Annotated in this window: 62 protein-coding genes, 1 pseudogene and 1 other annotated feature (1 of these 64 only partly in view); of the genes and pseudogenes, 57 read left to right on the top strand and 6 right to left on the bottom strand. The window is 41.3% G+C overall.

The window, feature by feature from the left end; translation table 11 throughout:
* Positions 1-475 precede the first annotated feature (475 nt).
* The 8 genes from HT698_RS01275 to HT698_RS01240 all read left to right on the top strand — a co-directional run bounded on the left by HT698_RS01275 (position 476) and on the right by HT698_RS01240 (position 8,913).
* Complete coding sequence (locus HT698_RS01275; protein WP_173218218.1) at positions 476-1,936, top strand: aminotransferase class I/II-fold pyridoxal phosphate-dependent enzyme; 1,461 nt, start codon at positions 476-478, stop codon at positions 1,934-1,936.
* On the top strand, positions 1,937-2,797 hold the full coding sequence (speE, locus tag HT698_RS01270; RefSeq protein WP_000366729.1) for a polyamine aminopropyltransferase: 861 nt from the start codon (positions 1,937-1,939) through the stop codon (positions 2,795-2,797).
* A complete protein-coding gene (locus tag HT698_RS01265) occupies positions 2,794-4,053 on the top strand; it encodes a saccharopine dehydrogenase family protein (protein ID WP_173218220.1) in 1,260 nt (419 codons plus the stop codon). The genes speE and HT698_RS01265 overlap by 4 nt, the downstream gene beginning before the upstream one ends.
* Positions 4,053-5,180, top strand: coding sequence for a carboxynorspermidine decarboxylase (nspC, locus tag HT698_RS01260; protein ID WP_173218222.1), 1,128 nt, complete (start codon positions 4,053-4,055; stop codon positions 5,178-5,180). The genes HT698_RS01265 and nspC overlap by 1 nt, the downstream gene beginning before the upstream one ends.
* Positions 5,177-6,262, top strand: a complete 1,086-nt coding sequence (gene aguA, locus HT698_RS01255; protein ID WP_173218224.1) for an agmatine deiminase — start codon at positions 5,177-5,179, stop codon at positions 6,260-6,262. The genes nspC and aguA overlap by 4 nt, the downstream gene beginning before the upstream one ends.
* 9 nt (positions 6,263-6,271) lie before the next feature.
* The gene (gene aguB / locus HT698_RS01250; protein ID WP_173218226.1) at positions 6,272-7,147 is read left to right on the top strand and encodes an N-carbamoylputrescine amidase; all 876 of its coding nucleotides are present in this window, start codon (positions 6,272-6,274) and stop codon (positions 7,145-7,147) included.
* Between the two features lie 189 nt (positions 7,148-7,336).
* Positions 7,337-8,038 carry a response regulator transcription factor gene (locus HT698_RS01245; RefSeq protein WP_173218228.1) on the top strand — a complete coding sequence of 234 codons (702 nt, stop codon included), beginning with the start codon at positions 7,337-7,339 and terminating at the stop codon, positions 8,036-8,038.
* On the top strand, positions 8,035-8,913 hold the full coding sequence (locus HT698_RS01240) for a HAMP domain-containing sensor histidine kinase (RefSeq protein ID WP_173218230.1): 879 nt from the start codon (positions 8,035-8,037) through the stop codon (positions 8,911-8,913). The genes HT698_RS01245 and HT698_RS01240 overlap by 4 nt, the downstream gene beginning before the upstream one ends.
* Before the next feature lie 40 nt (positions 8,914-8,953).
* Here HT698_RS01240 and HT698_RS01235 read toward each other — a convergent pair whose 3' ends face one another.
* The 3 genes from HT698_RS01235 to HT698_RS01225 form a co-directional block, all read right to left on the bottom strand.
* On the bottom strand, positions 8,954-9,706 hold the full coding sequence (locus HT698_RS01235; protein ID WP_173218232.1) for an ABC transporter permease: 753 nt from the start codon (positions 9,704-9,706) through the stop codon (positions 8,954-8,956).
* A gap of 10 nt (positions 9,707-9,716) precedes the next feature.
* Positions 9,717-10,625, bottom strand: a complete 909-nt coding sequence (locus HT698_RS01230; RefSeq protein ID WP_173218234.1) for an ATP-binding cassette domain-containing protein — start codon at positions 10,623-10,625, stop codon at positions 9,717-9,719.
* 141 nt (positions 10,626-10,766) lie between these two features.
* Positions 10,767-11,576 (bottom strand): Cof-type HAD-IIB family hydrolase, encoded by an 810-nt coding sequence (locus tag HT698_RS01225; RefSeq protein WP_173218236.1) that lies wholly within the window; start codon positions 11,574-11,576, stop codon positions 10,767-10,769.
* Between the two features lie 270 nt (positions 11,577-11,846).
* Here HT698_RS01225 and HT698_RS01220 point away from each other — a divergent pair, with 270 nt between their 5' ends.
* Both HT698_RS01220 and HT698_RS01215 read left to right on the top strand, forming a co-directional pair.
* Positions 11,847-12,068, top strand: a complete 222-nt coding sequence (locus HT698_RS01220) for an SP_0924 family bacteriocin-like peptide (protein WP_173218238.1) — start codon at positions 11,847-11,849, stop codon at positions 12,066-12,068.
* A gap of 41 nt (positions 12,069-12,109) precedes the next feature.
* Entirely contained in the window at positions 12,110-12,781 is a 672-nt protein-coding gene (locus HT698_RS01215) for a CPBP family intramembrane glutamic endopeptidase (RefSeq protein WP_173218239.1), read from the top strand.
* Between the two features lie 52 nt (positions 12,782-12,833).
* Here HT698_RS01215 and HT698_RS01210 read toward each other — a convergent pair whose 3' ends face one another.
* The gene (locus tag HT698_RS01210; protein ID WP_173218241.1) at positions 12,834-13,031 is read right to left on the bottom strand and encodes an AraC family transcriptional regulator; all 198 of its coding nucleotides are present in this window, start codon (positions 13,029-13,031) and stop codon (positions 12,834-12,836) included.
* On the opposite strand from HT698_RS01210, the gene HT698_RS01205 reads away from it, so the two are divergent.
* From HT698_RS01205 to HT698_RS01120, 18 genes and pseudogenes are all read left to right on the top strand, one after another.
* Positions 13,024-13,932 (top strand): LysR family transcriptional regulator, encoded by a 909-nt coding sequence (locus HT698_RS01205; protein WP_001025693.1) that lies wholly within the window; start codon positions 13,024-13,026, stop codon positions 13,930-13,932. The two genes, HT698_RS01210 and HT698_RS01205, sit on opposite strands and share 8 nt — an antisense overlap.
* Positions 13,929-14,390 (top strand): signal peptidase II, encoded by a 462-nt coding sequence (gene lspA / locus HT698_RS01200; RefSeq protein ID WP_173218243.1) that lies wholly within the window; start codon positions 13,929-13,931, stop codon positions 14,388-14,390. The genes HT698_RS01205 and lspA overlap by 4 nt, the downstream gene beginning before the upstream one ends.
* Positions 14,380-15,267, top strand: a complete 888-nt coding sequence (locus HT698_RS01195) for an RluA family pseudouridine synthase (RefSeq protein ID WP_173218245.1) — start codon at positions 14,380-14,382, stop codon at positions 15,265-15,267. The genes lspA and HT698_RS01195 overlap by 11 nt, the downstream gene beginning before the upstream one ends.
* A 2-nt stretch (positions 15,268-15,269) precedes the next feature.
* A pseudogene (locus HT698_RS01190) lies at positions 15,270-16,421 on the top strand (MBL fold metallo-hydrolase); the annotation flags it as partial.
* Positions 16,422-16,426: 5 nt separating this feature from the next.
* Positions 16,427-18,310: a phosphorylcholine esterase CbpE gene (gene cbpE / locus HT698_RS01185; protein WP_173218247.1), complete on the top strand. Its 1,884-nt coding sequence runs from the start codon at positions 16,427-16,429 to the stop codon at positions 18,308-18,310.
* Positions 18,311-18,409: 99 nt separating this feature from the next.
* On the top strand, positions 18,410-19,519 hold the full coding sequence (gene proB, locus HT698_RS01180) for a glutamate 5-kinase (RefSeq protein ID WP_240147146.1): 1,110 nt from the start codon (positions 18,410-18,412) through the stop codon (positions 19,517-19,519).
* Positions 19,520-19,528: 9 nt separating this feature from the next.
* On the top strand, positions 19,529-20,791 hold the full coding sequence (locus tag HT698_RS01175; RefSeq protein WP_173218251.1) for a glutamate-5-semialdehyde dehydrogenase: 1,263 nt from the start codon (positions 19,529-19,531) through the stop codon (positions 20,789-20,791).
* Between the two features lie 3 nt (positions 20,792-20,794).
* Positions 20,795-21,592: a pyrroline-5-carboxylate reductase gene (proC, locus tag HT698_RS01170; RefSeq protein WP_173249608.1), complete on the top strand. Its 798-nt coding sequence runs from the start codon at positions 20,795-20,797 to the stop codon at positions 21,590-21,592.
* Positions 21,593-21,821: 229 nt separating this feature from the next.
* Positions 21,822-22,460: a dTMP kinase gene (gene tmk, locus HT698_RS01165; protein ID WP_164226002.1), complete on the top strand. Its 639-nt coding sequence runs from the start codon at positions 21,822-21,824 to the stop codon at positions 22,458-22,460.
* Complete coding sequence (locus tag HT698_RS01160; RefSeq protein ID WP_173218255.1) at positions 22,457-23,347, top strand: DNA polymerase III subunit delta'; 891 nt, start codon at positions 22,457-22,459, stop codon at positions 23,345-23,347. Before tmk ends, HT698_RS01160 begins: the two co-directional genes overlap by 4 nt.
* 39 nt (positions 23,348-23,386) lie before the next feature.
* A complete protein-coding gene (yabA, locus tag HT698_RS01155; RefSeq protein WP_000358227.1) occupies positions 23,387-23,704 on the top strand; it encodes a DNA replication initiation control protein YabA in 318 nt (105 codons plus the stop codon).
* Positions 23,705-23,706: 2 nt separating this feature from the next.
* Positions 23,707-24,576 (top strand): 16S rRNA (cytidine(1402)-2'-O)-methyltransferase, encoded by an 870-nt coding sequence (gene rsmI, locus HT698_RS01150; RefSeq protein WP_173218257.1) that lies wholly within the window; start codon positions 23,707-23,709, stop codon positions 24,574-24,576.
* Between the two features lie 134 nt (positions 24,577-24,710).
* Positions 24,711-26,045, top strand: a complete 1,335-nt coding sequence (trmFO, locus tag HT698_RS01145) for a methylenetetrahydrofolate--tRNA-(uracil(54)-C(5))-methyltransferase (FADH(2)-oxidizing) TrmFO (protein ID WP_173218511.1) — start codon at positions 24,711-24,713, stop codon at positions 26,043-26,045.
* An 83-nt stretch (positions 26,046-26,128) separates the two neighbouring features.
* Positions 26,129-26,854, top strand: coding sequence for a UMP kinase (gene pyrH, locus HT698_RS01140; RefSeq protein ID WP_000002995.1), 726 nt, complete (start codon positions 26,129-26,131; stop codon positions 26,852-26,854).
* Positions 26,855-26,874: 20 nt separating this feature from the next.
* The gene (frr, locus tag HT698_RS01135) at positions 26,875-27,432 is read left to right on the top strand and encodes a ribosome recycling factor (protein WP_173218259.1); all 558 of its coding nucleotides are present in this window, start codon (positions 26,875-26,877) and stop codon (positions 27,430-27,432) included.
* Between the two features lie 62 nt (positions 27,433-27,494).
* On the top strand, positions 27,495-28,349 hold the full coding sequence (cvfB, locus tag HT698_RS01130; protein WP_001095435.1) for an RNA-binding virulence regulatory protein CvfB: 855 nt from the start codon (positions 27,495-27,497) through the stop codon (positions 28,347-28,349).
* A gap of 8 nt (positions 28,350-28,357) precedes the next feature.
* A complete protein-coding gene (locus HT698_RS01125; protein WP_001232084.1) occupies positions 28,358-28,573 on the top strand; it encodes a YozE family protein in 216 nt (71 codons plus the stop codon).
* Positions 28,574-28,657: 84 nt separating this feature from the next.
* Positions 28,658-29,653, top strand: coding sequence for a PhoH family protein (locus HT698_RS01120; RefSeq protein ID WP_173218261.1), 996 nt, complete (start codon positions 28,658-28,660; stop codon positions 29,651-29,653).
* Positions 29,654-29,709: 56 nt separating this feature from the next.
* On the opposite strand, the gene ald is transcribed toward HT698_RS01120, so the two are convergent.
* On the bottom strand, positions 29,710-30,822 hold the full coding sequence (gene ald, locus HT698_RS01115) for an alanine dehydrogenase (RefSeq protein WP_173218263.1): 1,113 nt from the start codon (positions 30,820-30,822) through the stop codon (positions 29,710-29,712).
* A gap of 171 nt (positions 30,823-30,993) precedes the next feature.
* Here ald and HT698_RS01110 point away from each other — a divergent pair, with 171 nt between their 5' ends.
* From HT698_RS01110 to HT698_RS01055, 12 genes are all read left to right on the top strand, one after another.
* Positions 30,994-31,563: a GNAT family N-acetyltransferase gene (locus HT698_RS01110; RefSeq protein WP_173218265.1), complete on the top strand. Its 570-nt coding sequence runs from the start codon at positions 30,994-30,996 to the stop codon at positions 31,561-31,563.
* A 66-nt stretch (positions 31,564-31,629) separates the two neighbouring features.
* Positions 31,630-32,268 (top strand): helix-hairpin-helix domain-containing protein, encoded by a 639-nt coding sequence (locus tag HT698_RS01105; protein ID WP_173218267.1) that lies wholly within the window; start codon positions 31,630-31,632, stop codon positions 32,266-32,268.
* A complete protein-coding gene (locus tag HT698_RS01100; protein WP_173218269.1) occupies positions 32,252-34,486 on the top strand; it encodes a DNA internalization-related competence protein ComEC/Rec2 in 2,235 nt (744 codons plus the stop codon). Before HT698_RS01105 ends, HT698_RS01100 begins: the two co-directional genes overlap by 17 nt.
* Positions 34,487-34,903: 417 nt before the next feature.
* Positions 34,904-35,491 (top strand): ABC transporter ATP-binding protein, encoded by a 588-nt coding sequence (locus HT698_RS01095; protein ID WP_173218271.1) that lies wholly within the window; start codon positions 34,904-34,906, stop codon positions 35,489-35,491.
* A 3-nt stretch (positions 35,492-35,494) separates the two neighbouring features.
* A complete protein-coding gene (locus tag HT698_RS01090) occupies positions 35,495-36,676 on the top strand; it encodes a hypothetical protein (protein ID WP_173218273.1) in 1,182 nt (393 codons plus the stop codon).
* 160 nt (positions 36,677-36,836) lie between these two features.
* Positions 36,837-36,968 (top strand) — a sequence feature (ribosomal protein L20 leader region).
* A 15-nt stretch (positions 36,969-36,983) separates the two neighbouring features.
* On the top strand, positions 36,984-37,514 hold the full coding sequence (gene infC / locus HT698_RS01085) for a translation initiation factor IF-3 (RefSeq protein ID WP_000848180.1): 531 nt from the start codon (positions 36,984-36,986) through the stop codon (positions 37,512-37,514).
* A gap of 32 nt (positions 37,515-37,546) precedes the next feature.
* Positions 37,547-37,747: a 50S ribosomal protein L35 gene (gene rpmI, locus HT698_RS01080; protein WP_001125943.1), complete on the top strand. Its 201-nt coding sequence runs from the start codon at positions 37,547-37,549 to the stop codon at positions 37,745-37,747.
* A gap of 51 nt (positions 37,748-37,798) precedes the next feature.
* Complete coding sequence (gene rplT / locus HT698_RS01075) at positions 37,799-38,158, top strand: 50S ribosomal protein L20 (RefSeq protein ID WP_000124836.1); 360 nt, start codon at positions 37,799-37,801, stop codon at positions 38,156-38,158.
* A 58-nt stretch (positions 38,159-38,216) separates the two neighbouring features.
* The gene (locus tag HT698_RS01070; protein ID WP_000157153.1) at positions 38,217-38,597 is read left to right on the top strand and encodes a VOC family protein; all 381 of its coding nucleotides are present in this window, start codon (positions 38,217-38,219) and stop codon (positions 38,595-38,597) included.
* A gap of 248 nt (positions 38,598-38,845) precedes the next feature.
* Positions 38,846-39,646: a dihydroorotate dehydrogenase electron transfer subunit gene (locus tag HT698_RS01065; RefSeq protein WP_173218275.1), complete on the top strand. Its 801-nt coding sequence runs from the start codon at positions 38,846-38,848 to the stop codon at positions 39,644-39,646.
* Entirely contained in the window at positions 39,609-40,595 is a 987-nt protein-coding gene (locus tag HT698_RS01060) for a dihydroorotate dehydrogenase (protein ID WP_173218277.1), read from the top strand. The genes HT698_RS01065 and HT698_RS01060 overlap by 38 nt, the downstream gene beginning before the upstream one ends.
* 41 nt (positions 40,596-40,636) lie before the next feature.
* On the top strand, positions 40,637-42,406 hold the full coding sequence (locus HT698_RS01055) for a glucosaminidase domain-containing protein (protein WP_173218279.1): 1,770 nt from the start codon (positions 40,637-40,639) through the stop codon (positions 42,404-42,406).
* A gap of 60 nt (positions 42,407-42,466) precedes the next feature.
* On the opposite strand, the gene pavA is transcribed toward HT698_RS01055, so the two are convergent.
* The gene (gene pavA / locus HT698_RS01050) at positions 42,467-44,122 is read right to left on the bottom strand and encodes an Rqc2 family fibronectin-binding protein PavA (RefSeq protein ID WP_173218281.1); all 1,656 of its coding nucleotides are present in this window, start codon (positions 44,120-44,122) and stop codon (positions 42,467-42,469) included.
* A 104-nt stretch (positions 44,123-44,226) separates the two neighbouring features.
* Between pavA and ybeY the strand changes: the two genes are divergently transcribed.
* From ybeY to prsA, 17 genes are all read left to right on the top strand, one after another.
* Positions 44,227-44,724, top strand: a complete 498-nt coding sequence (gene ybeY / locus HT698_RS01045) for an rRNA maturation RNase YbeY (protein WP_173218283.1) — start codon at positions 44,227-44,229, stop codon at positions 44,722-44,724.
* Complete coding sequence (locus HT698_RS01040; protein ID WP_173218285.1) at positions 44,705-45,100, top strand: diacylglycerol kinase; 396 nt, start codon at positions 44,705-44,707, stop codon at positions 45,098-45,100. Before ybeY ends, HT698_RS01040 begins: the two co-directional genes overlap by 20 nt.
* A gap of 16 nt (positions 45,101-45,116) precedes the next feature.
* Positions 45,117-46,016, top strand: coding sequence for a GTPase Era (gene era, locus HT698_RS01035; protein ID WP_173218287.1), 900 nt, complete (start codon positions 45,117-45,119; stop codon positions 46,014-46,016).
* Positions 46,017-46,064: 48 nt separating this feature from the next.
* Complete coding sequence (gene mutM, locus HT698_RS01030; protein ID WP_173218289.1) at positions 46,065-46,889, top strand: DNA-formamidopyrimidine glycosylase; 825 nt, start codon at positions 46,065-46,067, stop codon at positions 46,887-46,889.
* The gene (coaE, locus tag HT698_RS01025; protein ID WP_173218291.1) at positions 46,889-47,494 is read left to right on the top strand and encodes a dephospho-CoA kinase; all 606 of its coding nucleotides are present in this window, start codon (positions 46,889-46,891) and stop codon (positions 47,492-47,494) included. The genes mutM and coaE overlap by 1 nt, the downstream gene beginning before the upstream one ends.
* The gene (locus tag HT698_RS01020) at positions 47,481-48,680 is read left to right on the top strand and encodes a multidrug efflux MFS transporter (RefSeq protein ID WP_173218293.1); all 1,200 of its coding nucleotides are present in this window, start codon (positions 47,481-47,483) and stop codon (positions 48,678-48,680) included. Before coaE ends, HT698_RS01020 begins: the two co-directional genes overlap by 14 nt.
* Positions 48,680-48,829, top strand: coding sequence for a 50S ribosomal protein L33 (gene rpmG, locus HT698_RS01015; RefSeq protein WP_001809104.1), 150 nt, complete (start codon positions 48,680-48,682; stop codon positions 48,827-48,829). Before HT698_RS01020 ends, rpmG begins: the two co-directional genes overlap by 1 nt.
* 39 nt (positions 48,830-48,868) lie before the next feature.
* On the top strand, positions 48,869-49,102 hold the full coding sequence (gene secG, locus HT698_RS01010) for a preprotein translocase subunit SecG (protein ID WP_000282517.1): 234 nt from the start codon (positions 48,869-48,871) through the stop codon (positions 49,100-49,102).
* A 100-nt stretch (positions 49,103-49,202) separates the two neighbouring features.
* Positions 49,203-51,557 (top strand): ribonuclease R, encoded by a 2,355-nt coding sequence (gene rnr, locus HT698_RS01005; protein WP_173218295.1) that lies wholly within the window; start codon positions 49,203-49,205, stop codon positions 51,555-51,557.
* Positions 51,520-51,987 carry an SsrA-binding protein SmpB gene (gene smpB / locus HT698_RS01000; protein ID WP_001051750.1) on the top strand — a complete coding sequence of 156 codons (468 nt, stop codon included), beginning with the start codon at positions 51,520-51,522 and terminating at the stop codon, positions 51,985-51,987. The genes rnr and smpB overlap by 38 nt, the downstream gene beginning before the upstream one ends.
* A 14-nt stretch (positions 51,988-52,001) precedes the next feature.
* Entirely contained in the window at positions 52,002-52,862 is an 861-nt protein-coding gene (gene tehB, locus HT698_RS00995; RefSeq protein ID WP_173218297.1) for an SAM-dependent methyltransferase TehB, read from the top strand.
* Positions 52,863-52,983: 121 nt separating this feature from the next.
* Complete coding sequence (locus HT698_RS00990) at positions 52,984-53,172, top strand: type II toxin-antitoxin system HicA family toxin (RefSeq protein WP_001122912.1); 189 nt, start codon at positions 52,984-52,986, stop codon at positions 53,170-53,172.
* 27 nt (positions 53,173-53,199) lie between these two features.
* Positions 53,200-53,577 (top strand): type II toxin-antitoxin system HicB family antitoxin, encoded by a 378-nt coding sequence (locus HT698_RS00985; protein WP_050252888.1) that lies wholly within the window; start codon positions 53,200-53,202, stop codon positions 53,575-53,577.
* A gap of 78 nt (positions 53,578-53,655) precedes the next feature.
* Positions 53,656-54,609: a competence protein CoiA family protein gene (locus HT698_RS00980; protein ID WP_173218299.1), complete on the top strand. Its 954-nt coding sequence runs from the start codon at positions 53,656-53,658 to the stop codon at positions 54,607-54,609.
* An 18-nt stretch (positions 54,610-54,627) separates the two neighbouring features.
* The gene (gene pepF / locus HT698_RS00975; protein WP_173218301.1) at positions 54,628-56,430 is read left to right on the top strand and encodes an oligoendopeptidase F; all 1,803 of its coding nucleotides are present in this window, start codon (positions 54,628-54,630) and stop codon (positions 56,428-56,430) included.
* Between the two features lies 1 nt (position 56,431).
* A complete protein-coding gene (locus tag HT698_RS00970) occupies positions 56,432-57,145 on the top strand; it encodes an O-methyltransferase (RefSeq protein WP_004259562.1) in 714 nt (237 codons plus the stop codon).
* Positions 57,146-57,211: 66 nt separating this feature from the next.
* On the top strand, positions 57,212-57,221 hold the beginning of the coding sequence (gene prsA / locus HT698_RS00965; RefSeq protein ID WP_173218303.1) for a peptidylprolyl isomerase PrsA. 932 nt of this gene lie beyond the right edge of the window; only the first 10 of its 942 coding nucleotides appear in the window; its start codon is at positions 57,212-57,214; its stop codon lies beyond the right edge, outside the window.

Genomic DNA, 57,221 nt, shown 5'->3' with positions numbered 1-57,221 from the left:
TAAAATCCAAATATTTTGCGAACTTTTTTATATTTTTTTCGTAAAAGGCTTTACAAGTTCTTAAAAACATGATATAGTAATGGAGCTTAGAAAATGAGATGATGTTTTCTAGCAAATATAAACCCGAGTAAAAAATGCCTACGGACAGGCAGGGTTGAATGCCGAAGCGTGGTTGAAAAACCACATTATTGATAGGGTTAAAAGCCTACTTTTATAAGTTGATGTTAGGACACTTGTCCTAATTCATAAATTTTTAGTGTGGTGAAAGCACACGTCATCTTGTGAAACGATCAATAAAGTACGTAATATTTGCTACTAGAGAGTTAGGAAACATCGGGAACAGACATACTCAACAGAAACAAACATAAAAACGTCAGAAGATTGCAGAGCAGGTGAAATCCTGCTCTTTTTTCATGAGTCAACCTTTAGTTCCTTAGTTTTCATAAGGTACTAAAAATATGGAAAGGAGTATGTCTTGAAAGAGTTAGATCAAAACCAAGCCCCAATTTATGAGGCCTTGGTGAAGTTACGCAAGAAAAGGATTGTTCCCTTTGATGTTCCAGGTCACAAGCGCGGACGGGGAAATCCAGAACTTGTCGAACTGTTAGGTGAAAAATGTGTTGGCATTGATGTCAATTCGATGAAACCCTTGGATAATCTTGGTCACCCTATTTCGATTATTCGGGATGCAGAGGAGCTAGCGGCGGATGCTTTTGGAGCTAACCATGCCTTTCTCATGATTGGTGGAACAACTTCATCGGTGCAGACTATGATTCTGTCAACCTGCAAGGCTGGAGATAAGATTATTCTGCCACGAAATGTCCATAAATCTGCCATCAATGCGCTGGTTCTATGTGGTGCCATTCCCATCTATATCGAGATGAGTGTAGATCCTAAGATTGGTATCGCTTTAGGTCTTGAAAATGACCGAGTAGCCCAGGCCATAAAGGACCATCCAGATGCCAAGGCCATTTTGATTAACAATCCCACTTACTACGGAATCTGTTCAGACCTAAAGGGTTTGACAGAAATGGCTCATGAAGCTGGCATGATGGTTTTAGTAGATGAAGCCCACGGAGCGCATTTGCATTTCACTGATAAACTTCCAATTTCTGCTATGGATGCAGGTGCTGATATGGCAGCAGTTTCTATGCATAAGTCTGGTGGGAGTTTGACACAAAGTTCGCTTCTTTTAATCGGGGAGCAGATGAATCCCGAGTACGTACGTCAGATTATCAATCTGACCCAGTCAACATCCGCCTCTTACTTGTTGATGGCTAGTTTGGATATTTCACGTAGGAATTTAGCCCTTCGTGGTAAAGAGTCTTTTGAGAAGGTCATCGAGCTATCCGAGTACGCTCGTCGTGAAATCAATGCCATAGGTGGCTACTATGCCTACTCAAAAGAGTTAATAGACGGAGTGTCCGTTTGCGATTTTGACGTGACCAAGTTGTCAGTTTACACTCAGGGTATTGGCTTAACAGGTATCGAGGTTTACGACCTCTTGCGAGACGAATACGACATTCAGATTGAGTTTGGTGATATTGGCAATATCTTGGCCTATATTTCGATTGGTGACCGTATCCAAGACATCGAGCGCTTGGTCGGTGCTTTGGCTGATATCAAGAGACTCTATTCACGAGATGGGAAGGACTTGATAGCTGGAGAATATATCCAGCCCGAGTTGGTCCTTTCTCCTCAGGAAGCCTTCTATTCAGAGAGAAAAAGTTTGTCTTTAGACGAATCTGTTGGACAGGTCTGTGGGGAATTTGTCATGTGCTATCCTCCAGGTATTCCTGTCTTGGCTCCTGGAGAACGCATTACACGAGAAATTGTCGACTATATCCAATTTGCCAAGGAACGTGGTTGCTCCCTCCAAGGGACGGAAGATCCAGAGGTCAATCACATCAACGTCATTAAGAGAAAGGAGAACTAGATGGATTTATGGTTTTCTGAAGTTCATACTCCAGATGTGAAATTGTCCCTGAGAACAGCCAAGCAACTCTACGCTGGTAAAAGTGAATGGCAGGATATCGAAGTCTTGGATACACCAGCTTTTGGGAAAATACTAATTTTAAATGGGCACGTCTTGTTCTCAGATGCGGATGATTTTGTCTACAATGAAATGACCGTTCATGTTCCCATGGCTGTCCACCCAAATCCCAAGAAAGTCTTGGTTATTGGGGGTGGTGACGGTGGTGTTGCCCAAGTATTAACCCTCTATCCTGAACTGGAGCAAATCGATATTGTGGAACCAGATGAGATGTTGGTTGAGGTCTGTCGTGAGTATTTCCCAGACTTTGCTTCGGGACTTGATGACCCTCGTGTTACCATTTACTATCAAAATGGGCTACGCTTTTTGCGAAACTGCGAAGATGACTACGATATTATCATCAACGATGCGACAGATCCATTTGGACATACGGAAGGGCTCTTTACCAAGGAATTTTACGGTAACAGTTACAGAGCCTTGAAAGAAGACGGCATCATGATTTACCAGCATGGGAGTCCCTTCTTTGACGAGGATGAGTCAGCTTGTCGAAGCATGCACCGCAAGGTCAATCAAGCCTTTCCAATCAGTCGGGTCTATCAGGCCCATATCCCAACCAGCCCTGCTGGTTATTGGTTGTTTGGATTTGCATCGAAAAAATACCACCCTGTTAAAGATTTTGACAAGGAAGGCTGGAAAAAACGCCAGCTTTTCACAGAATACTACACTGCAAACTTACACGTGGGAGCCTTTATGTTACCCAAGTATGTTGAGGACATTTTAGAAGAAGAGGAAGGAAAAAAATGAGTCGTTTATTAGTTATTGGATGTGGGGGCGTTGCCCAAGTTGCTATTTCAAAGATTTGTCAAGATAGCAAAACCTTTACAGAAATTATGATTGCTAGCCGTACCAAGTCAAAATGTGATGACTTGAAAGCTAAATTGGAAGGCAAAACAAGTACAAAGATTGAGACAGCTGCTCTTGATGCTGACAAGGTTCAAGAAGTGATTGCCCTGATTGAAAGCTACAAACCAGAAGCTGTTTTGAACGTAGCTTTACCATATCAAGATTTAACCATTATGGATGCTTGTTTGGAAACAGGTGTTCACTATATCGATACGGCTAACTATGAAGCAGAAGACACAGAAGACCCTGAGTGGCGTGCTATCTACGAAAAACGTTGCAAAGAACTTGGTTTTACCGCCTACTTTGACTACTCATGGCAATGGGCTTATCAGGAAAAATTCAAAGAAGCAGGTTTGACTGCTCTGCTTGGATCTGGCTTTGACCCAGGTGTGACTAGTGTCTTTTCTGCCTATGCTCTCAAACATTATTTTGATGAAATCCACTATATCGACATTTTAGACTGTAATGGTGGTGACCACGGTTATCCATTTGCGACCAACTTCAACCCAGAAATCAATCTACGCGAGGTTTCTGCGCCAGGTTCTTACTGGGAAGATGGAAAATGGGTTGAAGTCGAAGCTATGTCTATCAAGCGTGAGTACGATTTCCCTCAAGTTGGACAAAAAGACATGTATCTCCTTCACCATGAAGAAATTGAATCATTGGCCAAAAACATTCCTGGAGTCAAACGCATTCGTTTCTTTATGACTTTTGGTCAATCATACTTGACGCACATGAAATGTCTTGAAAATGTTGGGCTCCTTCGTACGGATACCATTAACTTTAACGGTCAAGAAATTGTTCCAATCCAATTTTTAAAAGCGCTACTTCCAGATCCTGCAAGCCTTGGTCCACGTACAGTCGGAAAAACCAATATTGGATGTATCTTTACAGGTGTAAAAGATGGCGTTGAAAAGACCATCTACATCTACAATGTCTGCGACCATCAGGAATGTTACACAGAAGTTGGTTCACAAGCTATTTCTTACACGACAGGCGTTCCAGCCATGATTGGGACAAAATTGGTTATGAACGGTACTTGGAAACAAGCTGGAGTGTATAACCTTGAAGAATTGGATCCAGATCCATTTATGGAAGCTTTGAATGAGTACGGTTTGCCTTGGGTTGTGGTTGAAAATCCACAAATGGTGGACTAATGAAGCTAGAACAAGTACCAACACCAGCTTACGTCATTGACTTGGCAAAGTTAGAATCAAACTGCCGCATTCTACAATATGTACAAGAAGAAGCTGGTTGCAAGGTTTTGCTTGCCCAGAAGGCCTATTCCCTCTATAAAACCTATCCCTTGATTAGCCAGTATCTATCAGGTACGACAGCTAGTGGACTCTATGAAGCTAAGCTAGCTAGAGAGGAATTTCAAGGGGAAGTCCATGTCTTTGCGCCAGCTTTCAAGGATGCAGACTTGGAGGAATTGCTTGAGATAACAGACCATATCGTTTTTAACTCTGAGAGACAGTTGCGTAAACATGGGGCTCGTTGTCGGAAAGCTGGTATCAGTGTAGGTTTACGTCTCAATCCTCAGTGTTCAACTCAGGGTGATCACGCGCTCTATGACCCTTGTGCACCAGGCTCTCGTTTTGGAGTCACTCTAGACAAGATTCCTAGTGATTTACTAGATTTGGTGGATGGTCTTCATTTTCATACCCTTTGCGAGCAGGGAGCAGATGATTTACAAACAACTTTGAAAGCAGTAGAAGCGCAATTTGGTTCGTACTTACATGAGGTAAAGTGGCTCAATATGGGGGGCGGACACCACATCACAAGAGAAGGTTACGATGTGGATTTGCTGATTTCTGAAATCAAACGTATCCGAGAAACTTACAATCTTGAAATCTATATCGAGCCGGGTGAAGCCATTGCGCTCAATGCAGGTTATCTAGCAACTGAGGTATTAGATATTGTCGAAAACGGTATGGAAATCTTGGTTTTAGACGCCTCCGCGACCTGCCATATGCCTGACGTACTTGAGATGCCCTATCGTCCACCTTTGAGAAATGGCTCTGAGGCACAGGAAAAAGCCCATACCTATAGACTTTCTTCTAATACCTGTCTGACAGGCGATGTGATTGGTGATTATAGCTTTGAAAATCCAGTTCAAATCGGTGATAGACTTTATTTTGAAGACATGGCTATTTATTCTTTTGTCAAAAATAATACCTTTAATGGTATTGGATTGCCAAGTCTCTATCTCATGGACGAACAGGGAGACTGCAACTTAGTCAAATCTTTTGGTTATCAAGACTTTAAAGGGAGATTATCATGATGGACAGTCCAAAAAAATTAGGCTATCACATGCCAGCAGAGTACGAACCCCATCATGGTACCCTCATGATATGGCCGACTCGACCAGGTTCATGGCCTTTTCAAGGAAAAGCTGCTAAAAGAGCATTTAGTCAGATTATCAAAACCATAGCAGAAGGAGAAAGAGTCTATCTTTTGGTGGACCAAGACTACTTAGCTGAAGCCCAAGACTACCTTGGAGATAGCGCTGTTTATTTAGACATTCCTACCAATGATGCCTGGGCGCGTGATACAGGTCCAACTATTCTTGTCAATGATAAAAGAGAAAAGTTGGCAGTCGATTGGGCTTTTAATGCCTGGGGTGGCACCTATGATGGTCTTTATCAAGATTATGAAGATGATGACCAAGTAGCCAGTCGTTTTGCTGAGGCCTTGGAAATGCCTGTTTACGATGCTAAGCCTTTCGTCCTTGAAGGCGGAGCCATTCATAGCGATGGTCAAGGAACCATTCTTGTGACTGAAAGTTGCCTTCTAAGCCCTGGACGCAATCCTCATCTAAGTAAAGAGGAAATCGAGAGTACCTTATTAGAGAGCCTTGGTGCTGAAAAAGTTATCTGGCTTCCTTATGGTATTTATCAGGATGAAACCAATGAACACGTTGACAATGTTGCTGCCTTTGTTGGTCCTGCAGAACTTGTCTTGTCTTGGACGGACGACGAAAGTGATCCTCAATATGCCATGTCAAAAGCAGATCTCGAACTCTTAGAGCAAGAGACAGATGCAAAAGGACGGAAGTTTACCATTCATAAACTTCCAATTCCAGCTCTTCATCAAGTTGTAACCGAAGAGGATCTGCCAGGCTACATCTATGAAGAAGGAGAAGAAGAGCGATACGCAGGTGAACGACTAGCAGCTTCCTACGTAAACTTTTATATCGCCAACAAGGCAGTCTTGGTTCCACAGTTCGAGGATGTCAATGACCAAGTGGCCTTAGATATCCTCAGTAAGTGTTTCCCAGACCGTAAAGTTGTCGGAATACCAGCCAGAGATATTCTTTTAGGTGGTGGCAATATCCACTGTATCACCCAACAAATCCCAGAATAGGAGAAAAAGATGAGAAATGTAAGAGTTGCAGCCATTCAGATGCAATGTGCCAAGGATGTGGCAACAAATATTCAAACAGCGGAGCGTTTAGTACGTCAGGCTGCAGAACAAGGTGCACAAATTATCCTTTTACCCGAATTGTTTGAACGTCCCTATTTCTGTCAGGAACGTCAGTATGACTACTACCAACATGCCCAGTCGGTGACAGACAATACAGCCATTCAGCATTTTAAGGTGATTGCTAAGGAACTAAAAGTTGTTTTACCAATCAGTTTCTATGAAAAAGATGGCAATGTCTTGTATAACTCTATTGCCGTCATTGATGCAGATGGAGAAGTGCTGGGCGTTTATCGAAAGACCCACATACCAGATGACCATTACTATCAAGAAAAATTCTATTTCACGCCTGGCAATACAGGTTTCAAGGTCTGGGATACTCGCTATGCTAAGATTGGGATCGGTATCTGTTGGGATCAATGGTTCCCTGAAACAGCCCGTTGTCTTGCATTGAATGGTGCTGAATTGCTCTTTTATCCAACTGCTATTGGCTCTGAGCCTATCCTAGATACGGACAGTTGTGGTCATTGGCAACGTACCATGCAAGGACACGCAGCAGCAAATATTGTCCCAGTTATTGCAGCCAATCGTTATGGTTTGGAGGAAGTCACTCCTAGTGAGGAAAATGGTGGACAGAGTTCCAGTCTTGACTTCTACGGTTCATCCTTTATGACGGATGAAACAGGAGCTATTCTAGAGCGAGCTGAAAGACAAGGAGAAGCTGTTCTGTTAGCTACTTATGATCTTGACAAGGGAGCAGGCGAACGCCTAAACTGGGGCTTGTTTCGAGATAGAAGACCAGAAATGTATCGACGAATTACGGACTAGTAGGGGAGAAATGAGAGATTTATTATGCTAGACTCGTTTTTACTAGCAACTATAAGATACTAGGTCATCTAGCAAGTGAATTTTACATTTTAACCCTCTAAGGCTTTCTCGCGCTTTAATGCGAGGAGCTTTTCTATTTAAGCTTTATCAATAAAACATGCTATAATAGTTGCAGAAAGGTTGGTATTTATGGCTAGGATATTGGTTATTGAAGACAATAGTGACATTCAAGAGATTTTGCGAACACTTCTTACTGAGGAGCATGAGGTAATTCAAGCCTTTTCCGGTACAGAAGGAATCATGCGTTTTGACCAAGGTGGGATTGAGCTCGTTTTGCTAGATATCATGCTTCCTGGGAAAAATGGGGATCAGGTTTTAAAAGCCATCAGGGAACAAAGTCAAACTCCAGTCATTATGCTAACGGCTTTGAGCGATAAGAAGCTAATCAGTCAATATCTCTTAGATGGTGCCAATGATTACATAGTGAAACCTTTTGATTTGGATGAAGTCTTTGCTAGAGTTACTGTTCAGTTACGCCAAAGTGCAGAAAAACAGCCTGTGGAAATAGTAAAAACTGAAAATCTGCCACAAAACTTGAAAAATATCCAGTTTGATGCAGAAAGTTTTGAAATCAAAAATAACCAGGAAACGATTCGCCTTGCCAAGAAAGAATGCTTGATTCTCCAAACTCTCCTTAAACATCCTAAGAAAATTTTCACCAAGGAAGAACTGTATGAATTGGTCTGGGAGGAGAGCTACCTACCTGGAGATAATACCCTCAATACGCATTTGAGTAATCTTCGTAAAAAATTAAACCAGCTTGACCCAAATCAAGAATATATTGAAACCATCTGGGGCGTTGGGGTAAGATTAAAAGGAGACAAGCAATGACCTACATGATAATTTTTGTCCTACTAGTACTCCTAATTATTTTATCGATTGCATTGATTCGCTACCATCTAGCACTTAAAAACTTGAGTCAACAGATTGAAGACAAGATTCTCACAGGTAGTATGAAAAGAGTCGGAGTCAGCATTTTTTCCAAACATTTTTTACATCTCTACCAGCAGATTGATAATCTATTTCAGGAAGTGGAACAATCTCGATTGGTTATGAAAAGGGAAAAACAGACTCTGGATATGGCCATCAGCAATATCGCCCATGATATTCGGACGCCTTTGACTATCGCTTCAGGCTACACGCAACAATTGATAAAGTCTCCTGAAAACCAAGCAGAAACCCTACAAAAAATTGCCAATCATCTTGATTTAGTTTCCAAACGTTTGGAGGCACTCCTAGAATATCGTCGTTTGATGGAAGGGGCTGTCAAACCGAAACTGGAAGAAGTGGATTTTTCAACTTTTATCACCAAAAAGACTCTGGCTTATTATGATGTTTTTCAAGCGGCGAATATCACGCTTGATTTTAAGGTTGAAGATGATTTAAAAATGAGAACTGATGAAGACTTGCTGGATCGAATTTTACAAAATCTGCTTGGAAATGTCCTCAAACATGGCAAGGAAGAAGCGCGTCTATCTTTGAGAAAGGAAAAGGGACAGCTTGTCTTAGAGATTGCAAACCTTGTCAAACAGCCCATCAAAAAAATAGAAAATCTCAGCAACCGTTTTTATTCTGAAAATCTATCTGATACGGAAGAATCCTCTGGTTTAGGCCTTTATATCACTGAGGAATTATGTCATCTTCTCGGTGCAGAGATGAAACTAAGCACAGATGGACAGTGGTTATCGGTTTGTATTTACTTTTAACGAAAAGGAACCTCCTCTGTAGGCTAGAGGAGGTCTTTTTTTATAGACTTTTCTTTTTGAAAACTATCAATCCACTTATATTAAAGATTACAATAACAGCTAAGCTACCTATAAATGTGTAGAGAATTGACTCACTATTAGCAGTCATAGCATAAGTAAATTGCAATGATAAATATGGCAAAATTTTGATACTTGGAAAAATGAGCATTGGCATAGAAAGTAAGATAGAGCTGACCAAATATCCAATAAATACTGCAAGATAAGAATGACTAACATAGAGGATGAAGGAAACAATGGAAAGCCAAGCAAGGAGGCAAAGGAATTGAAGGGAAATGGTTATCAGTAGATTGCCAATAAAGCCATCAGGCATAGTGCCAAATCCATTTAAGATAGTTGCTGGAATAAAGGCAATCACAAGGCTGATGATAACTTGCAAGAGTGCAATACAAGTCAATACAAAGGCTTTGGCAAGGAAAAACTCGGTACGAGAGACACCCACTGTTAAATTATTTTTATAGAGTTTGCCGATTAAATCAACTCCAAGAACGAGGCAGGCTAGAACTATGCAGAGAAAAACGAGGTTTGAACCTTGACTAGATGCGTTGATCAGGGCTTGTACACCGTCCCAACCATGGGTTGGAATGTCTGGCTCTTCTGTCTGGATTGCCATTAGATGGCCAGTAGCCCCAAAAACAGCCCCCATTAACATGAGTACAAAGAGAATGAACTCTGTAATCCAGAATCCTTTGGAACGGAAAAGACGGTAAAAGTCTGCTTGAATGGTATGTATCATGATTTTTCTCCTATTGGACCAATTGAGTGAAGTATTCTTCTAGGTTTTGACGAGCATAGTAAATCTCGTCAATGGCAACATCTGCCAAGGTTAATTCTTTGAGAATCTGTTTGACATCTTGTTCCTGACCAAAGATATGGATTTCATTTTCTGGATTAACAACCTTGAACTGGAGCTGGATTCGTTCTTTCAATACTTGACAAGCTTTCTCTTGCTCGGCTGTCTTAAGCACAATATAATCCTCACTTAGTGTTTCAAATTCAGCTTTGCTGATTTCACGGATAATCTTGCCTTGATCTAAAATACCAAAACGATTAGCTAGGAGATAGAGTTCTGACAAGATATGGCTAGAGATGAGAATGGTGATCCCTTGTTCTTGATTGAGCCGTTGAATCATCAGACGAAATTCTTTGATACCGATTGGGTCGAGACCGTTGATAGGTTCATCTAAGATCAGGAAGTCTGGTTTGGATAGAAGAGCAATGGCGATCCCAAGTCTTTGTTTCATTCCTAGAGAGAAATCACGAAAGACTTTTTTACCTGTATCTGACAAGCCTACATAGTCCAGCGTTTCTCGAATGACTTGATCAGCATTTGGAATATGACGAATCATACAGTAATATTTCAGATTTTGGTAGGCTGTTAAGTGATTATGAGCTACGGGTGATTCGATAACAGAACCTACTCGAGATAGAGCCTTGGTCCACTCATTTTCCGATTGACTAGAAAAGAGGGAAACAGTTCCTTTATCCGCAAACAGTAGTTGCGTAATGATTTTGATTAAGGTGGTTTTCCCAGCTCCATTCTTCCCAATAAGTCCATAAATATCCCCCTCTCTTATCGTTAGATGAAGATCCTGAAGGATAGCTTGTTTGTCAAAGTTTTTGGACAATCCATGAATGTCGAGTACTGTTTTCATGATTCTCTCCTTTTGATTTATTTTGATAACTTTAGTATAAAGCATAGAAATCAAAGAAAGCTCAAGCATTTCTAAAGAGTTTCTAAAGTTTTAGGAATTCTTAAATATCAAAACCCAGTTGATATGAACTGGGCTTCTTAATTATAAAATATATTTCTCAATCGCACGCGCAACGCCGTCTTCTTCGTTGCTGGCTGTAACATCATCAGCTAGGGATTTGACATAATCGCTGGCATTTCCCATAGCAATGCCCAGCCCTGCAAACTGGAGCATTTCGATATCGTTATTGGCATCGCCCATGGCCATGATTTCTGAGGAATCAATCTTCAAAATATCTGCTAGTCGAGAAAGAGCAGTAGCCTTTGTCGTTCCAAGTGGCATGGCTTCATAAATGACAGGCTGTGAACGAACGCCACTGAATCCTTGGCAGAGTTCCCCAGCAAAACGCTCTTCAAAATCGTCAGTTTGATTCTCTGTTCCTAAAAACATCCCTTGGAACATCCGGTACTTACCACTAGTCGCTTCCTCAAGAGAAATTTCAGTCAGGTCTGAAAAGACTAGTTTAGCATCATTTTCAATGACTTGATTGGGCTTGCCACCGAGGACAAAATAATGTTCCTCATCAAAAAGAGTCAACTGAACATCACTTTTTTCAGCTAGGTCATAGAGGTATTCGATGTCAGATGGACTGAGTTCTTGCCAATCAACCAGACTCCAGTCACTTGTCTGGTGGGTTGAGCAACCGTTGTTAACAATCACATACTCATTCTGGAGATCCAGTCCCAGTTTTTTATAGTAGGGGAGGACGCCGAAAAGCGGGCGACCTGTACAGAGAACCAGTTTGACACCTTTTTCAATAGCTTGGTGAATAGCAGTAATATGAGCTTGTGGGATTTCCTTGGCTTCATTGAGGAGGGTTCCGTCCATATCCAAGGCTAGTAGTTTAATCATAAGACTTCCTTCTTTATCTTTTGGTATTATTATAGCATATTTTGGAGAAGAAATTGATAGAAAGCTTGGGGCTAATTGATTTTACAGTTTAGGATGTTTTGATAACAATTCATGATTTGAAGAGGATATTTGGCCAAGATATGCTATACTAAAATTGTCAATGTTGCAACTAGACAAGCATAAAAAAACTAGCTTAAAATAGTTTTTTTGTAAGTAGGTATGAGTATCAGATTACTCAACTAATCTAAACAATAACGGAGGAAATATATCATGATTTTAATGACAAAAAATATAAATCTAACAAATGAAGAATTAGAGCTGATACAAGGTGGAGCAGATCCCTATGGAAAAGAACCTAATGGTTATTTTCCTTGGCAAATAGAGCCGGTATTAACTATGCCGGTTCATGGATTTTGTCCCAGAGGAACCTATGATTTAGGATATATTGGAGGAGGCAATCATCTTTGCAAAGGAAGTCCTGTGAGATTTTAAGTAAAATTTATTAGGAATATGGAGAAAACAGAGGATTTAATATGAAAAAACGGATTATTCAGATTTTACTAGCATTATCCTTAATTTTTTACAAATCAACTTGGTTTTGGGGAATTTTCAATCACCTCGCAAAGCCCTATCTACCAGCAAGTCGTGAATTTTTTCAGATTCTGCTTTGGATGGAGAGTGGAGGTCTTTTATTAGCGGTCATCTATCTACTAGTTTTTGCAGGAAAGAAGACTTTTCATTTCAAATGGCAGCTGAGGCACTTTATCTACCTTTTACTGGGTTACATCATTTTGTATATGTCTGACTTCCTCTTGTCTTATTTCATACCCTCGTCTTCAAATCAAATTTCTTTGAATGAAACGATAGAAATGATGGGGAGACAGGAATTACCCTATTTCTTGCTCATAGCTTGCTTCATCGGCCCTATTGCTGAGGAGTTGATTTACCGCGGTGTGCTTATGACAACCTTTTTCAAAAACTCGCCTTGGTACGGAGATGTCTTGCTTTCTGCTATTATTTTCGGTTATATTCATATCAATTTTGCTTTAACACCTCTTGCTTTTTTCATTTATGCTAGTGGAGGTCTCATTTTAGCTCTACTGTATCGCATGACAAAAAATCTCTACTATCCAATACTAGTTCATATTCTCATCAATATCACTGCCTTCTGGAATGTATGGTTACTCCTATTTTCAGGAAGTTAGCTTACTAAAACAATGTCGGAACTTTCCGGCATTTTCTTTTTTTCACAAATAGTCAACGTTTTTCTTTTCGATATTGGAGTGGTGTGTATCCAGTTATTTTTTTGAATTGATTTTGAAAATAAGATTGGCTTGAGAAAGGCAGATAGTGAAGATAGTTAAGAAGAATAGGATGTTCTTTTTTACTTTTTGGAAAACTTCTAAAATATGGTATAATGAAAAGATAAAGAAGTTGGGGGTAGAAGATGAACATTCAACAATTACGCTATGTTGTTGCCATTGCCAATAGCGGTACTTTTCGTGAAGCTGCTGAAAAGATGTATGTTAGTCAGCCGAGTCTGTCTATTTCTGTTCGTGATTTGGAAAAAGAATTGGGCTTTAAGATTTTTCGTCGGACCAGTTCAGGGACTTTCTTGACCCGTCGTGGTATGGAATTCTATGAAAAAGCGCAAGAATTGGTTAAAGGATTTGATATTTTTCAAAATCAGTATGCCAATCCTGAGGAAGAAAAAGATGAATTTTCCATTGCTAGTCAGCACTATGACTTCTTGCCACCGACGATTACGGCTTTTTCAGAGCGCTATCCTGATTATAAGAACTTTCGTATTTTTGAATCAACTACTGTTCAAATCTTAGACGAAGTAGCGCAAGGGCATAGTGAGATTGGGATTATCTACCTCAACAATCAAAATAAAAAGGGGATTATGCAACGGGTTGAAAAGCTAGGTCTGGAGGTCATTGAATTGATTCCTTTCCATACCCATATTTATCTCCGTGAGGGTCATCCTTTAGCCCAGAAAGAGGAATTAGTCATGGAGGATTTAGCGGATTTACCAACGGTTCGTTTCACTCAAGAGAAAGATGAGTACCTTTATTATTCAGAGAACTTTGTTGATACTAGTGCGAGCTCGCAGATGTTCAATGTGACAGACCGTGCCACCTTAAATGGCATTTTGGAGCGGACGGATGCTTATGCAACAGGTTCTGGATTTTTAGATAGTGACAGTGTGAATGGCATCACAGTTATTCGTCTCAAGGATAACCTAGATAATCGCATGGTCTATGTTAAACGTGAAGAAGTGGAGCTGAGTCAAGCTGGGACTCTCTTCGTAGAAGTCATGCAAGAATATTTTGATCAGAAGAGGAAATCATGAAAAAAAGAGGAATAGTGGCAGTCATTGTACTGCTTTTGATTGGTCTGGATCAGTTGGTTAAATCCTATATCGTCCAACAGATTCCACTGGGTGAAGTTCGTTCTTGGATTCCCAATTTCGTTAGCTTGACCTACCTGCAAAATCGAGGGGCAGCCTTTTCTATCTTACAAGATCAGCAGTTCTTATTCGCTGTCATTACTCTGGTTGTCGTGGTAGGTGCCATTTGGTATCTACATAAACACATGGAGAACTCACTTTGGATGGTCTTGGGTTTGACCTTGATTATCGCAGGTGGTCTTGGAAACTTTATTGACAGGGTGAGTCAGGGATTTGTTGTGGATATGATCCACCTTGACTTTATCAATTTTGCAATTTTCAATGTGGCAGATAGCTATCTGACGGTTGGAGTGATTATTTTATTGATTGCAATGCTAAAAGAGGAAATAAATGGAAATTAAAATTGAAACTGGTGGCCTGCGTTTAGATAAGGCTTTGTCGGATTTAACAGAATTATCACGCAGTCTCGCGAATGAACAAATTAAATCAGGACAGGTCTTGGTCAATGGCCAAGTCAAGAAAGCTAAATACACTGTCCAAGAGGGCGATGTCGTCACTTACCATGTGCCAGAGCCAGAGGTTTTAGAGTATGTGGCTGAGGATCTTCCACTAGAAATCATCTACCAAGATGAGGACGTTGCTGTCGTTAACAAGCCCCAGGGGATGGTGGTGCATCCGAGTGCTGGTCATACTAGTGGAACTCTGGTAAATGCCCTTATGTACCATATTAAGGACTTGTCGGGTATCAATGGGGTTCTGCGTCCAGGAATTGTTCACCGTATTGATAAGGATACGTCAGGTCTTCTCATGATTGCTAAAAATGATGAGGCGCACTTAGCACTTGCCCAAGAACTCAAGGATAAAAAGTCTCTCCGCAAATATTGGGCGATTGTTCATGGAAATTTGCCCAATGATCGCGGTGTCATTGAAGCACCGATTGGTCGTAGTGAAAAAGACCGTAAGAAACAGGCTGTGACTGCTAAAGGTAAGCCTGCAGTTACCCGTTTTCACGTCTTGGAACGCTTTGGTGATTATAGCTTAGTAGAGTTGCAACTGGAGACAGGGCGCACCCATCAGATTCGTGTTCACATGGCTTATATTGGCCATTCAGTCGCTGGTGATGAAGTCTATGGTCCACGCAAGACACTTAAGGGGCATGGACAGTTTCTCCATGCCAAGACTCTAGGATTTACCCATCCGAGAACAGGTGAGACCTTGGAATTTACAGCAGATATCCCAGAGATATTTAAGGAAACCTTGGAGAAATTAAGGAAGTAAGAATGAAAAAGAAATTGATTAGTTTAGCACTTGCAGGCGCTTTTTTAGGTTTGTCATGGTATGGGAATGTTCAAGCTCAAGAAAGTTCAGGAAATAAAATCCACTTTATCAATGTTCAAGAAGGTGGCAGTGATGCGATTATTCTTGAAAGCAATGGACATTTTGCCATGGTGGATACAGGAGAAGATTATGATTTCCCAGATGGAAGTGATTCTCGCTATCCATGGAGAGAAGGAATTGAAACGTCTTATAAGCATGTTCTAACAGACCGTGTCTTTCGTCGTTTGAAGGAATTGGGTGTCCAAAAACTTGATTTTATTTTGGTGACCCATACCCACAGTGATCATATTGGAAATGTTGATGAATTACTGTCTACCTATCCAGTTGACCGAGTCTATCTTAAAAAATATAGTGATAATCGTATTACTAATTCTGAACGTTTATGGGATAATCTGTACGGTTATGATAAGGTTTTACAGACTGCCGCCGAAAAAGGTGTTTCAGTTATTCAAAACATCACACAGGGAGATGCTCATTTTCAGTTTGGGGACATGGATATTCAGCTCTATAATTATGAAAATGAAACTGATTCATCGGGTGAATTAAAGAAAATTTGGGATGATAATTCTAATTCCTTGATTAGCGTGGTAAAAGTCAATGGTAAGAAAATTTACCTTGGGGGCGATTTAGATAATGTTCATGGAGCAGAAGACAAGTATGGTCCTCTCATTGGAAAAGTTGATTTGATGAAGTTTAATCATCATAAGGATACCGAAAAATCAAATACAAAAAACTTTATATTAAATCTATCTCCAGAAATCATAGTGCAGACAAGTGATGCTGTTCCAGGTTTTTATGATAGTCCTATTGTAGACAACCCTGAATATATAGCATGGTTAGATAGTTTAGGGATAAAGCGAATAAATGCAGCTAGTACAGAATATGATGCAACTGTTTTTGATATTAGACAAAATGGCATAGTTGATATAAGTAAACAATATAAAAAAATACCATCGTTTGTTTCGGGATGGCATCAGAAATCTAATGGCGAGTGGTGGTACCAAGCACCAGATTCTACAGGAAATTATTCTATCGGTTGGAACGAAATTGATGGAAAAAGATATTATTTTAATCAAAAAGGAATTCTAATAGAGCAATAATGAAAAAGAAATTGATTAGTTTAGCACTTGCAGGCGCTTTTTTAGGTTTGTCATGGTATGGAAATGTTCAAGCTCAAGAAAGTTCAGGAAATAAAATTCACTTTATCAATGTTCAAGAAGGTGGCAGTGATGCGATTATTCTTGAAAGCAATGGACATTTTGCCATGGTGGATACAGGAGAAGATTATGATTTCCCAGATGGAAGTGATTCTCGTTATCCATGGAGAGAAGGAATTGAAACGTCTTATAAGCATGTTCTAACAGACCGTGTCTTTCGTCGTTTGAAGGAATTGGGTGTTCAAAAACTTGATTTTATTTTGGTGACCCATACCCACAGTGATCATATTGGAAATGTTGATGAATTACTGTCTACCTATCCAGTTGACCGAGTCTATCTTAAAAAATATAGTGATAGTCGTATTACTAATTCTGAACGTCTATGGGATAATCTGTACGGTTATGATAAGGTTTTACAGACTGCTTCAGAAAAAGGTGTTTCAGTTATTCAAAACATCACACAGGAAGATGCTCATTTTCAGTTTGGGGACATGGATATTCAACTCTATAACTATGAAAATGAAACTGATTCATCAGGTGAATTAAAGAAAATTTGGGATGACAATTCCAATTCCCTGATTAGTGTAGTGAAAGTCAATGGCAAGAAAATTTACCTTGGGGGCGACTTAGATAATGTGCATGGAGCGGAAGATAAGTATGGACCTCTTATTGGAAAAGTTGATTTGATGAAGTTTAATCATCACCATGATACAAACAAATCAAATACCAAGGATTTCATTAAAAATTTGAGTCCGAGTTTGATTGTTCAAACTTCGGATAGTCTACCTTGGAAAAATGGTGTTGATAGTGAGTATGTTAATTGGCTCAAAGAACGAGGAATTGAGAGGATCAACGCAGCCAGCAAAGACTATGATGCAACAGTTTTTGATATTCGAAAAGACGGTTTAGTAAACATTTCAACTTCCTACAAGCCGATTCCAAGTTTTCAAGCTGGTTGGCATAAGAGTGCGTATGGGAATTGGTGGTATCAAGCACCTGATTCTACAGGAGAGTATGCTGTCGGTTGGAATGAAATCGAAGGTGAATGGTATTACTTTAACCAAACGGGTATCTTGTTACAGAATCAATGGAAAAAATGGAACAATCATTGGTTCTATTTGACAGACTCTGGTGCTTCTTCTAAAAATTGGAAGAAAATTGATGGAATCTGGTATTATTTCAACAAAGAAAATCAGATGGAAATTGGTTGGGTAAATACTGGAGGTCAGAATTATTATTTATCCAAGGATGGTTCGCTGCAAACAGGTTGGCTTCAATATAAGGGGCAATGGTATTACTTTGCTCAATCAGGAGAAATGAAAACGGGCTGGGTAAAAGATAAAGAAACTTGGTACTATATGAATTCTACTGGTATTATGAAGACAGGTGAAATAGAAGTTGCAGGTCAACATTACTATCTAGAAGAATCAGGAGCTATGAAGCAAGGCTGGCTTAAAAAGGCAAACGATTGGTATTTCTATAAGGAAGACGGTTCACGAGCTGTGGGTTGGATCAAGGACAAGGATAAATGGTACTTCTTGAAAGAAAATGGTCAATTGCTTGTGAACGGTAAGACACCAGAAGGCTATACTGTTGATTCAAGTGGTGCCTGGTTAGTGGATGTTCCGGTAGAGAAATCTGCTACAATTAAAACTACAAGTAATTCAGAAATAAAAGAATCTAAAGAAGTAGTGAAAAAGGATCTTGAAAATCAAGAAACGAGTCAACATGAAAGTGTTGCAAGTTCATCAACTAGGCAAGATTTTACTTCATCAACTTCAAAAAGCTCTGAGACGAGTACAAACAAATCGGAATCAGAACAGTAGTAAAAAAGAAGGTTTTAGGGCCTTCTTTTTCTATCAACTCTTTTCTATTTCCTGTCATTCATGTTATAATGGATGAATATGAAGAATCGGAGTGAGACTATGAAATACAAACGGATTGTCTTTAAGGTGGGGACTTCTTCTCTGACAAATGAGGATGGAAGTTTATCACGTAGTAAGGTAAAGGCTATTACCCAGCAGTTGGCTATGTTGCACGAGGCTGGTCATGAATTGATTTTGGTGTCGTCAGGTGCCATTGCGGCTGGTTTTGGGGCCTTAGGATTTAAAAAGCGTCCGACTAAGATTGCTGATAAGCAGGCTTCAGCAGCGGTAGGGCAAGGGCTTTTGTTGGAAGAATACACGACCAATCTTCTCTTGCGCCAAATCGTTTCTGCACAAATCTTGCTGACCCAGGACGACTTTGTGGATAAGCGTCGTTATAAAAATGCCCATCAAGCCTTGTCAGTTCTACTTAGCCGTGGGGCGATTCCTATTATTAACGAGAATGACAGTGTCGTCATTGATGAGCTCAAGGTCGGGGACAATGACACTCTAAGTGCCCAGGTAGCAGCTATGGTCCAAGCAGATCTTTTGGTCCTCTTGACAGACGTAGACGGTCTATATACAGGAAATCCTAATTCAGATCCAAGAGCAAAACGCTTGGAGAAAATCGAGACTATCAATCGTGAGATTATTGATATGGCCGGTGGAGCAGGTTCGTCTAATGGTACAGGGGGCATGTTAACCAAAATCAAAGCTGCAACTATCGCGACGGAATCAGGAGTTCCTGTTTATATCTGCTCATCCTTGAAGTCAGATGCCATGATTGAGGCAGCTGAGGAGACCAAGGATGGTTCCTACTTTGTTGCTCAAGAGAAAGGACTTCGTACCCAGAAACAATGGCTGGCCTTTTATGCTCAGAGTCAAGGTTCTATTTGGGTTGATAAAGGGGCTGCAGAAGCTCTCTCCCAACATGGAAAGAGTCTTCTCTTATCTGGTGTTGTTGAAGCAGAAGGAGCCTTTTCTTACGGTGATATCGTGACAGTATTTGACAAGGAAAGTGGAAAATCACTTGGAAAAGGGCGTGTGCAATTTGGTGCATCTGCTTTGGAGGATATGTTGCGTTTTCAAAAAGCCAAGGGGGTCTTGATTCACCGTGATGACTGGATTTCCATTACTCCTGAAATCCAACTACTCTTTACAGAATTTTAGAGGTAAACTATGGTAAGTACACAAGAACAATTTGAACAGGTACAGGCTGTTAAAAAATCAATCAATACAGCTAGTGAAGACGTGAAAAACCAAACCTTGCTAGCCATGGCTGATCACTTAGTAGCTGCTACAGAGGAAATTTTAGCAGCCAATGCCCTTGATATGGAAGCGGCCAAAGGTAAAATCTCAGATGTGATGCTGGATCGTCTTTATTTGGATGCAGGTCGTATAGAAGCGATGGCAACTGGTATTCGTGAAGTGGTTGCTTTACCAGATCCAATCGGTGAAGTTTTAGAAACAAGTCAGCTTGAAAATGGTTTGGTTATCACCAAGAAACGTGTGGCCATGGGTGTTATCGGTATAATCTATGAAAGCCGTCCAAATGTGACGTCTGATGCGGTTGCTTTGGCTCTTAAGAGTGGAAATGCAGTTGTTCTTCGTAGTGGTAAGGATGCCTATCAAACAGCACATGCTATTGTCACAGCCTTGAAGAAGGGCTTGGAGACGACTACTATTCACCCAGATGTGATTCAACTGGTGGAAGATACCAGCCGAGAAAGCAGCTATGCCATGATGAAGGCAAAGGGCTATCTAGACCTTCTCATTCCTCGTGGAGGAGCTGGTTTGATCAATGCCGTAGTTGAGAATGCTATCGTACCCGTTATCGAGACAGGAACTGGGATTGTCCATGTTTATGTCGATAAGGACGCAGATGACGACAAGGCACTGTCTATCATCAACAATGCTAAAACAAGTCGTCCTTCTGTCTGCAATGCCATGGAGGTTCTGCTGGTTCATGAAGACAAGGCAGCAAGCTTCCTTCCTCGCTTGGAGCAAGTTCTAGTTACAGAGCGTAAGGAAGCTGGACTGGAACCAATTCAATTCCGCTTGGATAGCAAAGCAAGTCAGTTTGTTTCAGGCCAAGCAGCTGAGGATCAAGACTTTGACACCGAGTTTTTGGACTATGTCCTAGCTGTTAAAGTAGTTTCAAGTCTTGAGGAAGCCGTCGAGCATATTGAAGCACACAGTACTCATCATTCGGATGCCATTGTGACGGAAAACGCTGCAGCTGCAGCTTACTTTACAGATCAAGTGGACTCTGCAGCGGTTTATGTCAATGCCTCAACTCGTTTCACAGATGGAGGCCAATTTGGTCTGGGTTGTGAAATGGGAATTTCTACTCAGAAACTGCACGCGCGTGGTCCAATGGGCTTAAAAGAATTGACTAGCTACAAGTATGTGGTTACTGGTGACGGACAGATAAGGGAGTAAGAGATGAAGATTGGATTTATCGGATTGGGGAATATGGGTGCTAGTTTGGCCAAGGCTGTTTTGCAGGCCAAGACGGGTGCTCAGATTCTCCTTGCCAATCGTAGCCAAGACAAGGTGGATGCTTTCATCGCCAACTTTGGTGGTCAGGCTTCCAGCAATGAAGAAATTTTTGCAGAAGCAGATGTGATTTTTCTAGGAGTTAAGCCTGCTCAGTTTTCTGAACTGCTTTCTCAATACCATACTATCCTTGAAAAGCGAGCATGTCTTCTTTTAATCTCCATGGCAGCTGGATTGACTTTAGAAAAACTAGCAAGTCTTATCCCAAATCAACACAGAATTATTCGTATGATGCCAAATACCCCTGCTTCTATTGGTCAAGGAGTCATTAGTTATACCTTGTCAGCCAACTGCCAAGCAGATGATAAGGAAGTCTTTTGTCAACTTTTACAACATGCCGGTTTATTGTTTGAAATCAGTGAAGGCTTAATCGATGCAGCGACAGGTCTTGCAGGCTGTGGGCCGGCCTTTGTCTATCTCTTTATTGAGGCCTTGGCAGATGCAGGTGTTCAGACTGGATTGCCACGAGAGACAGCATTGAAAATGGCGGCTCAAACTGTGGTAGGAGCTGGTCAATTGGTCCTAGAAAGCCAAGAGCATCCTGGAGTATTGAAAGACCAAGTCTGCAGCCCAGGAGGTTCGACTATCGCTGGTGTAGCAAGCTTAGAAGCGCATGCTTTTCGAGGAACAGTCATGGATGCAGTTCATCAAGCCTATAAACGAACACAAGAATTAGGTAAATAAGAGGTGGATTTGTCTGCCTCTTTTATGGTGGTTGATACTCTTCGAAAATCTCTTCAAACTGCGTCAGCTTCCATTTGCAACCTCAAAACAGTGTTTTGAGCAACCTGCGGCTAGCTTCCTAGTTTGCTCTTTGATTTTCATTGAGTATGAAATGAGAAGACAAAAAAGATTGTCACAAACCTCTATTTTTTTGATAGAATAGAAGTAGTAAAAAAGAAATGAGTTAGACATGTCAAAAGGATTTTTAGTCTCTCTTGAGGGACCAGAGGGAGCAGGAAAGACCAGTGTTTTAGAGGCTCTGCTCCCAATTTTAGAGGAAAAAGGGGTAGAGGTGCTGACGACCCGTGAACCTGGCGGAGTCTTGATTGGGGAGAAGATTCGGGAAGTAATTTTGGATCCAAGTCATACTCAGATGGATGCGAAGACAGAGTTGCTTCTTTATATTGCCAGTCGCAGACAGCACTTGGTGGAAAAAGTTCTTCCAGCACTTGAAGCTGGCAAGTTGGTCATTATGGACCGCTTCATCGATAGTTCGGTTGCCTATCAGGGATTTGGTCGTGGCTTGGACATTGAAGCCATTGACTGGCTTAACCAGTTTGCGACAGATGGCCTCAAACCCGATTTGACACTCTATTTTGATATTGAGGTGGAAGACGGACTGGCTCGCATTGCTGCTAATAGCAATCGTGAGGTCAATCGTTTGGACTTGGAAGGGTTGGACTTGCATAAAAAAGTCCGTCACGGTTACCTTTCTCTTCTGGATAAAGAGGGAAATCGCATTGTCAAGATTGATGCTAGTCTTCCTTTTGAGCAAGTTGTGGAAACTACCAAGGCTGTCTTGTTTGACAGAATGGGCTTGGCCAAATGAAACAAGATCAACTAAAGGCTTGGCAGCCAGATCAGTTTGACCGCTTTGTCCGTATCTTGGAGCAAGACCAGCTCAATCATGCCTACCTCTTTTCAGGTTTCTTTGGAAGTTTGGAAATGGCGCAATTTTTAGCTAAGAGCCTCTTTTGTACGGATAAAGTTGGCGTCTTACCATGTGAGAAATGCCGAAATTGCAAGCTGATTGAACAGGAAGAGTTTCCAGATGTCACCTTGATTAAGCCAGTTAATCAGGTCATTAAGACAGAACGCATTCGGGAATTGGTGGGTCAGTTTTCCCAAGCAGGGATTGAAAGTCAGCAACAGGTCTTTATTATCGAGCAAGCTGAGAAAATGCATCCTAACGCAGCCAATTCTTTGCTCAAGGTCATCGAAGAACCCCAGAGTGAGGTTTATATTTTCTTCTTGACTAGCGATGAGGAAAAGATGTTGCCGACAATCCGAAGTCGGACCCAGATTTTTCACTTTAAAAAGCAAGAAGAGAAGCTCATCTTGCTCTTAGAACAAATGGGGCTGGTTAAGAAAAAAGCAACTCTATTAGCCCAGTTTAGTCAATCGCGAGCTGAAGCAGAAAAGTTAGCCAATCAGGCAAGTTTTTGGACCTTGGTCGATGAAAGTGAACGCCTGCTGACTTGGTTAGTAGCTAAGAAAAAAGAAAGTTATTTGCAAGTTGCCAAACTAGCTAGCTTGGCAGATGACAAGGAAAAGCAGGATCAGGTTTTACGGATTCTTGAAGTGCTCTGTGGGCAGGACCTCTTGCAAGCAAGAGTAAGGGTGATTCTACAAGATTTGCTAGAAGCTAGAAAAATGTGGGAAACTAATGTCAGCTTTCAAAATGCCATGGAATATCTGGTCTTGAAAGAAATATAAACTAAAAAATGAATGATAAAGAAAGGAAAGGGCTGGTTTATGGACAAAAAAGAATTATTTGACGCGCTGGATGATTTTTCCCAACAGTTATTGGTAACCTTAGCTGATGTGGAAGCCATCAAGAAAAATCTCAAGAGCTTGGTAGAAGAAAATACAGCTCTTCGCTTGGAAAATTCTAAGTTGCGCGAACGCTTAGGTGAGGTGGAAGCAGATGCTCCTGTCAAGGCCAAGCATGTTCGTGAAAGTGTTCGTCGCATTTACAAAGACGGATTTCACGTATGTAATGATTTTTATGGACAACGTCGAGAACAGGACGAAGAATGTATGTTCTGTGACGAGTTGTTATACAGGGAGTAAACATGCAGATTCAAAAAAGTTTTAAGAGGCAGTCTCCCTATGGCAAGCTGTATCTAGTGGCAACACCGATTGGCAATCTAGATGATATGACCTTTCGCGCCATCCAAACCCTGAAAGAAGTGGACTGGATTGCGGCTGAGGACACGCGCAATACAGGTCTATTGCTCAAGCATTTTGACATTTCTACCAAGCAGATTAGTTTTCATGAGCACAATGCCAAGGAAAAGATTCCTGATTTGATTGGTTTCCTGAAAGCAGGGAAAAGTATTGCTCAAGTATCCGATGCGGGTCTGCCTAGTATCTCAGACCCTGGTCATGATTTGGTTAAGGCAGCTATTGAGGAAGAAATTGCGGTTGTCACAGTCCCAGGTGCTTCTGCAGGGATTTCTGCCTTGATTGCCAGTGGTTTAGCGCCACAGCCACATATCTTTTACGGCTTTTTACCAAGAAAATCAGGCCAGCAAAAGCAATTTTTCGATTTGAAAAAAGACTATTCTGAAACACAGATTTTCTATGAATCCCCCCATCGTGTGGCGGATACGTTGGAAAATATGCTAGAAGTCTACGATGATCGCTCGGTCGTCTTGGTCAGGGAATTGACCAAAATCTATGAAGAATACCAAAGAGGTACCATTTCTGAATTGCTGGAAAGCATTTCTGAAACGCCACTCAAGGGTGAATGCCTTCTCATCGTTGAAGGTGCCAGTCAGGATGTGGAAGAAAAAGACGAGGAAGATTTGTTCTTAGAAATCCAAGCCCGTATTCAGCAAGGCATGAAGAAAAATCAAGCTATCAAGGAAGTCGCTAAGATTTACCAGTGGAATAAAAGCCAGCTTTATGCTGCCTACCACGAATGGGAAGAAAATGACTAAACAGGGAAGTTTGCCTTCTTCCCTGTTTTTGTTATACTAGTAGAAGAAAAAAATAGAAAGATTTGTGGGTGTCAAACAGTCCAGTGGGGTGTTTTGATATGGACTTACGTCCCACCCAAAGAGGTATTAGTGTCGTGTCTCAATCTTATATCAATGTTATCGGTGCTGGTTTGGCAGGTTCTGAAGCAGCCTACCAAATTGCAGAACGTGGTATTCCAGTTAAACTTTATGAAATGCGTGGTGTCAAGTCAACACCTCAACACAAAACAGATAATTTTGCAGAGTTAGTTTGTTCTAATTCCTTGCGTGGGGATGCCTTGACTAATGCTGTTGGTCTCCTCAAGGAAGAAATGCGTCGCTTGGGTTCTGTTATCTTGGAATCTGCTGAAGCAACTCGTGTTCCTGCAGGAGGAGCGCTTGCGGTGGACCGTGATGGTTTCTCCCAAATGGTGACCGAAAAAGTGGCCAACCACCCCTTGATTGAAGTGGTGCGTGATGAAATTACAGAATTGCCGACAGATGTTATTACGGTTGTCGCTACTGGTCCTTTGACTAGCGATGCCTTGGCTGAAAAGATTCATGCCCTTAATGATGGCGATGGTTTCTATTTCTACGATGCGGCAGCGCCTATTATCGATGTCAACACTATCGATATGAGCAAGGTTTATCTCAAGTCTCGTTATGATAAGGGAGAAGCCGCTTATCTCAACGCTCCCATGACCAAGCAGGAGTTTATGGATTTCCATGAAGCCTTGGTCAATGCAGAAGAAGCACCGCTCAATTCCTTTGAAAAAGAAAAGTACTTTGAAGGCTGTATGCCTATCGAAGTTATGGCCAAACGTGGCATTAAAACTATGCTTTATGGTCCTATGAAACCAGTCGGTTTGGAGTATCCAGACGACTACACAGGACCTCGTGATGGAGAATTTAAAACACCTTATGCGGTTGTGCAACTTCGTCAGGATAATGCAGCTGGTAGCCTATACAATATTGTTGGTTTTCAGACCCACCTCAAATGGGGAGAACAAAAGCGTGTCTTCCAAATGATTCCAGGTCTTGAAAATGCCGAGTTTGTCCGTTATGGTGTTATGCATCGCAATTCTTACATGGATTCACCAAATCTTCTTGAGCAGACTTACCGTTCTAAGAAACAACCAAATCTCTTCTTTGCTGGTCAGATGACGGGTGTGGAAGGCTATGTTGAGTCCGCAGCGTCAGGATTAGTTGCGGGTATTAACGCTGCTCGTCTCTTCAAGGGAGAAAGCGAGGCTATTTTCCCAGAGACAACAGCGATTGGAAGTCTGGCTCATTACATCACCCATGCTGACAGCAAGCATTTCCAACCAATGAATGTCAACTTTGGGATTATCAAGGAGTTGGAAGGCGAACGTATCCGTGATAAGAAGGCTCGTTATGAAAAAATTGCAGAGCGTGCTCTTAGCGACTTAGAGGAATTTTTAACGTTCTAATTTTTTTGAAAGAATTGCTCATGATACTATAAAAATCTTAGAAATTGTGATAAAATAGGTAGGATAAAAAAAGGAGAGTGAAAATGGCGAATCCCAAGTATAAACGTATTTTAATCAAGTTATCAGGTGAAGCCCTTGCCGGTGAACGTGGCGTAGGGATTGATATCCAAACAGTTCAAACAATCGCAAAAGAGATTCAAGAAGTTCATAGCTTAGGTATCGAAATTGCCCTTGTTATTGGTGGAGGAAATCTCTGGCGTGGAGAACCTGCTGCTGAAGCAGGAATGGACCGCGTTCAGGCAGATTACACAGGGATGCTTGGGACTGTTATGAATGCTCTTGTGATGGCAGATTCATTGCAACAAGTTGGGGTTGATACACGTGTGCAAACAGCTATTGCTATGCAACAAGTGGCAGAGCCTTATGTCCGTGGACGTGCCCTTCGTCATCTTGAAAAAGGCCGTATCGTTATCTTTGGTGCCGGAATTGGTTCACCTTACTTCTCAACCGATACAACAGCGGCCCTTCGTGCAGCTGAAATCGAAGCAGATGCTATTCTTATGGCTAAAAACGGTGTCGATGGTGTTTACAATGCCGATCCTAAGAAAGACAAGACAGCCGTTAAGTTTGAAGAATTGACCCACCGTGACGTTATCAATAAAGGTCTTCGTATCATGGACTCAACAGCTTCAACCCTCTCAATGGATAACGACATTGACTTGGTTGTCTTCAACATGAACCAACCAGGCAACATCAAACGTGTCGTATTTGGCGAAAATATCGGAACAACAGTTTCAAATAATATCTAAGAAAAGGAATAAGAAAGATTATGGCTAACGCAATTATTGAAAAAGCTAAAGAGAGAATGACCCAGTCTCACCAATCACTTGCTCGTGAATTTGGTGGTATCCGTGCTGGTCGTGCCAATGCAAGCTTGCTTGACCGTGTACATGTAGAATACTATGGAGTAGAAACTCCTCTTAACCAAATCGCTTCAATTACGATTCCAGAAGCGCGTGTTTTGTTGGTAACACCATTTGACAAGTCTTCATTGAAAGACATCGAACGTGCCTTGAACGCTTCTGATCTTGGTATCACACCAACTAATGACGGTTCTGTGATTCGCTTGGTTATCCCTGCTCTGACAGAAGAAACTCGTCGTGACCTTGCTAAAGAAGTGAAGAAGGTCGGCGAAAATGCTAAAGTGGCTGTCCGCAATATCCGTCGCGATGCTATGGACGAAGCTAAGAAACAAGAAAAAGCAAAAGAAATCACTGAAGACGAATTGAAGACTCTTGAAAAAGACATTCAAAAAGTAACAGACGATGCTGTTAAACACATCGACGACATGACTGCCAACAAAGAGAAAGAACTTTTGGAAGTCTAAAAATAAAAAACAGAAAAACTCAGTTGGCATTGCTGGCTGAGTTTTATTCGAAAGAAGGAAATATGAATACAAATCTTGCAAGTTTTATCGTTGGACTGATCATCGATGAAAACGACCGTTTTTACTTTGTGCAAAAGGATGGTCAAACCTATGCTCTTGCCAAGGAAGAAGGTCAACATACAGTAGGGGATACGGTCAAAGGTTTTGCCTACACGGATATGAAGCAAAAACTCCGCCTGACAACCATAGAAGTGACTGCCACTCAGGACCAATTTGGTTGGGGAACTGTAACGGAAGTTCGTAAAGACTTGGGTGTCTTTGTGGATACAGGACTTCCTGACAAGGAAATCGTTGTGTCACTCGATATTCTCCCTGAGCTCAAGGAACTCTGGCCTAAGAAGGGCGACCAACTCTACATCCGTCTTGAAGTGGACAAGAAAGACCGTATCTGGGGACTCTTGGCCTATCAAGAAGACTTCCAACGTCTGGCTCGTCCTGCTTACAACAACATGCAGAATCAAAACTGGCCAGCCATTGTTTACCGCCTCAAGCTGTCAGGGACCTTTGTATATCTGCCAGAGAATAACATGCTTGGCTTTATCCATCCTAGCGAACGCTATGCAGAGCCACGTTTGGGGCAAGTCTTAGATGCGCGTGTCATTGGTTTCCGCGAAGTGGACCGCACTCTGAACCTCTCCCTCAAACCACGTTCTTTTGAAATGTTGGAAAATGATGCTCAGATGATTTTGACTTATTTGGAAAGCAATGGCGGTTTCATGACTTTAAATGATAAGTCATCTCCAGATGACATCAAAGCAACCTTTGGTATCTCTAAAGGTCAGTTCAAGAAAGCACTCGGTGGCTTGATGAAGGCTGGTAAAATCAAGCAAGACCAGTTTGGGACAGAGTTGATTTAGGGTGACATATGAGAAAATCATTTTACACATGGCTCATGACTGAGCGCAATCCTAAAAGTAACAGTCCCAAGGCTATATTGGCAGACCTCGCTTTTGAAGAGTCAGCTTTTCCAAAACACACAGACGATTTTGATGAGGTCAGTCGCTTTTTGGAGGAGCATGCCAGTTTCTCTTTTAACCTAGGTGACTTTGACGCTATCTGGCAAGAATACTTAGAACACTAGCATGATTCATTGGGTTTGGGCTAGTAATTTCTCCATCCCTTTGCTATAATAAAAAGAAATAAACGGATTAGAGAGGTTCTTTATTTGAAGGAACATTCAATTGACATTCAACTGAGTCATCCAGATGACCTGTTTCATCTTTTTGGTTCCAATGAACGCCATCTTCGTTTGATGGAAGAAGAGCTTGATGTGGTGATTCATGCTCGTACGGAGATTGTCCAGATTTTGGGAGAGGAGACTGCTTGTGAGGAAGCTCGTCAGGTTATTCAAGCTCTCATGGTCTTGGTAAATCGTGGGATGACTGTCGGTACACCAGATGTGGTGACGGCTATTAGCATGGTCAAAAATGATGAAATCGACAAGTTTGTTGCCCTTTACGAAGAAGAAATCATCAAGGACAATACAGGGAAGCCTATCCGTGTCAAAACACTGGGTCAAAAACTTTATGTGGACAGTGTCAAACAGCATGATGTGACCTTTGGAATCGGACCTGCAGGGACAGGGAAGACCTTCCTTGCAGTGACCTTGGCAGTGACTGCCCTTAAACGTGGGCAAGTCAAGAGGATTATTCTAACTAGACCAGCGGTGGAAGCAGGAGAGAGTCTAGGTTTTCTTCCGGGTGATCTTAAGGAGAAGGTAGATCCTTACCTTCGCCCCGTTTATGATGCCTTGTATCAGATTCTGGGAAAAGACCAAACAACTCGTCTCATGGAGCGTGAAATTATCGAGATTGCGCCCCTTGCCTATATGCGTGGACGAACCTTGGATGATGCCTTTGTCATTCTCGATGAGGCTCAAAATACGACCATCATGCAGATGAAGATGTTTTTGACGCGTTTAGGCTTTAATTCTAAGATGATTGTCAATGGAGATATCAGTCAGATTGACCTGCCACGTAATGTCAAGTCAGGTTTGATTGACGCCCAAGAAAAGCTCAAGAACATTCACCAGATTGACTTTGTTCATTTTTCAGCTAAGGATGTGGTTCGCCATCCTGTTGTCGCTCAGATTATCCGAGCTTATGAACCAGCTCCAATTAAAAATGAAGAGAATGAAGAAGTCCAAGAAGAAACAGAATAGCAAAAAAGAGCAGTTCGGTTGGAATTGCTCTTTCTTTTATCTAATAATTAGATTTTTTAGATTAGTTCATCAATTGGAGTATGTTTTTTATCGAGGCCTTGGGCTACTGGAAGACTGGCTAAGTAACCTTGATAAGTGGTAACACCTTGGCGCAAGCCCTCATCTTCAGCAATTGCTTGCACAAATCCTTTTCCTGCCAAGGATTCTATATATGGAAGTGTGACATTGGTTAGGGCAATGGTAGAAGTACGGGCTACAGCACCTGGGATGTTGGCAACTGCATAGTGGAGTACACCGTGTTTTTCATAGACAGGTTCATCGTGAGTTGTCACACGGTCAGCTGTCTCGATAACACCACCTTGGTCAACGGCAACGTCAACGATGACTGAACCTGGGCGCATTTGCTTGACCATCTCATCTGTCACCAATTTTGGTGCTTTGGCACCTGGGATGAGAACCGCTCCGATCACCACATCTGCATCTCTCACACTGGCTTCAATGTTAAATGAATTGGACATAAGTGTTTGGATTTGATGGCCAAAGACCTCCTCTAAAACGGAGAGACGTTTAGCACTGATATCAAGGATTGTTACTTGAGCACCAAGACCAAGCGCAATTCGAGCAGCATGGGTTCCTACGACACCGCCACCGATGATGGTTACTTTCCCTTTAGGTACACCCGGTACACCACCTAGTAGGACGCCAGAACCTCCTGCTTGCTTAGTTAGGAAATGAGCACCGATTTGGACTGCCATACGGCCTGCAACCTCACTCATAGGTACGAGGAGTGGTAATTGACCTTGGGAATCACGGACAGTTTCATAGGCAATCCCAGTTGTTTTTGATTCCAACATAGCATCTGCTAATTCTGGAGCAGCGGCCATGTGCAAGTAGGTAAAGAGAAGCAGGTCGTCACGTAAGTAACCATATTCAGAAGCTAGTGGTTCTTTTACTTTCACGACCAACTCAGCTGCCCAGGCTTCACCAGCAGTAGCGACAATTTCAGCTCCTTGCTTTTGATAGTCAGCATCAGTAAAGCCAGAACCGAGACCAGCATTTGTTTCGATAAGGACGCGATGACCACGACCGACTAAACTGTGGACACCAGCAGGTGTGAGGGCAACACGGTTTTCATTATTCTTAATTTCTTTTGGAATTCCGATTAACATAGAGAAAAACTCACTTTCTATTGACGGGTTGTAAATGATTTATCACAATTATCTATAAAATAAGGTGATGATTTTATTCTATATGAAACCGCTTTAAAAAGCAAGAAAAATTTGTTGTAACTTATTTTTTATGCTAGACTGATAGAAAATACTTTTGAATGGTAGAAACGTATGGAATCAATCTTTTTAAAACTAGCTCAGTATCCAATAGTGGAGACTGAGCGTTTATTGCTTAGACCTGTAACTTTGGATGATGCGGAAGCAATGTTTGAGTATGCCTCGGATAAGGATAATACACGTTACACTTTTCTAACCAATGAAAGCTTGGAAGAAACCAAGAATAACATTGCTCAGTTCTACTTGACCAATCCCTTGGGACGCTGGGGAATAGAATTAAAAAGCAATGGCAAATTTATTGGAACCATTGACTTGCACAAGATTGATCCTGTTCTTAAGAAGGCAGCTATTGGCTACATTATCAATAAAAAGTATTGGAATCAAGGATTGACGACAGAAGCCAATCGTGCCGTGATTGAGCTGGCTTTTGAGAAGATAGGGATGAATAAGTTGAGTGCCCTTTACGATAAGGACAATCCTGCATCTGGAAAGGTCATGGAGAAATCAGGCATGCGTTTTTCACATGAAGAACCATATGCTTGTATGGACCAGCATGAAGAAGGCCGAATCGTGACAAGAGTTCATTATGTCTTGACCAAGGAAGACTATTTTGCAAATAAATAAGCAGTTGAGAAGAAATTTTCAACTGTTTTTTCTTCCTCTTACGAATAATCTAAGAGAGGAGAAAATATGGAAGCAATTATCGAAAAAATCAAAGAGTATAAAATCATTGTCATCTGTACTGGTCTGGGCTTGCTTGTAGGAGGATTTTTCCTGCTAAAGCCAACTCCACAAACACCTGTCAAAGAAACGAATTTACAGGCAGAAGTCGCAGCTGTTTCCAAGGATTCATCGACCGAAAAGGAAGTGAAGGAAGAACCGGTTGAACAAGATCTAATCACAGTAGATGTCAAAGGTGCTGTCAAATCTCCGGGTATTTACGATTTGCCGGTAGGTAGTAGGGTCAATGATGCCGTACAGAAAGCAGGTGGATTGACAGAAGAAGCAGATAGCAAGTCGCTCAATCTAGCTCAGAAAGTTAGTGATGAGGCTCTGGTTTACGTTCCAACTAAGGGGGAAGAAGCAGCTAGTCAACAGACTGCTTCTGGGACGGCCTCTTCGACGAGCAAGGAAAAGAAGGTCAATCTCAATAGGGCCAGTCTGGAAGAACTCAAGCAGGTCAAGGGATTGGGTGGTAAACGTGCTCAGGATATTATCGACCATCGTGAATCAAATGGGAAATTCAAGTCGGTAGACGAACTCAAGAAGGTCTCTGGTATTGGTGCTAAAACGATAGAAAAGCTAAAAGACTATGTTACAGTGGATTAAGAATTTCCCTATTCCCCTAATCTATCTTAGTTTTCTATTGCTCTGGCTTTACTACGCCATTTTTTCAGCGTCCTATATCGCACTGCTAGGCTTCGTTTTTCTGCTGGTCTGTCTCTTTCTCCAATTTCCGTGGAAGTCTGCTGGTAGAGTTCTAGCGATTTGTGGAATCTTTGCCTTCTGGTTTGTTTTTCAAACTTGGCAACAGAGTCAAGTGAGTCAAAATTTGGCAGATTCTGTTGAAAGGGTACGGATTTTGCCTGACACTATTAAGGTCAATGGTGACAGTCTATCCTTTCGGGGCAAGTCTGATGGACGCATTTTTCAAGTATATTATAAACTCCAGTCCGAGGAGGAGAAAGAAGCCTTTCAAGCTTTAACCGACCTTCATGAGATAGGACTAGAAGGGAAGCTTTCGGAGCCAGAAGGGCAGAGAAATTTTGGAGGCTTTGACTACCAAGCCTATCTGAAAACTCAGGGGATTTACCAGACACTCAACATCAAAAAAATCCAGTCACTCCAAAAGGTTGGCAGTTGGGATATAGGTGAAAACCTGTCCAGTTTACGCCGTAAGGCTGTAGTTTGGACTAAGACGCACTTTCCAGACCCTATGCGTAACTACATGACGGGGCTTCTATTAGGACATCTGGACACAGACTTTGAGGAGATGAATGAGCTTTATTCCAGTCTAGGAATTATTCACCTCTTTGCCTTGTCGGGTATGCAGGTAGGCTTTTTCATGGATGGATTTAAGAAACTTCTCTTGCGATTGGGCTTGACCCAAGAAAAGTTGAAATGGCTGACTTATCCCTTTTCCCTTATTTATGCAGGTCTGACAGGATTTTCAGCTTCGGTCATTCGCAGTCTCTTGCAGAAGCTACTGGCTCAACATGGGGTTAAGGGCTTGGATAATTTTGCCTTGACGGTTCTTGTCATCTTTATTATCATGCCCAACTTTTTCCTGACTGCAGGAGGAGTCTTGTCCTGCGCTTATGCTTTTATCTTGACCATGACCAGCAAAGAAGAGGAGGGGCTTGAGGCTATTGCCAGAGAAAGTCTAGTCATTTCTTTGGGAATATTGCCCATTCTATCCTTCTATTTTGCGGAATTTCAACCTTGGTCCATCCTTTTGACCTTTGTCTTTTCCTTTCTTTTTGACTTGGTCTTCTTACCGCTCTTGTCTATCTTATTTGCCCTTTCCTTTCTCTATCCAGTCATTCAGCTTAATTTTATTTTTGAATGGTTGGAGGGCATTATTCGCTTGGTCTCACAGGTGGCAAGTAGACCTCTGGTTTTTGGACAAGCTAATGCATGGCTTTTAATTTTATTGTTAATTTCCTTGGCTTTTGTCTATGATTTGAGGAAAAACATTAAAAGGCTAGCAGTGTTGAGCTTATTGATTGCAGGTCTATTTTTCTTTACCAAGCATCCACTGGAAAACGAAATCACCATGCTGGATGTAGGGCAAGGGGAAAGTATTTTCCTACGGGATGTAGCTGGTAAGACAATTCTCATAGATGTTGGTGGCAAGGCAGAATCTGATAAGAAAATCGAGGCTTGGCAAGAAAAGGCGACGACCAGCATTGCCCAGCGAACCTTGATTCCCTATCTCAAAAATCGAGGAGTAGCCAAAATTGACCAGCTGATTTTGACAAATACGGACAAGGAACATGTTGGAGATTTGTTGGAGGTGACCAAGGCTTTTCATGTAGGGGAGATTTTAGTATCAAAAGGAAGTCTGAAACAGAAGGAATTTGTGGCAGAACTACAGGCGACTCAAACCAAGGTGCGCAGTGTGACAGCAGGAGAGAACTTGCCAATTTTTGGAAGTCAGTTAGAAGTCCTATCTCCAAGGAAAATTGGAGATCATGAAGATACCCTGGTTTTGTATGGAAAACTCTTGGATAAAAACTTTCTTTTCACTGGAAATTTGGAGGAGAAAGGAGAGAAGGACATGCTGAAGCACTATCCTGACCTAGAAGTGGATGTTTTGAAAGCTAGCCAACATGGCTCTAAAAAATCATCAAGTTCAGCCTTTCTAGAGCAGCTCAAACCAGAGCTTACTCTTATCTCAGTTGGAAAGAACAATCGAACGAAACTACCTCATCAGGAAACTTTGACACGACTGGAAGGTATCAATAGCAAAGTTTACCGAACTGACCAGCAAGGAGCTATACGCTTTAAAGGTTGGAAAAATTGGAAAATCGAAAGTGTTCGATAGGAAGGACAAATATTATATATTAGTAAAATGAACTAAAAATCTGTTGCATAATAATGATAAAAACGATATAATGAAAACGTATTTAATGTTAATGATATAAAACCATTAAAAATTAGTAAAAATCGTTTAATTAGTTAGTTTATGATCTATTGGTCTTTTTCAGTCCAGTGTATCTGCTGTGAGCGTTCTTAAAACTTATCGGGTTCTTAAAACTTATCGGTATGATTGGAATATCTACTATAAGTCTAGTATGAATTACCACAGATATAGCTATATTGACGTTCTGTTATGATCTCGTTATTATAGCTATTCTGAGTATAAAGTTGATGGTGGCTGTAATTACAATCGTTATGAGGTACTAAACTACTACAGCGGAGGCTATTAATTCTTAAAGAGTGAGAAAAAGGAGGGCTAGATATGTTGCAGCTTACTCATGTGACCTTAAAAACGCGACACGTCATCTTACAAGATGTTGATTTTACATTTGAAAAGGGTAGGATTTATGGTATTCTTGCTATCAATGGTTCTGGAAAGACAACACTGTTCCGCGCCATTAGCAATTTAATTCCTATAAGTAGCGGAAATATCTCAGTCTCTCCTTCTTTGTTTTATTATGAGAGTATTGAATGGCTGGATGGAAACTTAAGTGGGATGGACTATCTTCGCCTTATCAAAAACATCTGGAAGTCAGGGCTGAACTTGGGGGATGAAATTGCTTATTGGGAAATGTCTGACTATATCAACCTTCCCATTCGCAAGTATTCCTTAGGTATGAAGCAACGCTTGGTGATTGCCATGTATTTCCTTAGTCAGGCGAAATGCTGGCTCATGGATGAGATTACAAATGGCTTAGATGAGTATTATCGTCAGAAGTTTTTTGATAGGCTAGCACAAATCGATAGACAAGAACAGCTGGTTCTTTTAAGTTCCCACTATAAGGAGGAGTTGCTTGATGTCTGCGATAGAGTAGTAACCATTCATCAGGGGCAAATAGAAGAGGTTTAGTTTATGAAAGATGTTAGTCTATTTTTATTAAAAAAAGTTTTCAAAAGTCGCTTAAACTGGATTATCTTAGCTTTATTTGTATCTGGACTCGGTGTTACCTTTTATTTTAATAGTCAGACTGCAAACTCCGTCAGCTTGGAGAGCGAGTTGGAAACCCGTCTTGTAAAAGATGAGAGAGTCATCAATGAATATGAAGAGGAACTCTCCCAAATTTCTGATACCAACTCGGAGGAATACCAGATTGCTAAAATTAATTTAGAATCGCAAAAAAATCTTTTGACTCAAAAGAAAGAAATTCTGGATTTGTTAAAAGAAGGACGCTGGAAAGAAGCTTACTATTTGCAGTGGCAAGATGAAGAGAAGAATTATGAAGTTATGTCAAATCAACCGACTGCTAGCTCTGACTTTAAAATGGCGGTTGACCGCCAACGAAAGATTTACCAAGCCCTGTATCCCTTGAATATAAAAGCACATACTTTGGAGTTTCCGACCCACGGGATTGATCAGATTGTCTGGATTTTAGAGGCTATCATCCCAAGCTTGTTTGTGGTTGCTATTATTTTTATGCTAACACAACTATTTGCAGAAAGATATCCAAATCATCTGGATACAGCTCAGTTATATCCTTTTTCAAAAGTGACATTTGCAATATCTTCTCTGGGAGTTGGAGTGGGCTATGTAACTGTGCTGTTTATCGGAATCAGCGGATTTTCTTTTCTAGTGGGAAGTCTGATAAGTGGTTTTGGACAGTTAGATTATCCCTACCCGATTTATAGCTTAGTGAATCAAGAGGTAACTATTGGAAAGATACAAGATATGTTATTTCCTAGCTTGTTCTTAGCTTTCTTAGCCTTTATCGTCATTGTGGAAGTAGTGTACTTGATTGCTTACTTTTTCAAGCAAAAAATGCCTGTCCTTTTTCTTTCACTCATTGGGATTGTTGGCTTACTGTTTGGCATCCAAACAATTCAGCCTCTTCAAAGGATTGCACATCTGATTCCCTTTACTTACTTGCGTTCAGTGGAGATTTTGTCTGGAAGATTACCTAAGCAAATTGATAATGTCAATCTGAATTGGGGTATGGGGCTGGTCTTACTTCCTTGCCTGATTCTCCTTTTGTTAGTGGGGATTCTATTTATCGAAAGATGGGGAAGTTCACGTAAAAAAGAAGTTTTTAAGGCTTAGTTTTCCTATGGGGAAGCTAAAGAAAAACTAATATAGGGAGGGAATCAACTTGGTTCTCTCTTTTTGATTAGGAAATCAATGCAAAATACAAACACAAACTTTTCAAAAAAATAACTTTTTATCTTGACAAGGGCTAGAAAACTTGGTATTATATAAAAGTTGAGAAAAGCAGAAGTGAGAGCTTCTCGCCTTGTGACATTAAGTTGCCTGGCCCTACGGATGAAAAGTTTCTAAGAAACGCTATCATAACGTGCGGGCTTGTATATTTACGAGTCCGCTATTGTTTTTCTCTAATAAAACAAAAGAGGTGAAAACCATAGCAAAGCAAGACTTATTCATCAATGATGAGATTCGTGTACGTGAAGTTCGCTTGATTGGTCTTGAAGGAGAACAGCTAGGCATCAAGCCACTCAGTGAAGCGCAAGCTTTGGCTGATAACGCTAATGTTGACCTAGTATTGATTCAACCCCAAGCCAAACCGCCTGTTGCAAAAATTATGGACTACGGTAAGTTCAAATTTGAGTACCAGAAGAAGCAAAAAGAACAACGTAAAAAACAAAGCGTTGTTACTGTGAAAGAAGTTCGTCTAAGTCCAACTATTGACAAGGGTGACTTTGATACAAAACTTCGTAATGCACGTAAGTTCCTTGAAAAAGGAAATAAAGTTAAGGTATCTATTCGCTTTAAGGGTCGTATGATTACCCATAAAGAGATTGGTGCAAAAGTTTTAGCCGAGTTTGCTGAAGCAACTCAAGATATTGCCATCATCGAACAACGTGCTAAAATGGATGGACGTCAAATGTTCATGCAATTGGCGCCAGCGACTGACAAAAAATAATTGTCAGAAAGTTAAATAAAGGAGAAAAAATCATGCCAAAACAAAAAACACACCGCGCATCAGCTAAACGTTTCAAACGTACAGGTTCTGGTGGACTTAAACGTTTCCGTGCTTACACTTCTCACCGTTTCCACGGAAAAACTAAGAAACAACGTCGTCATCTTCGTAAAGCATCTATGGTGCATTCAGGAGATTACAAACGTATCAAAGCAATGCTTACTCGCTTGAAATAATAGCTTGACTGTAAGTAAACAATTCTAGGAAATATTTGGAGGAAATAAAACATGGCACGTGTTAAAGGTGGCGTTGTATCACGCAAACGTCGTAAACGTATTCTTAAATTAGCAAAAGGTTACTATGGAGCTAAACACATCTTGTTCCGTACTGCAAAAGAACAAGTAATGAACTCTTACTACTATGCATACCGTGACCGTCGTCAGAAAAAACGTGACTTCCGCAAATTGTGGATTACTCGTATCAATGCGGCAGCTCGTATGAACGGACTTTCATACTCACAATTGATGCATGGTTTGAAATTGGCTGAGATCGAAGTTAACCGTAAAATGCTTGCTGACTTGGCTGTTAACGATGCAGTAGCTTTCACAGCTCTTGCAGATGCAGCTAAAGCAAAACTTGGTAAATAACAACTGATGAGACTGGAACAGGATTGTCCCAGTCTTTTTAAAAATAAAGGAGAAAAATATGGCTTCAAAAATGCTACACACTTGCTTGCGAGTAGAAAATCTTGAAAAATCAATCGCATTCTATCAAGATGCTTTTGGTTTTAAAGAATTGCGTCGTAGAGATTTCCCAGATCATGCCTTCACGATTGTCTATCTAGGACTTGAAGGTGACGACTATGAGTTGGAATTGACTTATAACTACGATCACGGTCCTTATGTGGTAGGAGATGGTTTTGCCCATATCGCCCTCAGTACACCTGATCTTGAGGCGCTTCATCAAGAGCACAGTGCAAAAGGCTATGAAGTGACTGAGCCAAATGGTCTACCAGGAACTGCACCTAACTATTACTTTGTCAAAGACCCTGATGGCTACAAGGTCGAAGTCATTCGTGAAAAATAATCTCGTGAAGTCAAGTAGAATGTTCGTTTTCTACTTGACTTTTTTTGGTTGAAAGAGTATACTAGTAAAAATTTAACCTTTAAGGGGAGTCCAGAGAGACTCACAAGGTGTCAGATAAAAGAATAGTACAATTTTCTAGAGGGGACTTTTTGAGTGTGCTCTCTTCTGTTGTACGATTTTAACTGAGGCCTTGCACTAGCAAGGTCTTTTCTTTGTCTGCTCCCCTTAAAATTTAAGGAGGAAAAGTCATGAATCCCACATGTAAGAAACGTTTGGGTGCGATTCGATTGGAAACCATGAAGGTGGTTGCACAGGAGGAAATTGCGCCAGCAATCTTTGAATTAGTTCTAGAAGGGGAAATGGTTGAAGCCATGCGAGCAGGCCAATTTCTTCATCTGCGTGTTCCCGATGATGCTCATCTCTTGCGCCGTCCTATTTCAATTTCGTCTATTGATAAGGTTAAGAAGCAGTGTCGTCTTATTTATCGGATTGAAGGGACTGGGACAGCTATTTTCTCAACCTTAAGTCAGGGAGATACTCTTGATGTGATGGGGCCTCAAGGGAATGGTTTTGACTTGTCTGACCTAGATGAGCAGAGCCAGATTCTCTTAGTTGGAGGGGGGATTGGTGTACCTCCTTTACTTGAGGTGGCCAAGGAATTGCATGCGCGTGGAGTAAAAGTAGTGACTGTTCTCGGTTTTGCTAATAAGGATGCTGTTATTTTAGAGGCGGAATTAGTTCAGTATGGTCAAGTTTTTGTAACGACAGATGATGGTTCTTATGGTATCAAGGGAAATGTTTCCGTTGTTATCAAGGATTTAGACAATCAGTTTGATGCTGTTTACTCATGTGGGGCGCCTGGAATGATGAAGTATATCAATCAAACCTTCTATAACCATCCAAGAGCCTATCTATCTCTGGAATCTCGTATGGCTTGTGGGATGGGGGCTTGCTATGCCTGTGTCCTAAAAGTACCAGAAAGCGAGACGGTCAGCCAACGCGTCTGTGAAGATGGCCCTGTTTTCCGCACAGGAACAGTTGTATTATAAGGAGAAAATCATGACTAGAAATCGTTTACAAGTTTCTCTACCAGGTTTGGATTTGAAAAATCCAATCATTCCAGCATCAGGCTGTTTTGGTTTTGGCAAAGAGTATGCCAAGTACTATGATTTAGACCTTTTAGGTTCTATTATGATCAAGGCAACGACACTTGAACCTCGTTTTGGCAATCCAACTCCAAGGGTGGCAGAGACGCCTGCTGGTATGCTCAATGCAATTGGCTTGCAAAACCCTGGTTTGGAAGTTGTTTTGGCCGAAAAGCTTCCTTGGCTGGAAAGGGAATATCCAAATCTTCCTATTATCGCCAATGTAGCTGGTTTTTCAAAACAAGAGTATGCAGCTGTTTCTCGTGGAATTTCCAAGGCAGCCAATGTAAAGGCTATCGAGCTCAATATTTCTTGTCCCAATGTCGACCACTGTAATCACGGACTTTTGATTGGTCAAGATCCGGATTTAGCTTATGATGTGGTGAAAGCAGCTGTGGAAGCGTCTGATGTGCCAGTTTATGTCAAATTAACCCCTAGTGTGACGGATATCGTCACTGTCGCAAAAGCTGCAGAAGAGGCGGGAGCAAGTGGCTTGACTATGATTAATACTCTGGTTGGAATGCGTTTTGACCTCAAAACCAGAAAACCAATTTTGGCCAATGGAACAGGTGGAATGTCTGGTCCAGCAGTATTTCCAGTAGCCCTCAAACTTATCCGCCAAGTCGCCCAAACAACAGACCTGCCTATCATTGGAATGGGGGGAGTGGATTCGGCAGAAGCAGCTCTAGAAATGTATCTGGCTGGAGCATCTGCTATTGGAGTTGGAACAGCTAACTTTACCAATCCCTATGCCTGTCCTGATATCATCGAAAATTTACCAAAAGTTATGGACAAATACGGCATTAGCAGTCTGGAAAATCTCCGCAAGGAAGTAAAAGAGTCTTTGAGGTAAACTGCAATCTATCTGTTCTTGATTTTTTATTAGTTTGTAATATGAATTTAAGAGAATTTTGGTACAATAAAATAAATAAGAACAGAGGAAGAAGGTTAATGAAGAAAGTAAGATTTATTTTTTTAGCTCTGCTATTTTTCTTAGCTAGTCCAGAGGGTGTAATGGCCAGTGATGGTACTTGGCAAGGAAAACAATACCTGAAAGCAGACGGTAGTCAAGCAGCCAATGAATGGGTTTTTGATGCTCACTATCAATCTTGGTTTTATATAAAAGCAGATGCCAACTATGCTGAAAATGAATGGCTGAAACAAGGTGATGATTATTTTTACCTAAAATCTGGTGGCTATATGGCCAAGTCAGAATGGGTAGAAGACAAGGGAGCCTTCTATTATCTTGACCAAAATGGAAAAATGAAAAGAAATGCGTGGGTAGGAACTTCCTATGTTGGTGCAACAGGTGCCAAGGTAATAGAAGACTGGGTTTATGATTCTCAATACGACTCTTGGTTTTATATCAAAGCAGATGGACAACACGCAGAGAAAGAATGGCTTCAAATCAAGGGCAAGGACTATTATTTCAAATCTGGTGGTTATATGCTGACAAGTCAGTGGATTGAACAGGCTTATGTGAGTGCTAGTGGCGCTAAAGTACAGCAAGGTTGGCTTTTTGACAAACAATACCAATCTTGGTTTTACATCAAAGAAAATGGAAATCATGCTGATAAAGAATGGATTTTCGAAAATGGTCACTATTATTATCTAAAATCCGGTGGCTATATGGCAAAAGATGAATGGATTTGGGATAAAGAGTCATGGTTTTACCTCAAATCTGATGGTAAAATAGCTGAGAAAGAATGGGTCTACGATTCTAAAAGTCAAGCTTGGTACTACTTCAAATCTGGTGGCTATATGGCGAAAAATGAGACAGTAGATGGTTATCAGCTTGGAAGCGACGGTAAATGGCTTGGAGAAAAAGCTACAAATGAAAATGCTGCTTATTATCAAGTAGTTCCTGTCACAGCAAATGTTTATAATGCAGATGGTGAAAAGCTTTCCTATATATCGCAAGGTAGTGTCGTCTGGCTAGATAAGGATAGAAAAAGTGATGACAAGCGCTTGGCTATTACTGTTTCTGGTTTGTCAGGATATATGAAAACAGAAGATTTACAAGCACTAGATGCTAGCAAGGATTTTATCCCTTATTATGAGAGTGATGGCCACCGTTTTTATCACTATGTGGCTCAGAATGCTAGTATTCCAGTAGCTTCTCATATTTCTGATATGGAAGTAGGCAAGAAATATTATTCGGCAGATGGGCTGCATTTTGATGGTTTTAAGCTTGAGAATCTCTTCCTTTTCAAAGATTTAACAGAGGCTACAAACTATAGTCCTGAAGACTTGGATAAGGTATTTAGTCTGTTGAATATTGACAATAGTCTCTTGGAAAATAAGGGATCTACCTTTAAGGAAGCTGAAGAACATTACCATATCAATGCCCTCTATCTCCTTGCCCATAGTGCTTTAGAAAGTGATTGGGGACGAAGTAAGATTGCTAAAGATAAGAATAATTTCTTTGGAATTACAGCCTATGATACGACACCTTACCTTTCTGCCAAGACATTTGATGATGTGGATAAGGGAATTTTAGGTGCAACCAAGTGGATTAAGGAAAATTATATCGATAGGGGCAGAACTTTCCTTGGAAATAAGGCGTCTGGTATGAATGTTGAATATGCCTCAGACCCTTATTGGGGCGAAAAAATTGCTAGTGTGATGATGAAAATCAATGAGAAACTAGGTGGTAAAGATTAGTCTTATTATTGGATATGATTTGAGTGAATAGTATGTTAAAAATCCTGATTTCAAGTAAAATCAGGATTTTTTCATGGATGCGATTTTTTCTGGGTCTGGTGTAACACGGAGGGTCTTTTGTCCTGTGTAAGTGACAAAGCCGGGTTTGCCACCAGTTGGTTTGTTAAGTTTCTTGACCTCGATCATATCTACCTGAACCAGATTTGACAGGCGAGCTTGCGAGAAGTAGGCGGCTAGCTCTGCTGCGTCTGTCTTGACTTCATCAGATGGGTCTAGGTTGCCTGAGATGACAACATGGCTTCCAGGAATGTCCTTGGCATGGAACCAAAGTTCCTCCTTGCGGGCCATTTTAAAGGTTAGTTCCTCATTTTGCAGGTTATTGCGGCCAACATAGATGATGGTTTTGCCATCGCTGGCCAGATATTGTTCTGGTTTTTTGCGTTTCTGGATTTTCTCCCGTTGTCTTCTGCGGATAAAACCTGTTTGAATCAATTCTTCACGGATTTCAGCGATTTCTTCTAGTCCTGCTTGGTTGAGGACGGTTTCCACACTTTCCAGATAGAGAATGGTTGCCTTAGTTTCTTCAATCAAATCAGTCAAGTATTTGACAGCTTCTTTGAGTTTCTGGTACCGTTTAAAATAGCGTTGGGCATTCTGGTTGGGAGTCAAGGCTTTATCAAGCGCAATCGTGATAGGTTGGTTGGTGTAGTAGTTGTCCAGGATAACCTGATCTTGGTCGTTAGGCACTTGGTGGAGGAAGGTTGTCAGCAATTCCCCTTTTTGGCGAAATTCTTCAGCATTGTCTGTCGCCAGTAACTCTTTTTCTTGCTTTTGCAGTTTGTGGCGGTTTTTCTGAAGTTCGTTTTCAACACGACGAATGAGTTCACTGGCTTGCTGTTTGACGCGGTCGCGCTCAGCCTTATCCTTATAGTAGGTGTCCAACAAATCAGAAAGACTAGCAAAAGGCTCTCCCACCTGATTTGCAAAAGGAACTGGACTGAAGGATGTCTCTGTCAAGCAGGGTTTGGTTTCTTGACTGAAAAAGTTACGGAAAGTAGACAGTTTATCACTAACCAGAATGTTTGCCAATTCATTTGCTGTATCGCGTCCCAGACCTTGAAAGAGGCTTTGAAGATTTTTAGCTGTCGTTTCCTGTGTTTGTAGGATTTCAAAGAGCTTTTCATTCTTGATAGTAAAAGGATTGAGAGATTCCGTACTTGGCGGAGCGATGTAGGTAGACCCAGGAAGCAAGGTGCGGTAGCTATTTTGTGAAAAGCCAACGTGTTTAATGACTTCGAGGATTTTATGACTGCTTTTATCGACCAGTAGAATATTACTGTGTTTACCCATAATCTCGATAATCAAGGTAGCCTGGATATGGTCTCCAATCTCGTTTTTATTGGAAACTGTCATTTCCACAATACGGTCATTTTCCACTTGCTCAATAGACTCAATCAGGGCACCCTGCAAATACTTTCTCAAAACCATGATAAAGGTAGAAGGTTGGGCTGGGTTTTCAAAAGTCGTTTGGGTCAGCTGAATGCGTCCAAAAACAGGATGGGCAGAAAGGAGCAGGCGATGACTTTGGCGATTGCTGCGGATTTGCAAGACCAACTCTTGTTCAAAAGGTTGATTGATTTTCTGGATGCGACCATTCACTAACTCTCTTCGCAATTCCTCAACCATGTGGTGTAAAAAAAATCCGTCAAATGACATCGTTCTCTCCTTGTGATTGTATTCCATAGTATTATATCAAAAAGGTAGAATAAAATCATGGAAATGTGGTATAATAAAGCCAAGTAAAGAGAAACGAGAAGCACATGTATATTGAAATGGTAGATGAAACTGGTCAAGTTTCAAAAGAAATGTTGCAACAAACCCAAGAAATTTTGGAATTTGCAGCCCAAAAATTAGGAAAAGAGGACAAGGAGATGGCAGTTACCTTTGTGACCAATGAGCGTAGTCATGAACTCAATCTGGAGTACCGTGACACAGACCGTCCGACAGATGTTATCAGCCTTGAATACAAGCCAGAGTTGGAAATTGCCTTTGCCGAGGAAGATTTGCTTGAAAATCCGGAATTGGCAGAGATGATGTCTGAGTTTGATGCCTATATTGGGGAACTGTTCATCTCTATTGATAAGGCTCATGAGCAGGCCGAGGAATACGGTCACAGCTTTGAGCGTGAGATGGGCTTCTTGGCAGTACACGGCTTTTTACATATCAACGGCTATGATCACTACACTTCGGAAGAAGAAGCGGAGATGTTCGGTTTACAAGAAGAAATTTTGACAGCCTATGGACTCACAAGACAATAAACGAAAATGGAAAAATCGTGACCTGATATCCAGTTTAGAATTTGCCATCACAGGGATTTTTACTGCTAGCAAGGAAGAACGCAATATGCGAAAACATGCCGTGACGGCTCTAGTGGTCATCCTTGCAGGTTTTGTTTTTCAGGTGTCACGAATCGAATGGCTCTTTCTCTTATTGAGCATTTTCTTGGTAGTAGCCTTTGAAATTATCAACTCTGCTATTGAAAATGTGGTGGATTTGGCCAGTCACTATCACTTTTCCATGCTGGCTAAAAATGCCAAGGATATGGCAGCTGGCGCGGTATTAGTGGTCTCTCTTTTCGCAGCCTTAACAGGCGCATTGATTTTTCTCCCACGAATCTGGGATTTATTATTTTAAACAGTAAGAGGAAATTATGACTTTTAAATCAGGCTTTGTAGCCATTTTAGGACGTCCCAATGTTGGGAAGTCAACTTTTTTAAATCATGTCATGGGGCAAAAGATTGCCATCATGAGTGACAAGGCGCAGACAACGCGCAACAAAATCATGGGAATTTACACGACTGATAAGGAACAAATCGTCTTTATCGACACACCAGGGATTCACAAACCTAAAACGGCCCTTGGAGATTTCATGGTCGAATCCGCCTACAGCACCCTTCGTGAAGTGGATACTGTTCTTTTTATGGTGCCTGCGGATGAAGCGCGTGGTAAGGGGGACGATATGATTATCGAGCGTCTTAAGGCTGCCAAGATTCCTGTTATTCTGGTGGTGAATAAAATCGATAAGGTTCACCCAGACCAGCTTTTGTCTCAGATTGATGATTTCCGTAATCAGATGGACTTTAAGGAAATCGTTCCAATCTCAGCCCTTCAGGGGAATAACGTGTCTCGTCTAGTGGATATTTTGAGTGAAAATCTGGATGAAGGATTCCAATATTTCCCAGCTGACCAAATCACAGACCATCCAGAACGCTTCTTAGTATCAGAGATGGTTCGCGAGAAAGTCTTGCACCTAACTCGTGAAGAAATTCCGCATTCTGTTGCAGTAGTAGTGGATTCTATGAAACGAGATGAAGAGACAGACAAGGTTCACATCCGTGCAACCATCATGGTCGAGCGCGATAGTCAGAAAGGGATTATCATCGGTAAAGGTGGCGCTATGCTTAAGAAAATTGGTAGCATGGCCCGTCGTGATATTGAACTCATGCTAGGAGACAAGGTTTTCCTAGAAACCTGGGTCAAGGTCAAGAAAAACTGGCGCGATAAAAAGCTAGATTTGGCTGACTTTGGCTATAATGAAAAAGAATACTAAGTAGAGGTGGGCTCATGCCTGCTTCTTGTTTTTACAGAAGGAGGACGTATGCCTGAATTACCTGAGGTTGAAACCGTTCGTCGTAGTTTAGAAAAATTGATTCTGGGTAAGAAGATTTCGAGTGTAGAAATTCGCTATACCAAGATGATTAAGACAGATTTGGACGAGTTTCAAAAGGAGGTGCCTGGTCAGATTATTGAGTCAATGGAACGTCGGGGCAAATATTTGCTTTTTTACCTGACAGACAAGGTCTTGATTTCCCATTTGCGCATGGAAGGCAAGTATTTTTATTATCCGTATCAGGTTCCCGAACGCAAGCATGCCCATGTTTTCTTTCAGTTTGAGGACGGTGGCACGCTTGTTTATGAGGATGTTCGCAAGTTTGGTACTATGGAACTCTTGGAGCCTGATCTTTTAGACGCCTACTTTATTTCTAAAAAATTAGGGCCTGAACCAACAGACCAGGACTTTGATTTAGAGAATTTTATAGGTGCCCTGAAGAAATCTAAAAAGCCTATCAAATCCCATCTCCTAGACCAGACCTTGGTAGCTGGACTTGGCAATATCTATGTGGATGAGGTTCTCTGGCGAGCTCAGGTTCATCCGGCAAGACCTTCCCAGACTTTGACAGCAGCAGAAACGACAGCCATTCATGACCAAACCATTGCTATTTTGGGCCAGGCCGTTGAAAAAGGTGGTTCGACCATTCGGACCTATACCAATGCCTTTGGGGAAGATGGAACCATGCAGGATTTTCATCAGGTCTATGACAAGGCTGGTCAAGAGTGTTCACGCTGTGGGACAGTGATTGAGAAAATCCAACTAGGCGGACGTGGAACCCACTTTTGTCCTCAGTGCCAAAGGAGGGGCTGATGGGAAAAATCATCGGAATCACTGGGGGAATTGCCTCTGGTAAGTCAACCGTGACAAATTTTCTAAGAAAGCAAGGCTTTCAAGTAGTGGATGCCGACGCAGCCGTCCACCAACTACAGAAACCTGGTGGTCGTCTGTTTGAAGCTCTAGTCCAGCACTTTGGTCAAAAAATTATCTTAGAAAATGGAGAACTCAATCGCCCTCTCCTAGCTAATCTCATCTTTTCAAATCCTGAAGAACAGGAATGGTCTAAGCGAATCCAAGGAAAGATTATCCGTGAGGAACTAGCTACGTTGAGAGATCAGTTTGCTCAGACAGAAGAGATTTTTTTCATGGATATCCCCTTACTTTTTGAGCAGAACTACGTCTCTTGGTTTGATGAGACTTGGTTGGTCTATGTGGACCGAGATGTCCAAGTAGAACGCTTAATGAAAAGGGACCACTTGTCCAAAGATGAAGCTGAGTTTCGTCTGGCAGCCCAGTGGCCTTTAGAGAAAAAGAAAGATTTGGCCAGTTATGTTCTAGATAACAATGGAAATCAGGACCAGCTTCTTACTCAGGTGTTCTCCCTGCTTGAGGGAGGTAAGCAAGATGACAGAGATTAACTGGAAGGATAATCTGCGCATTGCCTGGTTTGGTAATTTTCTGACAGGAGCCAGTATTTCTTTGGTAGTGCCCTTTATGCCCATCTTTGTGGAAAATTTAGGTGTAGGGAGTGATCAAGCTGCTTTTTACGCAGGTTTAGCTATTTCTGTCTCTGCCATTTCTGCAGCACTTTTCTCTCCTATCTGGGGCATCCTTGCTGATAAATACGGTCGAAAACCCATGATGATTCGTGCTGGTCTGGCCATGACTATCACTATGGGAGGCTTGGCCTTTGTGCCAAATATCTATTGGTTAATCTTTCTTCGTTTACTGAATGGTGTATTTGCGGGTTTTGTTCCCAATGCAACGGCCTTGATAGCCAGTCAGGTTCCAAAGGAGAAATCAGGCTCTGCCTTAGGTACTTTGTCTACTGGCGTAGTTGCAGGTACTCTAACTGGTCCCTTTATCGGGGGATTTATCGCAGAATTATTTGGTATTCGTACAGTTTTCTTACTGGTTGGTAGTTTTCTGTTTTTAGCTGCTGTTTTGACTATTTGCTTTATCAAGGAAGATTTTCAACCAGTAGCCAAGGAAAAGGCCATCCCAACAAGGGAATTATTTACATCAGTTAAATATCCCTATCTTTTGGCCAACCTCTTTCTGACCAGTTTTGTCATCCAATTTTCAGCCCAATCAATCGGCCCTATCTTAGCTCTGTATGTACGCGACTTAGGGCAGACAGAGAATCTTCTTTTTGTATCTGGTTTGATTGTATCCAGTATGGGCTTTTCCAGTATGATGAGTGCAGGAGTCATGGGAAAGCTAGGTGACAAGGTGGGCAACCATCGCCTCTTGGTTGTAGCCCAGTTTTATTCAGTCATCATCTATCTCCTCTGTGCCAATGCCTCTAGCCCCCTTCAACTAGGACTTTATCGTTTCCTCTTTGGATTGGGAACCGGTGCCCTGATTCCCGGGGTTAATGCCCTACTCAGCAAAATGACTCCCCAAGCCGGCATTTCGAGGGTCTTTGCCTTCAATCAGGTATTCTTTTATCTGGGAGGTGTCGTTGGTCCCATGGCAGGTTCTGCAGTAGCAGGTCAATTTGGCTACCATGCAGTCTTTTATGCGACAAGCCTTTGTGTTGCCTTTAGTTGTCTCTTTAACCTGCTTCAATTTCGAACATTATTAAAAGTAAAGGAAATCTAGTGCGAGTAAAAATTAATCTCAAATGCTCCTCTTGTGGCAGTATCAATTACCTAACCAGTAAAAATTCAAAAACTCATCCAGACAAGATTGAGGTTTTAAAGTATTGTCCCAAGGAAAGAAAAGTAACCCTACATCTTGAATCTAAGTAGATTTTATGGTAAAATAATAAGGATTTTAAGGAGTTTGATATGTATAACCTATTATTAACCATTTTATTAGTATTATCTGTTGTGATTGTGATTGCGATTTTCATGCAACCAACTAAAAACCAATCCAGCAATGTATTTGATGCCAGCTCAGGTGATTTGTTTGAACGTAGTAAAGCACGCGGTTTCGAAGCTGTAATGCAGCGTTTGACAGGGATTTTAGTCTTTTTCTGGCTAGCCATTGCCTTAGCATTGACGGTATTATCAAGTAGATAAGAAAATAATGGGCAGGACTAGGTCTTTGCCTCTTTTTATTTTTAAAAGATATTTGAGAAGGTTTTACAGTAAAAGAAAATAAAAAATCTAGAAAGAAAATATGAAAGACAGAATAAAAGAATATTTACAAGATAAGGGAAAGGTAACTGTCAATGACTTGGCTCAGGCTTTGGGAAAAGACGGTTCCAAGGACTTTCGTGAGTTGATTAAAACCTTGTCCTTAATGGAAAGAAAGCACCAGATTCGCTTTGAAGAAGATGGAAGTCTGACCTTGGAAGTCAAGAAAAAACATGAGATTACTCTCAAGGGGATTTTTCATGCCCATAAAAATGGCTTTGGCTTTGTCAGTCTAGAAGGGGAAGAGGACGACCTTTTTGTAGGAAAAAACGATGTCAACTATGCTATTGATGGTGATACCGTTGAGGTCGTCATCAAGAAAGTCGCTGACCGCAATAAGGGAACAGCAGCAGAAGCAAAAATTATTGATATCTTAGAACACAGTTTGACAACTGTTGTTGGCCAAATCGTTCTGGATCAGGAAAAGCCTAAGTATGCTGGCTACATCCGTTCGAAAAATCAGAAAATCAGCCAACCCATCTATGTTAAGAAACCAGCCCTTAAACTGGAGGGAACAGAAGTTCTCAAGGTCTTTATCGATAAATACCCAAGTAAGAAACATGATTTCTTTGTCGCGAGTGTCCTCGATGTGGTGGGGCATTCAACGGATGTCGGAATTGATGTTCTTGAGGTCTTGGAATCAATGGACATTGTATCCGAGTTTCCAGAAGCTGTTGTCAAGGAAGCAGAAAGTGTGCCTGATGCTCCGTCTCAAAAGGATATGGAAGGTCGTCTGGATCTAAGAGATGAGATTACCTTTACCATTGACGGTGCTGACGCCAAGGACTTGGACGATGCGGTGCATATTAAGCCTATGAAAAATGGAAATATCGAACTCGGAGTTCACATAGCAGATGTTTCCTATTATGTGACCGAGGGTTCTGCCCTTGACAAGGAAGCCCTTAACCGCGCGACTTCAGTCTATGTAACAGACCGAGTGGTTCCAATGCTTCCAGAACGACTGTCAAATGGTATCTGTTCTCTCAATCCTCAAGTTGACCGCCTGACCCAGTCTGCCATTATGGAGATTGATAAACATGGTCGTGTAGTCAACTACACCATCACACAAACGGTTATCAAGACTAGCTTCAGGATGACCTATAGCGATGTCAATGATATCCTAGCTGGCGATGAAGAAAAGAGAAAAGAATATCATAAAATTGTACCAAGTATCGAACTTATGGCCAAGCTTCATGAAACTTTAGAAAACATGCGTGTGAAACGTGGAGCTCTCAATTTTGATACCAATGAAGCGAAGATTTTAGTGGATAAACAAGGTAAGCCTGTTGATATCGTTCTTCGTCAGCGTGGCATTGCCGAGCGTATGATTGAGTCCTTTATGTTGATGGCCAATGAAACAGTTGCTGAGCATTTCAGCAAGTTGGATTTGCCTTTTATCTATAGAATTCACGAGGAGCCTAAGGCTGAAAAGGTTCAGAAGTTTATTGATTATGCTTCGAGTTTTGGCTTGCGCATTTATGGGACTGCCAGTGAGATTGGCCAGGAGGCACTTCAAGACATTATGCGTGCTGTTGAGGGAGAACCTTATGCAGATGTATTGTCCATGATGCTTCTTCGCTCTATGCAGCAGGCTCGTTATTCGGAGCACAATTACGGCCACTATGGACTAGCTGCTGACTATTATACTCACTTTACCAGTCCGATTCGTCGTTATCCAGACCTTCTTGTTCACCGTATGATTCGTGATTACGGCCGTTCTAAAGAAATAGCAGAGCATTTTGAACAAGTGATTCCAGAGATTGCGACCCAGTCTTCCAACCGTGAGCGTCGTGCCATCGAGGCGGAGCGTGAAGTCGAAGCCATGAAAAAGGCTGAGTACATGGAAGAGTACGTAGGCGAAGAGTACGATGCAGTTGTATCAAGTATTGTCAAATTCGGTCTCTTTGTTGAATTGCCAAACACAGTTGAAGGCTTGATTCACATCACTAATCTACCTGAATTTTATCATTTCAATGAGCGTGATTTGACTCTTCGTGGAGAGAAATCAGGAACAACCTTCCGTGTAGGTCAGCAGATTCGCATTCGCGTTGAAAGAGCTGATAAGATGACGGGCGAAATTGACTTCTCTTACATTCCAAGTGAGTTTGATGTGATTGAAAAAGGCTTGAAACAGTCTAGTCGCAGTGACAGAGGGCGTGGTTCAAGTCGTCGTTCAGATAAGAAGGAAGATAAGAGAAAATCAGGACGCTCAAATGATAAGCGCAAGCATTCACAAAAAGACAAGAAGAAAAAAGGAAAGAAACCTTTTTACAAGGAAGTAGCTAAGAAAGGAGCCAAGCATGGCAAAGGGCGAGGGAAAGGTCGTCGCACAAAATAAAAAGGCGCGCCACGACTATACAATCGTAGATACGCTAGAAGCAGGAATGGTCCTGACTGGAACTGAAATCAAGAGTGTGCGAGCTGCTCGAATCAATCTCAAGGACGGTTTTGCACAAGTAAAAAATGGGGAGGTCTGGTTGAGCAACGTTCATATCGCTCCTTACGAAGAGGGTAATATCTGGAATCAGGAACCAGAACGTCGCCGCAAACTCCTGCTCCATAAGAAACAAATTCAAAAATTGGAACAAGAGACCAAAGGGACAGGAATGACCCTGGTTCCCCTTAAAGTCTATATCAAAGATGGTTACGCTAAACTCCTTTTAGGTCTAGCTAAAGGAAAGCATGACTATGATAAACGGGAGTCAATCAAGCGACGTGAGCAGAATCGCGATATTGCGCGCGTGATGAAAGCTGTCAATCAGCGATAAAAAGAGGAATGAAGATGGAAAAACTAGTTGCCTATAAACGCATGCCTTTGTGGACTAAAGAAACTATGCCAGAGGCTGTTCAGCAGAAACACAATACCAAGGTTGGGACTTGGGGGAAAATTACTGTCTTGAAGGGAGCTCTCAAGTTTATTGAATTGACAGAAGATGGTGAGGTTTTAGCTGAGCACCTCTTTGAAGCAGGAGCCGACAATCCCATGGCACAACCTCAAGCTTGGCATCGAGTCGAGGCTGCTACAGACGATGTGGAATGGTACTTGGAGTTTTATTGTAAACCTGAAGATTATTTCCCTAAGAAATACAATACTAATCCTGTTCATTCAGAGGTCCTAGAGGCTATGCAGACAGTAAAACCAGGGAAAGCCTTGGATTTGGGCTGTGGTCAAGGCCGTAATGCATTCTTTTTAGTCCAACAAGGTTTTGATGTGACAGCTGTGGATCAAAATGAACTGGCCCTTGAAATCTTGCAAAGCATTGTGGAGCAGGAAAATCTGGACATGCCAGTTGGTCTTTACGATATCAATTCAGCTAGTATTGGGCAAGCGTATGATTTCATCGTATCGACAGTTGTTTTGATGTTTTTGCAAGCAGACCGCATTCCTGCAATTATCAAAAATATGCAGGAGCATACTACGGTCGGTGGTTATAATCTTATCGTTTGTGCTATGGATACGGAAGATTACCCTTGCTCTGTGAACTTCCCATTTACCTTTAAAGAAGGGGAATTGTCAGACTATTACAAGGACTGGGAATTGGTTAAGTACAATGAAAATCCAGGTCAATTGCACCGTCGCGATGAAAATGGCAATCGCATTCAACTACGCTTTGCGACCATGCTAGCTAAGAAAATTAAATAAACATGAATGAAGATTAGGAATTTTTCTGATCTTTTTTTTCTTTTTTTACGAATAGATAAGATAGAAGAATTGACAAAAATACGCATTATAAGTATAATTTTAGCTAGAAAGGTGACAATGAATGCCAATCACAGGTAAGGAAATGGTAAAATTAGCTCTTGCAAATGGATGGATTGAAGTTCGTAAGAGAGGAAGTCATCATCATTTTAAGAAAGAAGGAGTTCCCTATCTTGTCACTATTCCAGTTCACGGTAATGATGATCTAGGAAAAGGGTTAGAGAGAAAAATATTAAAAGATTTGGGATTGTAGTTGATTTGGAAATTGTGGAGGTGTATTATGCTAAAATCTTATCCTGCTATTTTTCATAAAGAAGGTACTGGATACTGGATTGAATTTCCGGAGTTTGGAGGTGGGACAGAGGGAGCAACGATTGAACTTGCAATGAAAAATGCTCGGGAAATGCTTGAGAGTGTTTTAGCTTCTTATATTGATGAAGGACTGGCTCTGCCTACTCCTAGTGACATTGCTGAGTTGAAAGCTCCTGATGGATTTGTGACTTTGATTCAGGTCAATCCCTTGCCTTTCGTAAAGAATAATAAAGCGATTCGAAAAAATGTTACGGTTCCAGAGTGGCTAGTCAGACTTGCAGATCGTGAGAAAGTGAACTATTCTGAAGTTTTGACACAAGCTCTTGAAAGTCGCTTGCAACTCTAAAATTATAGAGTGATGAAGATTAGGAAATTTCCTGATCTTTTTTCTTTTTTTCGAATAATATAGAAAAGGAGGGAAATCATGTTTGTTGCGAGAGATACTAGGGGAGAATTGGTAAATGTGTTAGAGGATAAGCTTGAGAAGCAAGCCTACACTTGCCCAGCTTGTGGAGGTCAGCTCCGTTTGCGGCAAGGACCAAGTGTCCGAACCCATTTTGCCCATAAATCCTTAAAAGACTGTGATTATTCCTCTGAAAATGAAAGCCCAGAACACCTGTCCAATAAAGAATCACTTTATCACTGGTTGAAAAAAGATGCAGAGGTGCAATTAGAATACCCGCTTCCAGAGCTTAAACAGATTGCGGATGTGTTTGTAAATGGCAATCTAGCTTTAGAGGTTCAATGTAGTCCCTTGCCTCAAAAAGTTCTTAAAGAGCGCAGTGAGGGCTATTGTAGTGAGGGTTACCAAGTACTGTGGTTGCTGGGGCAAAAACTGTGGCTCAAAGACCGTTTGACTCGTCTGCAACAAGGTTTTCTCTATTTCAGTCAAAACATGGGCTTTTATGTTTGGGAAGTAGACAAGGAAAAACAGGTTTTAAGGCTTAAATATCTCATCCACCAGGATCTCCGAGGCAGACTCTATTATCAAATCAAGGAATTTCCCTATGGACAAGATAGTTTACTGGAGATATTACGTCTTCCCTATAAGAAACAAAAAATATCTCATTTTACAGCTTCTCAGGACAAGGACATCTGTCGCTATATCCGGCAACAACTCTATTATCAAAATCCTTTTTGGATGAAAGAACAAGCGGAAGCCTATAAAAAGGGAGAAAATCTCCTAACTTATGGTCTAAAAGAATGGTATCCACAAATAAGACCACTAGTAGGTAATTTTTGCCAAATTGAGCAAGATTTGACTCGCTATTATCAGTATTTTCAAACCTATTACCAAGAAAATCCTCAAAATGATTGGCAAAAGCTTTATCCACCAGCCTTTTATCAGCAATATTTCTTGAAAAATATGGTAAAATAGAAAGGATGGAGGAATCTAATGGTATTACAAAGACATGAAATAAATGAAAAAGATACATGGGATCTATCAACGATTTACCCAACTGACCAGGCTTGGGAAGAAGCCTTAAAAGATTTAACAGAACAACTGGAGAAAGTAAGCCAGTATGAAGGCCATCTCTTGGATAGTGCGGATAGCCTACTCGAAATCACTGAATTTTCTCTTGAAATGGAACGCCAGATGGAGAAGCTTTACGTTTATGCTCATATGAAGAATGACCAAGATACACGTGAAGCCAAGTACCAAGAGTACTATGCTAAGGCTATGACTCTATACAGCCAGCTAGACCAAGCCTTTTCATTCTATGAGCCTGAATTTATGGAAATCAGTGAAGAGCAGTATGCTGACTTTTTAGAAGCTCAACCAAAATTGCAGCTTTATCAACACTATTTTGATAAGCTTTTGCAAGGCAAGGATCACGTTCTTTCACAACGTGAAGAAGAATTATTGGCTGGAGCTGGAGAAATCTTTGGTTCGGCAAGTGAAACCTTCGCTATCTTGGACAATGCGGATATTGTGTTCCCTTATGTCCTCGACGATGATGGTAAGGAAGTTCAGCTATCTCATGGGACTTACACACGTTTGATGGAGTCTAAAAATCGTGAGGTGCGTCGTGGTGCCTATCAAGCTCTTTATGCGACTTATGAACAATTCCAACATACCTATGCCAAAACCTTGCAAACCAATGTTAAGGTGCAAAACTACCGTGCTAAAGTTCGCAACTACAAGAGCGCTCGTCATGCAGCCCTAGCAGCCAATTTTGTTCCAGAGAGTGTTTATGACAATTTGGTAGCAGTAGTTCGCAAGCATTTGCCCCTCTTGCATCGTTACCTTGAACTTCGTTCAAAAATCTTGGGGATTTCAGACCTTAAGATGTACGATGTCTACACACCGCTTTCATCTGTTGAATATAGTTTTACCTACCAAGAAGCCTTGAAAAAGGCAGAAGATGCTTTGTCAGTCTTGGGTGAGGATTACTTGAGCCGTGTTAAACGTGCCTTCAGCGAGCGTTGGATTGATGTTTACGAAAATCAAGGCAAGCGTTCAGGGGCTTACTCTGGTGGTTCTTACGATACCAATGCCTTTATGCTCCTTAACTGGCAGGACAATCTTGACAATCTCTTTACTCTTGTTCATGAGACAGGCCACAGCATGCATTCTAGCTATACTCGCGAGACTCAGCCTTATGTTTATGGAGATTACTCTATCTTCTTGGCTGAGATTGCATCAACTACCAATGAAAATATCTTGACGGAGAAATTATTGGAAGAAGTGGAAGACGACGCAACGCGCTTTGCTATTCTCAATAACTTCCTAGATGGTTTCCGTGGAACAGTTTTTCGTCAAACTCAATTTGCCGAGTTTGAACACGCAATCCACCAAGCGGATCAAAATGGTGAAGTCTTGACAAGCGATTTCTTAAATAAACTCTACGCAGACTTGAACCAAGAGTATTATGGTTTGAGTAAGGAAGACAATCCTGAAATCCAATACGAGTGGGCTCGCATTCCACACTTCTACTATAACTACTATGTATACCAATATTCAACAGGCTTTGCGGCCGCCTCAGCCCTAGCTGAAAAGATTGTCCATGGTAGTCAAGAAGATCGTGACTGCTATATCGACTATCTCAAGGCAGGTAAGTCTGACTATCCACTTAATGTCATGAGAAAAGCTGGTGTTGATATGGAGAAGGAAGACTATCTCAACGATGCTTTTGCAGTCTTCGAACGTCGTTTGAATGAGTTTGAAGCCCTTGTTGAAAAATTGGGATTGGCATAAGATGGTTGAATCATATAGTAAAAATGCCAACCATAACATGCGTCGCCCTGTCGTCAAGGAAGAAATTGTAGACTTGATGCGTCAGCGCCAAAAGCAAGTCACAGGTTCCTTGAAAGAATTGGAAGACTTTGCCCGCAAGGAAAATATTCCCATTATTCCCCATGAAACGGTAGCTTATTTCCGTTTTCTCATGGAAACCATGCAACCTAAAAACATTCTGGAAATTGGGACGGCCATCGGTTTTTCAGCCCTCTTGATGGCGGAACATGCGCCAAATGCCAAGATTACAACTATTGATCGCAATCCAGAAATGATTGGTTTTGCCAAGGAAAATTTTGCCCAGTTTGATAGTCGTAAGCAAATCACTCTCCTAGAAGGAGATGCGGTAGATGTCTTATCAACCTTGACAGAGTCTTATGATTTTGTCTTTATGGATTCTGCCAAGTCTAAATACATCGTCTTTCTACCAGAAATCCTCAAACATTTGGAAGTTGGAGGTGTGGTTGTCTTGGATGATATTTTCCAAGGCGGTGATGTTGCCAAGGACATTATGGAAGTCCGTCGAGGTCAGCGAACCATCTATCGAGGCCTTCAAAGACTATTTGATGCAACCTTAGACAATCCAGGACTCACTGCAACATTAGTCCCTCTGGGGGACGGCATTCTCATGCTTCGTAAAAATGTAGCAGATGTTCAATTGCCTGACAGCGAATGATTTTCAGAAAAATTTAAGAAAATATAGTACAATAGATAGAGTAACACTTATCTCAAAGGAGTAGACATGAAGAAAA

The organism is Streptococcus sp. 3109 (assembly GCF_013276905.1).
GTDB lineage: Bacteria > Bacillota > Bacilli > Lactobacillales > Streptococcaceae > Streptococcus.
This window is presented reverse-complemented; position numbering and strand designations above follow the sequence as displayed.

Coding starts and splice junctions, on each gene's coding strand:
- HT698_RS01210 (WP_173218241.1), bottom strand. CDS start 13,031: ATGTTCATCTTCTACCCCCAACTTCTTTATCTTTTCATTATACCATAT.
- HT698_RS01125 (WP_001232084.1), top strand. CDS start 28,358: ATGAGAAAATCATTTTACACATGGCTCATGACTGAGCGCAATCCTAAA.
- HT698_RS01225 (WP_173218236.1), bottom strand. CDS start 11,576: ATGATTAAACTACTAGCCTTGGATATGGACGGAACCCTCCTCAATGAA.
- HT698_RS01055 (WP_173218279.1), top strand. CDS start 40,637: ATGAATTTAAGAGAATTTTGGTACAATAAAATAAATAAGAACAGAGGA.
- nspC (WP_173218222.1), top strand. CDS start 4,053: ATGAAGCTAGAACAAGTACCAACACCAGCTTACGTCATTGACTTGGCA.
- HT698_RS01020 (WP_173218293.1), top strand. CDS start 47,481: ATGACAGAGATTAACTGGAAGGATAATCTGCGCATTGCCTGGTTTGGT.
- mutM (WP_173218289.1), top strand. CDS start 46,065: ATGCCTGAATTACCTGAGGTTGAAACCGTTCGTCGTAGTTTAGAAAAA.
- tmk (WP_164226002.1), top strand. CDS start 21,822: ATGTCAAAAGGATTTTTAGTCTCTCTTGAGGGACCAGAGGGAGCAGGA.
- HT698_RS01090 (WP_173218273.1), top strand. CDS start 35,495: ATGAAAGATGTTAGTCTATTTTTATTAAAAAAAGTTTTCAAAAGTCGC.
- HT698_RS01105 (WP_173218267.1), top strand. CDS start 31,630: ATGGAAGCAATTATCGAAAAAATCAAAGAGTATAAAATCATTGTCATC.
- HT698_RS01215 (WP_173218239.1), top strand. CDS start 12,110: ATGAAAAAACGGATTATTCAGATTTTACTAGCATTATCCTTAATTTTT.
- aguA (WP_173218224.1), top strand. CDS start 5,177: ATGATGGACAGTCCAAAAAAATTAGGCTATCACATGCCAGCAGAGTAC.
- rplT (WP_000124836.1), top strand. CDS start 37,799: ATGGCACGTGTTAAAGGTGGCGTTGTATCACGCAAACGTCGTAAACGT.
- pyrH (WP_000002995.1), top strand. CDS start 26,129: ATGGCGAATCCCAAGTATAAACGTATTTTAATCAAGTTATCAGGTGAA.
- tehB (WP_173218297.1), top strand. CDS start 52,002: ATGGAAAAACTAGTTGCCTATAAACGCATGCCTTTGTGGACTAAAGAA.
- HT698_RS00985 (WP_050252888.1), top strand. CDS start 53,200: ATGCTAAAATCTTATCCTGCTATTTTTCATAAAGAAGGTACTGGATAC.
- era (WP_173218287.1), top strand. CDS start 45,117: ATGACTTTTAAATCAGGCTTTGTAGCCATTTTAGGACGTCCCAATGTT.
- HT698_RS01230 (WP_173218234.1), bottom strand. CDS start 10,625: ATGAAAACAGTACTCGACATTCATGGATTGTCCAAAAACTTTGACAAA.
- yabA (WP_000358227.1), top strand. CDS start 23,387: ATGGACAAAAAAGAATTATTTGACGCGCTGGATGATTTTTCCCAACAG.
- HT698_RS01060 (WP_173218277.1), top strand. CDS start 39,609: ATGGCCCTGTTTTCCGCACAGGAACAGTTGTATTATAAGGAGAAAATC.
- cvfB (WP_001095435.1), top strand. CDS start 27,495: ATGAATACAAATCTTGCAAGTTTTATCGTTGGACTGATCATCGATGAA.
- lspA (WP_173218243.1), top strand. CDS start 13,929: ATGAAAAAAAGAGGAATAGTGGCAGTCATTGTACTGCTTTTGATTGGT.
- proB (WP_240147146.1), top strand. CDS start 18,410: ATGAAATACAAACGGATTGTCTTTAAGGTGGGGACTTCTTCTCTGACA.
- secG (WP_000282517.1), top strand. CDS start 48,869: ATGTATAACCTATTATTAACCATTTTATTAGTATTATCTGTTGTGATT.
- HT698_RS01100 (WP_173218269.1), top strand. CDS start 32,252: ATGTTACAGTGGATTAAGAATTTCCCTATTCCCCTAATCTATCTTAGT.
- ald (WP_173218263.1), bottom strand. CDS start 30,822: ATGTTAATCGGAATTCCAAAAGAAATTAAGAATAATGAAAACCGTGTT.
- HT698_RS01095 (WP_173218271.1), top strand. CDS start 34,904: ATGTTGCAGCTTACTCATGTGACCTTAAAAACGCGACACGTCATCTTA.
- rnr (WP_173218295.1), top strand. CDS start 49,203: ATGAAAGACAGAATAAAAGAATATTTACAAGATAAGGGAAAGGTAACT.
- aguB (WP_173218226.1), top strand. CDS start 6,272: ATGAGAAATGTAAGAGTTGCAGCCATTCAGATGCAATGTGCCAAGGAT.
- smpB (WP_001051750.1), top strand. CDS start 51,520: ATGGCAAAGGGCGAGGGAAAGGTCGTCGCACAAAATAAAAAGGCGCGC.
- HT698_RS00990 (WP_001122912.1), top strand. CDS start 52,984: ATGCCAATCACAGGTAAGGAAATGGTAAAATTAGCTCTTGCAAATGGA.
- coaE (WP_173218291.1), top strand. CDS start 46,889: ATGGGAAAAATCATCGGAATCACTGGGGGAATTGCCTCTGGTAAGTCA.
- speE (WP_000366729.1), top strand. CDS start 1,937: ATGGATTTATGGTTTTCTGAAGTTCATACTCCAGATGTGAAATTGTCC.
- HT698_RS01040 (WP_173218285.1), top strand. CDS start 44,705: ATGGACTCACAAGACAATAAACGAAAATGGAAAAATCGTGACCTGATA.
- ybeY (WP_173218283.1), top strand. CDS start 44,227: ATGTATATTGAAATGGTAGATGAAACTGGTCAAGTTTCAAAAGAAATG.
- cbpE (WP_173218247.1), top strand. CDS start 16,427: ATGAAAAAGAAATTGATTAGTTTAGCACTTGCAGGCGCTTTTTTAGGT.
- rsmI (WP_173218257.1), top strand. CDS start 23,707: ATGCAGATTCAAAAAAGTTTTAAGAGGCAGTCTCCCTATGGCAAGCTG.
- HT698_RS01160 (WP_173218255.1), top strand. CDS start 22,457: ATGAAACAAGATCAACTAAAGGCTTGGCAGCCAGATCAGTTTGACCGC.
- HT698_RS01245 (WP_173218228.1), top strand. CDS start 7,337: ATGGCTAGGATATTGGTTATTGAAGACAATAGTGACATTCAAGAGATT.
- HT698_RS01065 (WP_173218275.1), top strand. CDS start 38,846: ATGAATCCCACATGTAAGAAACGTTTGGGTGCGATTCGATTGGAAACC.
- HT698_RS01070 (WP_000157153.1), top strand. CDS start 38,217: ATGGCTTCAAAAATGCTACACACTTGCTTGCGAGTAGAAAATCTTGAA.
- HT698_RS01235 (WP_173218232.1), bottom strand. CDS start 9,706: ATGATACATACCATTCAAGCAGACTTTTACCGTCTTTTCCGTTCCAAA.
- HT698_RS01265 (WP_173218220.1), top strand. CDS start 2,794: ATGAGTCGTTTATTAGTTATTGGATGTGGGGGCGTTGCCCAAGTTGCT.
- HT698_RS00970 (WP_004259562.1), top strand. CDS start 56,432: ATGGTTGAATCATATAGTAAAAATGCCAACCATAACATGCGTCGCCCT.
- HT698_RS01240 (WP_173218230.1), top strand. CDS start 8,035: ATGACCTACATGATAATTTTTGTCCTACTAGTACTCCTAATTATTTTA.
- pavA (WP_173218281.1), bottom strand. CDS start 44,122: ATGTCATTTGACGGATTTTTTTTACACCACATGGTTGAGGAATTGCGA.
- pepF (WP_173218301.1), top strand. CDS start 54,628: ATGGTATTACAAAGACATGAAATAAATGAAAAAGATACATGGGATCTA.
- rpmI (WP_001125943.1), top strand. CDS start 37,547: ATGCCAAAACAAAAAACACACCGCGCATCAGCTAAACGTTTCAAACGT.
- HT698_RS00980 (WP_173218299.1), top strand. CDS start 53,656: ATGTTTGTTGCGAGAGATACTAGGGGAGAATTGGTAAATGTGTTAGAG.
- HT698_RS01220 (WP_173218238.1), top strand. CDS start 11,847: ATGATTTTAATGACAAAAAATATAAATCTAACAAATGAAGAATTAGAG.
- HT698_RS01175 (WP_173218251.1), top strand. CDS start 19,529: ATGGTAAGTACACAAGAACAATTTGAACAGGTACAGGCTGTTAAAAAA.
- HT698_RS01195 (WP_173218245.1), top strand. CDS start 14,380: ATGGAAATTAAAATTGAAACTGGTGGCCTGCGTTTAGATAAGGCTTTG.
- frr (WP_173218259.1), top strand. CDS start 26,875: ATGGCTAACGCAATTATTGAAAAAGCTAAAGAGAGAATGACCCAGTCT.
- HT698_RS01110 (WP_173218265.1), top strand. CDS start 30,994: ATGGAATCAATCTTTTTAAAACTAGCTCAGTATCCAATAGTGGAGACT.
- HT698_RS01205 (WP_001025693.1), top strand. CDS start 13,024: ATGAACATTCAACAATTACGCTATGTTGTTGCCATTGCCAATAGCGGT.
- proC (WP_173249608.1), top strand. CDS start 20,795: ATGAAGATTGGATTTATCGGATTGGGGAATATGGGTGCTAGTTTGGCC.